Origin of the sequence: Eubacterium sp. AF16-48, assembly GCF_003479405.1 — a bacterium.
Classification (GTDB): Bacteria; Bacillota; Clostridia; order Lachnospirales; family Lachnospiraceae; genus Eubacterium_G; species Eubacterium_G segne.
On record NZ_QUHB01000002.1, the window covers coordinates 403,701 to 461,371 of the forward strand.

Sequence of the window (57,671 nt, forward strand, 5' to 3'; positions counted from 1 at the left end):
CAAGAAAACTCGATGCAGTAACGGGGAAACCACTGCAGGGTGCAGAGTTCACGTTCTATGAATGGAACGGCAGAAGATACATGCCGATTAAAACAAGAAAAACCGGAAGTGACGGATATGCAAGGATAGAAATTGAGGAACACCTTGTAAGGTGGACTAAGACAAACAGGGGAATGTTTGCGGTGGCAGAGACAAAGGCACCGGACGGTTACACCATTGACGACACCACAATGAAGTATCTTGTGATAAATGAACAGAACAGAAACAGCATGGCAGAGTTCACGTCATTTACTGACACCGGGATGGGTTATCTTGACATAACAAAGATAATAGAAGACGGACTCGGAAACAGGGACACAACCCTTGACTTTTCAAGTAAACTTCTTGGAATAACCTACGGATTATACACGGACAAAAACTGCACAAGACCGGTATCCGGACTTGACAACATTGTCCTTGACAGGGACGGACACTTTAAGAGCGGTCCACTGGTTCCGGGAACATACTACTTAAGGGAGAATACCCTTAATTCAGAAATATTTGCAAACAGACCGGGACTTTCAATGGAAGTGACAATATATCCGGGAAAGACAACATACTTAAACGGAGAAAAGGGATTATCCTATGACAACAGGACATGGGATAACACCATATGGTAAGGAGGAGAACAACAGATGAATGGAATAAAAAGAAAAATAAAGAGAATTTCAGCCATTGTGATGATGTTTGTCCTTACCCTTGGCATGGCAGAGGGCATGACAATGCCCGTAAAGGCAGCGGATGCCATACTGGTTTCAGGATCAACGGGATACTTTTACATAAAGGTTGTAAATGACACAACAGGGGACACGGATACCTTAAGGGTAAACGTGACGGCAAAAAAGGCATCAGGAAAGAAGTTATCCGCAGGTGATGAAACGGCAACAAGCAACACCGTAACGTATTCGGGAAGTGTGACAAGTCCGAAGCTGGGGCTTAAGCTCAATGCCACACAGTCCCATAAGAACATCGTGACATCACAGGATGGCACCGTTTCGCTTTTAATGTGTGACCTGCAGTTTAGTGTACCGGCACACACCTCATACGTTAAGGTTGAAAAGAACAACAGAAACAATCACACATTCAGACTTGCGGACAAGGTAAAAACACCGATAACCAAGAACTCATACACGGACGTGACGGTGGCACATAACAGCAGTTCATACACAAAGAGCATGATAATGGCATTAAACCTTTATGAGTGCGGATTGAGACAGGGCAATGCAAGTGTACACAGCACAATCACACTTCATATAGGAAGAAACTCATACGGCATAGCCTACAATCTTGACGGCGGAAAGTTTGCAAAGGGTTACAACACCACTTACACAAACCCGTCAAACGGAAGAACACAGAAACAGAACCCGACAACCGCACTTGACGGAGGGGAAAAGACATCAGACTACAGCAATTCCTACTTTTACGTGGAAAAACCAACAAAGGCAGGATACACCTTTAAGGGCTGGAACATAACGGGAATGGATAATGACACCCATTACTTTTACACAAGCGGTGGTGCAAAGACCACAACGGGAACAGCACTTAACACAACAACAAATGCGGATGCCATGAAGAGCAGCTACATCCCGACATCATACATGAACCTTAGGGCAACCTCCGGCACCGTCACATTCAACGCACTGTTTGACGTGAACAGATACACCGTCATATATGACGGAAACGGTGCAACAGCCGGAACGATGGCAAATCAGGAACACACGTATGACGCAGCCCTTAACCTTACACAGAATGCATACATAAGAACGGGGCACACCTTCCTTGGATGGAGCAGAAACAGGGATGCCGCAGAGCCGGAGTTCCTAAACGGTGAAAGCGTTAAGAACCTGACAACGGATGCAGACGGAAAGGTTACACTTTATGCAGTGTGGGTAAAGAATTCATCAGCCCTTAACAATGCAAACATCCTAAAGAACATAAAGAAGATAATGAAGGTAAACGTTGTAAAGACTGATGAAACGGATGATAAAAAGACACTTGATGCAACATTTGACGTTTATGAGTGGTCAAAGGACCTGAACAACGGATACGGAGCATACAAAAACACCCCGTCATTTTCCATTAAGTCAAACGAGGAAAACATCTTTAACTATACTGCAGACAACCTTGGAAAGTTCAAGATAAAGGAAACGGATGTTGAGGCACCGTACATCAACAATGGTGACGAGGCAGAAATAAGTCTAAAGGACGGACTTGACATGCCATTTTATGAAAACACCATGGTTGAAGAGGACAAGGGTGTCTTTGTCATGGGTGCAGGATATGCGAAAGGTGACATTGTAAGAGACAGTGCAGACACAAAGAATGCAACCTACTATCAGGCAAGGGTCGCAAACGTTGGAAAGAGACCGACAGACGGCGATTACTGGTTAAGACTTGATGAAAACAATTACAGTAAGTACAAGAGACTGATAAAGGGTGCCGGCGAATGGAATGCCGCAAATGCATACGCAAAGACCTTTGGTGTTAAGATTGGGAATGCATCCGAAGGAGCAAAGAATGGAATAATCTTTTCGTTAAGAAAGAAGGATGAGCGTGGCACACTGCTTACGGGAGCCGGATTCAACGTTTACTATGCAGACGATAACAGCCTGTGCAGGGCGATGAATAAACGTTTAAACATAAAGGGTGTTTACTCAACGGATATTGATGCTAAGGGAAAGCCGCTTGAATATCCAGAGATTTCAGTAAATGATGACCAGTCTCATGCAACCCTTAACGCTGACGGAACAAAGACACTGAAACTCGTTGTAAGGGAAGACAGGGTTCCCGACAACTACGGAAAGATTGAGGACTTCAGGGTTGACGCACATGTGGTTTACAGTGACATTGAAGCCAAATGGAAGGCAGATAATCTCACGGTTACATTTTCAGACGGAAAGACAGTCACCATTGAAAACGGTGGAACAGTAGATGCAGAGGAATTAATTGACGAGTCATACAGACTTAACATAAGTGTCACAAAGCAGTCAAAGAAACAGAACTACAGCGTTGCTGACCTTGAGGGTGCGGAATACACCGTGTATGAGGACAGCGCACTTTCCCTTCCGGTAACAACCATTATAATAGGAAGAAACGGAAAGGGAGCTGCAGAAAACCTTCCGCTTAAGGACTACTGGATTAAGGAAACAAAGGCACCAAAGAGTGGAAAGTTCCTGTTTTCAGACGAGGTAAAACAGATAAGGGCAGAAGACATTGCAACCGGAAGCGGCACAACAACCTTTAATGCCACCGTTACCTTCGAGGAAGACGAGGACAGCGCAAGGTTAAACGTACACAAGGTGGACGACAGGGGAAATGACCTAAACGGTGCAGAGTTTACCCTGTATGAGTGCCCGGCAGACGTGACAGACAAAAACATTGATGATTACGATTACAGCAATGTAAAGAGCCGTGGAACAGAAAAGGTTGTAAACGGCTACGCAGCATTTGAAGACATTCCTTTTGGAAAGTACGTCCTTGTTGAAACAAAGGTTCCCGACGGATACAAAAAGGCACCAAACCAGATGGTGGAGCTTACAACGGAAAACGGCGGAAACAGTGACGTGACTGCAAAAACCATAACGGTAGTGAACGAGGAAGAAAAGGCAAGAATAAAGCTGTACAAGGAAGACAGCACGGACAATGGAAGAATTGAGGGTGCAGTCTTTAAGATATTTGACGTAAATAACAACAGCTACATCATGCAGGATGTTTCAGGCACCGATGATGAAGGAAACGAAATAATCAGTCAGGAAGAAAGACTGTTTGTTACAGATGAAAACGGACTGATCAAGACGGAAGAGCTGACATATGGAACATACAGAATTGAAGAAGTTGAGGCACCTGACGGATACGTGAGGGATGACACACCAAGGACAGTGAATCTTGAAAAGGGAAAGGAAGACGGTGTTGATGAAGACGGCATACCGTACTTTAAAGTAACCTTTGAGAACAAAAAGACCGAGACATGGATTGACAAGACGGACATCACAACAGGTGAGGAGCTTACAGGCGGTGAGTACACCGTGACAGACATAAGCGGAAACACTGTTGACCACTGGACCAGTGACGGAAAGACACACAAGATTTACGGACTAAAGGCAGGTGAAAAGTACACACTCACGGAAGAGGTGGCACCTGACGGATACACCATTGCCACACCGATTGAATTTACTGTGAATGAAGACGGAAGTGTGACAAAGGTGGAAATGAAGGATGATTACAATAAGTTAGAGCTTAGAAAGTGTGACATCACCACAGGCGAGGAAATAGAAGGTGCTGAAATGGAACTTTATGACAGCGAGAACAACCTTGTTGACAGCTGGATTTCAGAAAAGACACCTCACAGAATAGACAGAATAAAGACGGGTACCTACAGACTTGTTGAGAAAAGGGCACCAAAGGGATACGTGGTTGCTGAAAGCATAACCTTTGAGGTTGGCGAGAGCAACGAGGTACAGCAGGTCGTGATGAATGATGATTACACAAAGACAAGATTCATAAAACTTGCAACGGATACAGGTGAACCGCTTTCAGGATGTGTACTGCAGGTGCTTGACAAAAACAGAAACGTTGTTGAACAGTGGACAACCGACGGAAGCGAACACGAGATAGATTATCTCGTAGAAGGTGAGACATACTATCTTCATGAGGTGTCGGCACCGGATGATTACCAGAAGGCAGAAGACATAGAGTTTGTTGCAGGAAGACAGTGGAATGACGGAAACGGCGTGACAGAAGATGACTACAACAGAATGGATGGCACACAGTTTACGGACCAGGGAGGAAACAAAGTGAACTGGGACGATGGAAAGCTGCCAACGAATGAACCTGCAGACGACCTTGAACCGGAAACCGGAAGTGATGATGACATCACAAATCCTGATGACGGGGACGGAGTTGTTGACGAGGTTGACAGGAACGGTGAAACGGGTGATGCTTATGATGCGTCAGCTGCGGAAACAGTCACAATCACAATGCTTGACAAGCCGAAACTTGTTTCAATCATAAAGAAAACGGGAAGCGGAGACCTTCTTCCGGGAGCAAGACTGCAGTTACTTGATGAAAGCGGAAATGTCCTGTATTCATGGACAACGGGAGCAGACACGTCAAGTGTGTTCAGACTTGGAAACGGAAAGTACAGGATACATGAAGAGTATGCACCTGAAAACTATGAGCTTGCAAAGGACATAGAGTTTGAGGTAACAGACGATACCACGGAAGTTGAATACGTGATGACTGATGAGTATACCGGAGGATCCATTAAGGTATTAAAAACAGATGGTGGCACCGGAAAACCGCTTGAGGGTGCAGAGTTTACCTTAAAGGGTGAAAACGGACTCACCATTACCGGAAAAACCGACAAGAACGGTGAACTTGTATTCGGAGTTAAAAACGGTGAAAAGACACTTCCACCACAGAAGTACACCTTAACCGAAACAAAGACGGTAAACGGACACAGCCTGTTAAAGGACCCTGTTGAGATAACACTTCCACTTAAACTCACAAAGGCTGAGGCGGATGCAATGGGAGCAGACACCTCAAAGGCAAAGTGGGATGAGGAAAACGAAGTGTACAGGTTCTTTGACCTTACATATGAGGTAAAGAATGACGCAACACTTAAACTTCCGGCAACGGGAGCACAGGGCATGATTTACGGCATTGCGGGAGCTGTGATAATGATTGTGCTCACACTTCTTTATCTGTTCATTAAAGGTAAGAAGAGAAGATACAGAATTTCATAAACTAAAAGCAGATGAGGGGGAGTTTTCCCCCTTGTTCTGCATTAACCATAACCATACGGAAAACAAAAACAACCCCAGAGACAGAAAAGTATAAACAGACATGAAAGGTATTTCCGGACAGTAGGATGTTATGTGGAAGTAACCGGTAACGTTACGGATAAAGAGAAACTTCTTATATAATTATAATATATATAAGGAAGAAAAAAGACAAAAGTATCCGTAATGCTGACTTTTTATTAATAAGTAAAAAATGTATTGCAAACATAGGTTTAATCAGATATAATAGGATTAACAGAACAAATGTTCGAGAGAAATAAAGAGAGGAGATGAGCTGGAATGAAAAGGATAATGGCATGGATAATTATTTTCTGCACCGTTATTGTCACTGTCTTACCGGGCGGAAGTAAGGCAGAGGCATACACCATAACCGAAAAGGGCGGAATGCGTACTGCCAGTGAACTGTCGGAAGCTGCCATAAAGGTACTTGATGAGGTTTCGGTAACTGACAAGGCCATGCTTGATGACGTGATAAAAAGGTCATATGAGAATGACTTCAGGAATAAAACATACATCATAAAAAACGAGGGCGAAGATATTGACACGACATACTGGCGTCAGTACGTGTATTCACAGGGAGACTTCAGGGTTTCTCTTAACTGGAGCGTGGATAAATGTGTTGCAGTGACCGGGGATTATCATTACTACACCGTAAGAATGGGTTCAAGGGTATCAATATCTCCGTTTGATTATGCCACCAGCACGATAGACCGGTGGGATGAATACATGGACGTGATAAGGGATGTTGAAAACAGAATCGGAATACTGAATGCTGACCTGTGTGATTATCAGAAGATACAGCTAGCGTACACATGGATAAAACAGAACGTAAAGTACGGTTATGCAAGTGATGTGTCCGGGCAGCATGTATCCGGAGGACAGGAGCCAATAGAAGCGATACTTTATGGCTATGCCGTATGTGGAGGTTATACACGTGTGTTCAACCGTTTCATGCATGACTGTGGAATTAAGAGCTACTATCTTTCAAACGTTTCCCATGCATTTAACTTTGTAAGACTTGACGGAAAACATTACAAGACGGACTGCCAGGTGGGAACAGTGGATTGCTATGAGGGTTATGAACAGTACAATAAGAATGGCAAGCTACTGTGGGAACTGAACAGGGCACTTGTCGGAACAACCAAGAAGATTTCAAGCGAACTTTTTGAGTACAGTGCCATAACGCACTACGATACTGAATTTGAGCATGGCTCAGTTGATAATTGTGTCATGGGTCCGTTGGCAGAAATAACAGAACCAACCTGTACAACCGACGGGACATTCTTAAAGGAAGGAAAGGTTGATGAGCACTGTGATTACTGTGGTAAAATCCATTCATTTACCCTTCCTGCAACACATACCTACAAAACGGTAGAAAACAAGCTACCAACCTGTACGGAAGAAGGCGAGATAAAGAAAGTATGCAGTGAGTGTGGCAATGAGAAAACGGAAAAAGTTGCCATAAAACCGCATGACTATAAGATTGACACTGCTGACAGTGATTATGACACCGAAGGTTGGTTCAAGATTGTATGTAATACCTGTGGAAAGGTCTACTACGAGGAATACAGGGATAAGCTGGAGAGACCAACGCAGTCTGAAACTGAAACCACAACCACTGAGGAATCGGTAACGACACCTGCATATCAGGAAAGTGACCTTGAAAAAAAAGACAGGGGCTACGGAATAATCACATGGTATGACGCAGAGAAGGAAGACTGGTTCTGTAAACAGGGCCAATTTGAAATGTCAATGAAAAGGGAAATAAGTGGAAACGGGGCATACACCGATGGTTTGTGGGTGGAATGCGGAACGCTTGACAAGGGAAGACTTTACGACAAGCAGGCGGGCAAGTGGGTTAATGCCGGAGACAGTGTTGACTGTTACTTTGACGTGGATAGCCGTACATGGAAGATATACATGAAGTATTACACAGAGGAACCGCAGGCTACAACCACGGCACCGGAAGAGGAAGTTACAACAACTTCACCTGCCACGGAAGAAACGGAAACCGTAAAACCGACACAGTCTGCAACAACAGTAAAGGTAAATCCTACGACAGAGAAACCACAGACACCTACCACACGTAAGCCACAGGTTACAACAAAGAAACCGCAGACCAAAAAACCGGCAAAGCCCAAACAAATGAAATTTAAGAGTGCAAAGAATGACAAGAAGAAACGGATAAGCCTTAAGTGGAAGAAAGTTAATGGAGCAACAAAGTATCAGATAAAATGGGTACTTGGAAGAGGGAAAAAAGCAAAGACGAAAACCAAGAGCTTTAAAGGAAAAACGACTTCATGTGCGTTCAAGAGACTTAAAAAAGGTAAAACCTATAAAGTGTACATTCGAGCCTATAATAAAAGCGGTTGGGGTAAGTGGAGTAGAGCTAAGAAGGTAAGAATAAAGAAATAACAGACAGAAAAGGGAATGGCATACTTAGTAGCTGTTCCCTTTGTTTTTTAGAATTAAGGAAAGGAAGAAAAAATGATAATAGTGGCAGATAACGGAGTTGAAACACAAACAAGAAAACTGAAAGAGGGCGTAACATTAGAGGAAGCCAAAGCCCGGGTGTGGAAACTGTGGGAAGATGACTGGCTGGGACTTGATTACAGACTGGAAGACAATGATGGAAACGTAATATTTGAATTAGAGCATGACGATTAGGATGCTGCAAGAGATTTACATGGAAATAGAACAAAAGAATTACTCACTATTGATTTCAGATGTATTTTAGTATTAATTTAGAGGTAACGTCTAATTTATATCTTTTTATACTTGTTTTTCACCCCATATTTTGATAAAATCAGAGTATTAAATTAAACGGTCGTTTATATCGGTACTATTTAATAAAGATAAATGTATAGGGGTGCTATACAAAGAAATATAAATTAATAAATTTAATTGATGTTAAAGGGAATGACGTGCTTAATGGCTATACCCTTTATTTTTTTGTCACAAAATACCTGTCCTTAACTGATTCTTAACCGGTTTATGAATTAGAATAATAGTGTCGGGCGATGGGGGAAAATGTCTTGAAATTCTAAAAAATGGGAGAAGATACATGAAGATATACACGATGGGATTTAAGGGGAAAAGTCAGGAAGAATTTATTAAAACAATAAATAAGAAAAAAATTGAGCTTGTAGTTGACATGAGAGAAAGAAACAGATTTCCGATGTTGGGATTTTGCAACGAAGGAGAACTGAAAAAATGTTTGAAGGAAAAATGTAATTGTGACTACTTATATAATTCTATGCTTGCACCAATGTGTGGTTATTATGAAGCCTACACGGAGAGGGCAATTTCGTGGGATGAATATGTGGCAAAATATAAAGAAACACTTTCGGAAAGGGGAATTGCAGGGAGATTTCTGATTGACTGTATGGAATATGAAAGGATAATGATAATTTGTCTGGGAAAAACACCGGGTAGGTGTTCAAGAAAACTGCTGGCAGAGTGGTTACAAGAGAGAATACGTGGAATTGAGATAGAGATAAAGCATTTATAAAAAATATTTGATTTAATAAGAAATGTGTGTTATAGCAATACGGTTATTTGGAGTTATTATTGATTGATATAAGTGTTCTTAGTTAACTAATGTCTACTTGATGTAGACGTATAGAGCTTGTAGGAAGAAAAGAACAAGCATATTAAAGAGGATAATTGATTTTTTTAGAACAAATATTAAAATTGTAATAAGTTAGCTGAGAAAACATATCAAGATCAAAAACTCGAAATAGCTGATACACCATATTTCTCAATTTTCCTATAGACATTTCAGATATCATGGTGTATACTATCAAAGTATGTTTAACCTACACTAAGCATTTGGATACTCCAACCGGTGCCTAAGTGTAAGGGGATATTAAGATTTTAGGAGGAATAAGAAATGATATCAAAAGAGACAAAAGCTCAGTTAGCAGCAGAATATGGTAAGACACCTACTGACACAGGTTCACCTGCAGTTCAGGTAGCAATCTTAACATACAGAATTAAGGAGTTAACAGAACATTTAAAGATTAACCAGAAGGATCATCATTCAAGAAGAGGTCTTCTTAAGATGGTAGGTAAGAGAAGAGGCTTACTTGACTACATTAAGGAAAATGACCTTGACGAATATCGTCAGTTAATTGAAAAATTAGGAATTCGTAAATAATTTCTTACCGGGTGGTAATATTACATTCGGATTTATACACAGGGATGAGAGTTTACTCTCATCCCTGTATTGCATTTTTCATATAAATAATTTATAATAACATAGATTGTGTGTAAATTTACACAAAAGGCAGAAGAACCATGCCGAGACCACTGTAAAGGGCAGTAGCATTGTTACCGGTTTTTACAGTAGTTTCGGATTCTTCTGCTATAAAATAAAAAGTAAGGAGAAGTTACTAACAAAGTAACGAAAGAAGATTATGTACAAGAGTTTTAGTATGGAGCTTGCAGGAAGAACTTTAACAGTTGATGTTGGAAGAGTTGCAAAGCAGGCTAACGGTGCAGCATTTATGCACTATGGAGACACTACGGTATTGTCAACAGCTACAGCATCAGACAAGCCTAGGGATGGAATTGATTTCTTCCCACTTTCAGTTGAATTTGAAGAAAAAATGTATTCTGTAGGAAAAATCCCTGGAGGATTTAATAAGAGAGAAGGAAAAGCATCAGAGAATTCAGTGCTTACATCAAGAGTTATAGACAGACCTATGAGACCTTTATTCCCAAAGGATTACAGAAATGATGTTACACTTAACAACCTTGTTATGTCAGTAGATCCTGAATGCAGACCTGAAATCGTAGCTATGCTTGGTGCAGCTATTGCAACATGTATATCAGATATTCCATTTGACGGACCATGTGCCATGACACAGGTAGGTTTAGTTGATGGGGAATTTGTTATTAACCCAAGCCAGAAGCAGTGGAAAGAGGGAGATTTACAGCTTACAGTAGCTTCAACAAGAGAAAAGGTTATCATGATTGAAGCAGGTGCTAATATTATCCCGGAAGCAAAGATGATAGAAGCTATTTATATGGCACATGATGTAAACCAGACTATCATTGAATTTATTGATAAAATTGTGGCAGAAGTAGGAAAAGAAAAGCACTCATATGAAAGCTGTGCTATTCCTGAAGAATTATTTGCTGCAATTAAGGAAATTGTTCCACCTGCAGATATGGAAGTAGCCGTATTTACAGATGACAAGCAGACAAGAGAAGAAAACATAAGACAGATTACAGAAAAGTTAGAAGAAGCTTTTGCTGATAATGAAGAATGGCTTGCTGTTTTAGGAGAAGCTATTTATCAGTATCAGAAGAAGACAGTTCGTAAGATGATATTGAAAGATCACAAGCGTCCTGACGGAAGAGCAATTGATCAGATCAGACCGTTAGCAGCAGAAGTTGATATTATTCCTAGAGTGCATGGCTCTGCAATGTTCACAAGAGGACAGACACAGATTTGCAACGTATGTACTTTAGCACCATTATCAGAAGCACAGAAAATAGACGGACTTGATGAAAATGAAACAACAAAGAGATATATGCATCACTACAACTTCCCTTCATACTCAGTTGGTGAGACAAAGCCATCAAGAGGACCGGGAAGACGTGAAATCGGACATGGTGCTTTAGCAGAAAAGGCACTGGTACCTGTACTTCCTAGCGAAGCAGAGTTCCCATATGCTATTAGAACAGTTTCAGAAACATTTGAGTCAAACGGTTCTACATCAATGGCTTCTACATGTTCATCATGTATGTCATTAATGGCAGCAGGTGTTCCAATTAAGGCTATGGTAGCAGGTATTTCATGTGGTCTTGTTACAGGTGATACAGATGATGATTATGTATTGCTTACAGATATCCAGGGACTTGAAGATTTCTTCGGAGACATGGACTTTAAGGTAACAGGTACAACAGAAGGTATCACAGCTATTCAGATGGATATTAAGATTCATGGTCTTACAAGAGAAATCGTGGAGGGTGCTATTGCAAGAACAAGAGAAGCAAGATTATTCATTATGGATAATTGCATGAAGCCGGCAATTTCTGAACCTAGAAAAGAAGTAAATGCATACGCTCCTAAGATTGAAATGATTCAGATTGATCCGGACAAGATTGGTGATGTTGTAGGAAAGAGCGGAAAGGTTATTAATGCAATTATCGAAGAAACAGGCGTTAAGATTGACATTTCTGATGAAGGAATGGTATCAGTTTGTGGCGTAGATAAGGACATGATAGCTAAGGCTATAAAATACATTAAGACAATAGTAACAGACTTTGAAGAAGGCATGATTTTAGAAGGTACTGTTGTAAGTATTAAGGAATTTGGTGCATTTATCGAATTTGCACCTGGAAAAGAAGGCATGGTTCACATTTCTAAGATTGCAAAAGAAAGAGTTGAACATGTTGAAGACTTCCTTACATTAGGTGATAAGGTTAAATGTAAGTGTCTTGGAAAAGATAAGATGGGAAGAATCAGCTTTTCAATTAAAGATGCACAGTAAACAAATTAAATAGAAACGTTGCACAAAATCTTAAATTTTGTACAAATATGGAATATCTCCAGGGCGAATATTATGATATATAATAAAGCTTTGGAGATATTTTACTATATCTTAATTGGCTATGTGGTATCATTAATCAGATACGAAGGAGAGTGGCTATGGTAAAAGATAAATCATATTTAAAAAATATATTAGTGACAGCGGGAATATTATTAATTTCTTTTGTAATAAGCTTGTTGTTGCAACATGTGTTTAAGGTACATGAACATATAACAGCAGTGTTTATATTTGCTGTATTTTTGATATCCCTTTTAACAAACGGATATGTATATGGAATAGTGGCAGCTTTTATTTCCATGATTGCCGTTAACTATGCTTTTACATTTCCGTTCTTTTCAATTAATTTTATGATACCTGTTAATATGATTTCTGCAATTATAATGATAGTTATAGCCATATTAACAAGTACATTAACCACCCAGATAAAAAGGCATGAGGCAATGAAAGCTGAAGGAGAGAAGGAAAGAATGAGAGCCAATCTTTTAAGGGCGGTTTCCCATGACTTAAGAACTCCCCTTACCACTATTTATGGTTCAGCAGCTACACTGTTAGAAAACAGGGATACACTAGAGGAAGAACAACAAATCAAAATATTACAGGGAATAAAAGAGGATTCGGAATGGCTTGTAAGAATGGTGGAAAATCTTTTATCCATTACAAGAATTGACAGTGGAAATGTGAAAATAATAAAAACACCAATAGTTTTAGAGGAACTGATAGATTCAGTAATTGTGAAATTTAGAAAAAGATACCCTGACTTTGATATAACATTGGACTTGCCGGAGGATATTGTTGTTATACCAATGGATGCAATGCTTATTGAACAGGTTATAGTAAATATATTGGAAAATGCCATACAGCACGCAGAGGGAATGACAGAATTAATACTTCGGGTGTTTGTATTGGGGAAGCAGGCTATATTTGAAATAAAGGACAATGGCTGTGGAATCAGTAAAGAAAAATTGCCATACATATTTTCCGGATATTATGAGAATAAGGAAGAACCTTCAGACGGACAAAAACGCAATACGGGAATAGGATTGTCCGTATGTAAAACCATCATAAAGGCACATGGAGGGGACATTAGTGCGGAAAATATTAAAGGTGGCGGTGCTGTTTTCAGATTTACATTAGATACGGAGGAAGAAATAGATGCCCAATAATAAATATAAGGTTTTATTAGTAGAAGATGAAAATAATATTAGAAATCTGGTAACAACCATACTTAAATCGGCAGGTTATCAGGTTGTTGTAGCTGAAACATGTGAGAGAGCCCTGGGAATGTACACATCTCATCTCCCTGACATTATTATTTTGGACTTAGGTCTTCCTGACAGGGATGGAATGTATTTCTTAAAGGAAGTAAGGGATGACTCACTGACTCCTATTATTATATTGTCAGCTCGTTCTAATGAAAGGGATAAGGTAGTTGCTCTTGATGCAGGGGCAAACGATTATGTAACAAAGCCCTTTAGCTCGGCGGAACTGTTAGCAAGGGTAAGAGCAGCTCTTAGAAATACAAGACACAGCTCTGAGGAGGGAAAACTGCCGGGAGGAAAGTTCACATTAGAGGGACTTGTTATAGATTATGATGGAAGACAGGTTTTTGTTGATGAAAAAGAAGTAAAATTAACCCAGACAGAGTACAATATTGTGGCGTTTTTATCGGAACATGCCGGAAAAATGATGACGTATACAGCCATAATTAAGGCAATATGGGGCTATCCTGATGAGGGAAGCGTTAAAAAGCTTCAGGTGAACATGGCAAATATAAGAAGAAAACTGGGAATAAAGCCGGGAGAAGCAAAGTACATAATAAATGAATTAGGTGTTGGATATAGAATGAATAGTTAGCATATGTGTTTAGTTTAAATTAAACTTGCTTAATAGATTGGTTAAAGTTATAATAATACAAGTTGACAAAATTATATAATGTAATAAAGGAACGTTAAGGATATTAGAAATGATTTATAACAATGTATTAGAATTTATCGGACATACACCTATGGTGCGTCTTAACCATATGGTTGATGAAGATTCAGCTCAGGTTCTTGTGAAGTTTGAGGGATTAAATGTAGGTGGCTCAATAAAAACAAGAACGGCTTATGAAATGATTAAGGCGGCAGAAGCAGAAGGCAAAATAAACAAGGATACAATAATAGTTGAACCTACCAGTGGAAATCAGGGAATCGGACTGGCATTAGTAGGAGCGGTAAAAGGATATAAAACTATTATTATAATGCCTGACTCTGTTAGTGAGGAAAGAAGAAAGCTAGTTAAACATTATGGAGCAGAGGTTATTCTTATCCATGATGACGGAGACATTGGAAAGTGTATAGATGAATGTCTTAAAACAGCACTTAAAATGGCAGAGGACAATCCAAAGGTGTATGTACCACAGCAGTTTGCCAATCCTAACAATGTTAAGGCTCATAAACATCATACCGGATTGGAAATCATGGAGCAGGTAGAGGGAAACATAGACGGATTCTGCTCAGGTATAGGAACCGGTGGCACCATTACAGGAATAGGTAAGGTTTTAAAGGCACAAAATCCTGACATTGAAATATGGGCAGTGGAACCGGAAAATGCAGCCATTTTAGCAGGTGGAAATATCGGAACCCATTTGCAAATGGGAATAGGAGACGGAGTTATACCTGATATTTTAGACCAGAATATATATGATAACATTTATATAGTTACTGACGAAGAGGCAATAAGTACAGCCAAGGACTTAGCCAAAAAAGAGGGGCTTATGTGCGGAATTTCCAGTGGAACAAATGTTGCAGCAGCCATAAAGCTGGCAAAAAAGTTAGGAAAAGGAAAAACAGTGGTAACTGTATTGCCAGATACGGCAGAAAGATATTTTTCAACGCCGTTGTTTGATGAATAAGGAGCTAATATGCAGGAAACAAAGGAAGATAAGAAAATAAAAATAGGACAGATATGTAATAAAATATCAACTGTTTTATTTGTATTATTCTTTATTGATGTATGTGTAATACCAATTATGCAAATGGAATTCTTTTTGATTTCAGTGGCAGTTATTGTAGTTTTATTTGCCATTAGTTGTATTGTGGGACACATATGTCTTAAGGATTATAAACCGGAATAATGAAAGCACAGGAGGTTAGAAAGTGAATAACAACAAAGGAACAATATGCGTACAGGGCGGATGGAAGCCTACAAAGGGAGAACCGAGAGTTTTGCCTATTTATCAAAGCACCACATTTAAATATGATACATCAGAGCAAATGGGAAGACTGTTTGATTTAGAGGATAGCGGATATTTTTATACAAGACTTCAGAACCCTACTAATGATGCAGTAGCTTCAAAAATATGTGAGTTAGAAGGTGGAGTGGCAGCTATGCTTACATCATCAGGTCAGGCAGCTAATTTTTACGCAGTTTTTAATATTTGTGAAGCAGGAGACCACTTTATCTGTTCATCAAATGTATATGGAGGAACCTTTAATTTATTTGGTGTAACCATGAAGAAAATGGGAATAGATGTTACATTTGTAGATCCGGATATTTCACCGGAAGATTTAGAAAAAGAATTTAAAACAAATACAAAGTGTGTATTTGGTGAATCGGTGTCAAATCCGTCTCTTGTAGTGTTTGATTTTGAAAAATTTGCAAAGGCAGCTCACAGTCATGGTGTTCCTCTTATTGTGGATAACACATTCCCGACACCTATTAATTGCAGACCTTTTGAATTTGGAGTTGATATAGTAACTCACTCCACAACTAAATATATGGATGGTCATGCCATGGCAGTAGGTGGAGCAATTGTTGACAGTGGAAACTTTGACTGGATGGCTCATGCTGATAAATTCCCGGGAATGACAGAGCCGGATGAATCATATCATGGGTTAGTTTATGCAGAAAAATTTGGAAAAAGCGGATATATTACAAAGGCAACAGCACAGGTTATGAGGGATTTAGGATCAATTCCTTCACCTACAAATTCATTTTTGCTAAATGTAGGCCTTGAAACATTACATTTAAGAGTTCCAAGACACTGTGAAAATGCATTAAAAGTGGCTAAATGGCTTAAGGCAAATGACAAGGTAGCCTGGGTTAATTATCCTGGATTAGAGGGTGACAAATATTATGATTTGGCGCAGAAGTATATGCCTAATGGAACATGTGGCGTTTTAACATTTGGTATAAAAGGTGGTCGTGATGCATCCATTAAATTTATGGATAATCTTAAGTTTGTGGCAATAGTGACTCATGTGGCTGATGCCCGTTCATGTGTGCTACATCCTGCAAGTCACACTCATAGACAGATGACAGATGAACAGTTAATTGAGGCAGGAGTTCAGCCGGATTTAATCAGATTCTCTGTAGGAATTGAAGATGCTGAGGACATTATTGCAGATTTAGAGCAGGCATTAAATGCATAACATAAAACTTACGAAATAAGGTAATAAAAATGAAATTCAGACCATGCATAGACATACACAACGGAAAAGTGAAACAGTTAGTAGGTAGCAGCCTTAAAGACAAGGGAAATCAGGCAGAAGAAAATTTTGTATCTGAAAAAAATGCAGTCTACTATGCTAATCTTTATAAAAAAGACGGGCTAAAAGGCGGACATATAATAATATTAAATGCCGGCGGTTCGGAATTTTTTAAGGAATCAAAGAAACAGGCAATAGAGGCGTTGTCTGCATATCCTAAAGGGATGCAGATAGGCGGCGGCGTTACAGCTGTAAATGCACAGGATTATATAAAGGCAGGGGCATCCCATGTAATTGTCACATCTTATGTATTTAAAGATGGAAGAGTTAATTACGGAAATCTTAAAAGTCTTGTGGAAGCTGTGGGAAAAGAGTGTATTGTTTTGGATTTAAGCTGTAGAAAGAAAGACGGACAGTATTACATAGTAACAGACAGATGGCAAAAATTCACTGATGAAGTAGTTAATATTGAAACATTGAAAAAACTGTCGGAATATTGTGATGAATTTCTTATACACGGTGTGGATGTTGAAGGAAAATCAGGTGGAATGGAAGAAGATTTGGTAGCTATGCTATCTGAATTTACTGATATTCCCATAACCTATGCAGGTGGGATATCCACTATGGAACAAATAGAAAGGTTCAGGGAGATTTCTAATGGTAAAATGGATTTTACCATTGGAAGTGCGCTGGATTTGTTTGGTGGAAAGTTACCATATGATAAAGTAAAAGAACAGTTTTAAAATTATATAATAGTATAAAAATCCCCTATATTGGAGAGTATTATATTGTACGGAAAGTTAATTTGAAAATCCGTACATTGTATATCATCAATATGGGGGATTTTTTATGGACGAAATAAAAGAATACGGTCAGACAGACTTAAATAACAACAGCAGACACAAAAAAATACATCTTTTAAATATAATCGGGGAAATTGAAGGACACGAAAATGTGGCATCAGGAACCAAGGCAACTAAATATGAACACGTGCTTCCTCAGTTAGCACAGGTAGAAGATGATGCAGAAACAGATGGGCTTCTGGTAATATTAAATACAGTAGGTGGGGATGTTGAATGTGGTCTTGCAATTGCAGAAATGATATCGGGACTTAGTAAGCCTACAGTGTCATTAGTTTTAGGAGGCAGCCACTCCATTGGTGTTCCTCTTGCAGTATCAACAGACTATTCCTTTATTGTTAAAACAGGTACCATGGTTATTCATCCTGTGAGAATGAATGGACTGTTTATAGGAGTTCCCCAGACCTATGATTATTTTAAAAAAATTCAGGAGAGAATTAATTCTTTTATATTAGACCATTGTGACATAAAAGAACAAAAGCTTATGGAATTAATGATGGAAACAGAAGTTATGACAAAGGATGTGGGAAGCATTCTTGTAGGTAAGGAAGCAGTGAATGAAGGAATAATAAATGAAATAGGAAGCCTAAAAGATGCCATAAAAAAGTTGTATGAACTTATTGACAAAAAATCCTGATAAATTACATTGGACACCGGGGCATTACAATACAAAAACTAAATAACTTGAATATAGTGGTGAAAAATAGTAAAATATTATAGATTATGGTTAACTAAAGAAATAAGGAGTTACAAATGAGTTTATTAGAGTCAATTTTTCTTGGAATAATACAGGGAGTGACGGAATTTCTTCCTGTGAGCAGTTCGGGACATCTTGCTATATTCCAGCAGATTTTCGGACTTGAAGATGTAGGTACATCTTTTGATGTATTTTTACATTTGGGAACATTAATTGCAGTATTTGTTATATACTGGCGGGATATTGGAAGATTAATATATGATGGAATCGGAATAGTGGTGGATTTCGTTGCTAATGTATTTTATTACATAAGATGGAAGACAACCAAAAAGAATCCGGAATACAGAAAAATAATCAGAACATCATATAGAAAATTTGCGTTATTAATTATTGTTTCAACCATACCTACGGGAATAATAGGTATTGTAGGTAAGAATTTAGTAGATAATGCATCCCATACTCTTATTGTTCCGGGAATTTGTCTTTTAATAACAGCCATATTACTTGTAATTTCAGATAATATACCAAACGGAAATAAAACACCAAAGAAAACTACATATTTAAACGCAGTTTTTATAGGAATTTGTCAGGGGATAGCAACTCTTCCGGGATTATCACGTTCAGGAACAACCATTACAGCAGGTCTTTTATGTGGACTTAGAAGAGATTTTGTTGTAAAATATTCCTTTATTATGTCAATTCCGGCTATAATGGGTGCCTGTGTGTTAAACATTCCTGATATGCACACAGACATTGCAAAAACAGGTGTTGAGTGCTACGTGGCAGGAGCTTTAGTGTCTGCCGTGGTAGGTTACATATGTATTAAAACAATGCTTGTAGTTGTAAGAAATAAGCAGTTTAAATATTTTTCAGCTTATTGCGGATTAGTTGGACTGATAGCCATAGTGGCATCATTTTTCGTAAAATAAATTAACAGGGGTGAAAATATATTGGCCGATACGAAGAAAAAAAGTAATGGCAAAAAAACAAATAGCAGTAAAGGTAAGACTGGTGGAAACAAAACCAGTGGCAGTAAAACCGGTGGCAGTAAGGCTGCGGAAACAAGAAGGAAAAACGCCCAGATGGCTAAGAAACGCAAAATAATCGTAAAGGAGGTTTATTTGTGGATATCCTTAGCTGTGGCACTGTTTTTATTCTTAAGCAATTTTGGCATTTGTGGCATAGTGGGAAACACATTAAGGGATGCAATGCTTGGATGCTTCGGATGGATGGGATATGTTTTTCCTGTATTTCTGGCAGTAACAATAGGACTTGTGGCATATAATAATATGAACACCAAGGTTATCTCTAAGATAGTGGCAGTGGTGCTATTATACATTAATATGTGTCTGCTGTTTGATTTGTTAAGTTACAGTGACAATAGAATAGATGTTTTAAAATATTATAAATATGGCTCTAAAGGCGAATTTGGCGGAGGTCTTGTAGGGGGAGCATTAGGAAATCTTATGGATTCCCTGTTAGGACTTACAGGAGCCTACATTGTAACTTTTGTTGTACTTATTATATGCATAGTAATTTTAACGGAAAAGTCTATTATGTCTTTTCTTAAGAAAAAGGGAAAAAGTGCCTATGAAAGTGCAGTGGAAGATACAAAAGCCAGAAAAGAAGCCACGGCAGTACGAAGAGAGCAGAAGCGGATTGAAAAGGAAAAAGAAAGAAGTATTGCCAGACAGAAAAAAATCGGTGTGGACTTTAATGAAACTACTGTTGGTGGAGATAGTTTACCAGGGGAGAAGTTAGAGGATAATAAACAGGAGGTTCACGAAATACATATTGACGGAGTGGATGATACCCCAAGTGACATAGATGAAATGCCCCTTGACCGTGAAATTGTATATACCTATGAAGAAAATCAGGGCAATAAGCAGGTTAAAATAGATGGCCTTGACAAACCTGAACCACCAAAAGCTGATAAACATGCTACAGACGGTGAATTTACACCAAAGGAAAGAGTGATAGTAAGTGAAGAGGCTAAAAAGACTATGAAGAGAAAGCCTTTTGGAGTAGGGGAGGCAGTAGCCACTGAAACACCGGCGGCAGAAGAAGTCAGCTCACAACAGCCTAAGGCATCTTCAGAAGGAAAAATAATAGCACCGTCTAAAAAGAAAATGAAATATAAGAAACCACCATACAGTCTTCTTAAGGATAATCCCGGGAGCAAAAGCGGTATAACAAAAGCATCCCTTATGCAGACAGCCAATAAACTAAAACAGGTTTTGGCAAACTTTGGAGTTAAGGTAGAAGTGACAAATGTAAGTAAGGGACCGTCAGTTACAAGATATGAATTGCAACCTGAAATGGGAACTAAGGTTAGCCGTATAACAGGTCTTGCAGATGACATAAAGTTAAATATGGCAGCGGCGGACATACGAATTGAAGCACCTATACCGGGAAAAGCTGCCGTAGGAATTGAAATTCCAAATGAGGGAAGGGATCCTGTATATTTAAAGGAACTTTTAAATTCAAAGGAATTAAGGGAGCATAAGTCGAAGCTGGCATTTCCGGCAGGTAAGGATATTGCAGGAAGAGTAGTTGTGGCTGATATTGCCAAAATGCCTCATATGCTTATTGCAGGCACTACAGGTTCAGGAAAGTCAGTATTTACAAACTCAATATTAATGAGTATTCTTTACAGGACAACACCGGAAGACGTAAGGCTTATTGTTATTGATCCTAAGGTTGTGGAATTTCAGGTATACAATAAAATACCTCATTTATTATATGATGTAGTTACAGACCCTAAAAAAGCGGCAGGCATTCTTAACTGGGCGGTGGCAGAAATGACCACCAGATATAAGAAGTTTGCCAATGTAGGGGCAAGAGATATTGGAAGTTACAATGCAAAGGTGGAAAGCGGTGATTTTTCAGGAGATAATCCACCGGAAAAAATGCCACAGATACTTATTGTAATTGACGAGTTAGCTGACCTTATGATGGTGGCAGCTAAGGAAGTGGAAGAGGCAATATGCCGTTTAGCACAGCTTGCCAGAGCAGCAGGCATTCATATGGTTATTGCAACTCAGCGTCCTTCAGTAGATGTTATTACGGGACTTATTAAGGCAAATATTCCTTCACGAGTTGCCCTTACTGTGGCATCAGGAACGGATTCAAGAACAATTATAGATATGAACGGAGCTGAAAAGCTCTTAGGCAATGGTGACATGTTGTTTTATCCTGCCGGATATGTTAAACCTGTGAGAGTACAGGGAGCATATGTATCGGATAAGGAAATTTTTGATACTGTTGAATATATTAAAAACAACAGTGGAGAAGCTGAATATGACGAAACCATTGGTGTAAAATTAACTACGGATATGGAGGCTTCCGGTGGAGCAGAAGGGGATAAAGACCCGTTATTTGCTGAAGCAGGAAGGCTTTGCATAGAAAAGCAAAAGGGCTCAACTAGTATGATTCAAAGGCAGTTCAGAGTGGGCTTTAACAGAGCGGCACGTATTATGGAACAGCTTTATGATGCAGGGGTTGTAGGTCAGGAGGAACAGAATAAACCTAGAAAGGTTATTATGAGTTTAGATGAATTTGAAGCTAGTTTACAAAACGATAATCAATAAGAAGGAGATATTAAAATTATGAAATCAGACATTGAAATTGCACAGGAGGCAGTCATGCTTCCGATTAAAGAGGTAGCACAGAATATAGGTTTAACAGAGGATGATATTGAGTTATATGGAAAGTATAAGGCAAAAATATCCAATGAATACTATGAAAAAATCAAAGGTAATGAAGATGGTAAACTTATTCTTGTTACAGCCATAAATCCGACTCCTGCAGGAGAAGGAAAAACAACAGTAACTGTTGGTTTAGGAGAGGCATTTGGAAGATTAAATAAAAAAGCAATGATAGCTTTAAGAGAGCCGTCATTAGGACCATGCTTTGGTATTAAAGGTGGTGCTGCAGGTGGCGGATATGCTCAGGTTGTTCCAATGGAAGATTTAAACCTTCATTTTACAGGAGACTTCCATGCAATAACTTCAGCTAACAATTTACTTGCTGCAATGCTTGACAACTCCATCCAGCAGGGAAATGAATTAAATATTGACCCAAATCAGGTTGTATGGAAGAGATGTGTTGACATAAATGACAGAGTTTTAAGAAATATAGTAGTAGGTCTTGGAAGAAAAGTAGATGGTGTTGTAAGAGAAGATCATTTCGTTATTACCGTGGCATCAGAAATCATGGCAATTCTTTGTCTTGCCAACGATTACGCAGATTTAAAGGAAAGACTTGGAAAGATAATTGTTGCATACACATATGACGGAGAGCCTGTAACTGCAAAGGATATTAAGGCAGTAGGTTCAATGGCAGTTCTTTTAAAGGATGCCATGAAGCCAAACCTTATTCAGACATTAGAGCATACACCGGCATTAGTACATGGTGGACCTTTTGCCAATATTGCTCATGGATGTAACTCGGTAAAGGCTACAAAAACAGCTCTTAAAATGGCAGATTATGTAATAACGGAAGCAGGCTTCGGCGCTGATTTAGGAGCAGAGAAATTTCTTGACATTAAATGTAGGAAGGCAGGCCTTAAGCCGGATTGTGTAGTATTAGTTGCTACGGTAAGGGCTTTAAAATATAATGGTGGCGTATCAAAGGATGAATTATCCAACGAAAATGTTGAAGCTTTAGCAAAGGGTATTGTAAACCTTGAAAAACATATTGAAAATTTACAGCAGTTTGGAGTTCCTGTAGTAGTTACATTAAATCGGTTTGTAACAGATACGGAAGCTGAATATGAATTTATAAAGAATTTCTGTGAAGAACGTGGATGTGAGTTCGCATTAGCAGAAGTTTGGGCAAAAGGTGGCGAAGGCGGAGTTGCTTTAGCACAGAAAGTAATTGATACTATTGAAAATAAGCCGTCAAATTACAAGCCTTTATATCCTGATAATATGTCCATTAAAGAAAAAATTGAAACTGTTGCCACAAAGATATATGGAGCAGAGGGAGTAACATATTCTCCTGAGGCTGAAAAGGCCATTGCCAATATTGAAAAGTTAGGATATGGAGATTATCCTGTATGTATGGCAAAAACACAGTATTCACTGTCAGATGACAAAACTAAGTTAGGACGTCCTACAGGATTTACAATAAATATCCGTGAAGTATATATTTCTGCCGGAGCAGGATTTGTAGTTGCAATTACCGGAAGCATTATGACCATGCCTGGATTATCAAAGAAGCCGGCAGCATATGGAATTGATTTGACTGATGATGGCAAAATAGAAGGATTATTCTAAAACATAAAATTTACCGGAAAAGAGGGAAAAGGAAATGGCAAAAATAATAGATGGAAAGGCTATTTCATTAGCAATAAAGGATGAATTAAAGGAAAAGGTAGCTGAATATAAGAATAAAGGAATTGACATTACATTAGCAGTTGTAAAGGTGGGAAACGACCCGGCATCTGCAGTTTATGTAAGAAATAAGGAAAAAGCCTGTGAATATGTAGGTATTAATTCAAGAACCTTAGCTTTGCCGGAGGAAACTACTCAGGAAGAGTTACTTAATATTGTCAGGGAATTAAATGAAGATGATACCGTAAACGGCATTTTAGTTCAGCTTCCCCTTCCAAAGCATATAGATGAAAGTGAGGTACTTCTTGCAATTAACAGCACAAAGGATGTTGATGGATTTCATCCTGTAAATGTAGGAAAAATGGTAATTGGAGAAGATACATTTTTACCATGTACTCCTGCAGGAATTATTGAAATGTTAAAACGCAGTGACATAGATATTGAAGGAAAAGAGTGTGTAGTAATTGGAAGAAGCAATATTGTAGGAAAACCTATGTCACTTTTAATGCTTAAGGAAAATGCCACAGTTACAATTGCTCATTCAAGAACTAAGGATTTAAAGGAAGTTACAAAGCGGGCAGATATTTTAGTTGCTGCTATTGGAAAACCAAAATTTGTAACAGCTGATTATGTTAAAGAAGGTGCCGTGGTAATTGACGTAGGAATGGATAGAGATGAAAACGGTAAGCTTTGTGGTGATGTGGATTTTGAGTCAGTGGAGCCAAAGGTATCAGCCATAACACCTGTTCCGGGAGGTGTAGGCCCAATGACAGTTACTATGTTGTTGGTAAACTGTTTAAGAAGTGTAGAGCTAAATAAAAAATAAATTAATCTATAAAAGCTAATGTCCAAAATGCAGCGGAGATTAAAAGGAGGTCAAAATGAAGTTTGCAAATATTATAATTGATATTTCTCACGAAAAGTTAGACCATCCTTTTGGATATATAATACCTGAAGAATTGGAGAACCGCATTTTTGCAGGCACAGGGGTAATGATACCCTTTGGCAGGGGAAACAGACAGATAAAGGGATATGTTATTGAGGTAACTGATAAACCATCCTTTGATGTAAGCAAAATGAAAAAAATATCCTCTGTTATTGAAGGTGCAGTGGAAGTGGAAAGCATGCTTATTAAACTGGCATGGTGGATAAAAGAAAACTACGGTTCAACCATGAATCAGGCATTAAAAACCGTAATACCTGTAAAAAACAAAGTCAGGGCAAAGGAAAATAAAACCATTGTTCTTAATATGACTAAAGATGAAGCATTAGAGAAGATTGAACAATACACCAAAAAACATGCTACAGCAAGAATAAGACTTCTTAAGGAATTAATTGACAATGATAATATTTCTAGGAGGCTTGTAACAGATAAATTAAATATATCTGACAGTACGATAAAATCCATGGAAATCCAGGGAGATATTGTTGTTAATGCGGATATTGATTATAGAAATCCCGTTACTGTTACCAGTCAGCCGGAGTATGACATTGTTCTTAATAATGAACAAAGATGTGTTGCGGAAGAAATAAAAAAAACCATGAATTTTAAACCGTCTAAGTTCCCTAATGTTCATCTGATTCATGGAATTACAGGAAGCGGAAAGACGGAAGTATATATGGATTTAATTGACTATACCATTAAAAATGGAAAGTCTGCCATTGTACTTATTCCGGAAATTGCCCTTACCTATCAGACAGTTATGAGATTTACAAGGCGTTTTAAGGAAAAGGTGTCCATTGTAAATTCCAGAATGTCTGCAGGAGAGAAGTACGACCAGTTTGAAAGGGCTAAGAAGGGTGAAATCAGCATAATGATTGGCCCCAGGTCAGCACTTTTTACACCTTTTAAAAATTTGGGACTTATTGTAATAGATGAAGAGCATGAAAGTGCATATAAAAGCGAGTCGGTGCCTAAGTATCATGCCATAGAAGTAGCACAAAAAAGAGGTGTGGATACGGGAGCTGCCATTGTTTTGGGTTCAGCCACACCGTCTCTTGAGTCATATTACCGGGCAAAAAAAGGCATATATAAGTTTCATAAACTTACATCAAGGGAAAAAGGAAATCTTCCCACAGTTTCAATTGTGGATTTAAGGGAAGAGTTAAAAAATGATAATAAGTCTATATTTAGTGTAAAATTAAGTGAATTAATTAAAGACAGATTACAGAAAAAACAGCAGACAATGCTGTTTATTAACAGAAGAGGATATGCGGGATTTGTATCCTGCAGGGATTGTGGTGAGGCAATTAAATGTCCCCACTGTGATGTTACCTTAAAACTTCACACCAATAGAAAATTAGTATGTCATTATTGTGGACACACGGAAATGATGCCGGGATTGTGTCCGGGATGTGGCTCTAAAAATATTGGTGGCTTTGGAATAGGAACCCAGCAGATAGAACTGGCAGTCAAGAAAATGTTCCCCACAGCAAAAGTTCTTAGAATGGATGCAGATACCACATCTAAAAAAGGAAGCCATGACAGAATACTTTCAGCTTTTGCCAATCACGAAGCAGATATACTAGTGGGAACCCAGATGATTGTTAAGGGGCATGATTTCCCTAACGTAACCTTAGTGGGAGTTTTAGCAGCAGATATGTCTTTATATGCATCTGATTACAGGGCAGCAGAGAGAACCTTCCAGCTTTTATGTCAGGCGGCAGGAAGAGCCGGAAGAGGAGTAAGCTTAGGAGATGTGGTTATTCAGACATATTCCCCGGATAATTATAGTATAAAAGCTGCAAGTCATCAGGACTATGAGGAGTTTTATCAGGAGGAAATAGCCTACCGCAAGCTTATGTCATATCCTCCGGTGGCAAATATGATTTCCGTATTTTTACAGGGAAAAGACCAAAAGGAATTAAACATTGCCACGGAATATATTACTGAAATCATAAAGAAGAAAAGAGATGAACATTATAATAAGCTTATGATTATAGGCCCGGCAAAACCACCGGTTTCAAAGGTTAATGATGTTCATAGAAGAATAATATATTTAAAGGGAATAACAAGAAAAGAATTAATAGATTTAAAAGATAGTTTAGAAGATGTAATAAACTGTTCACAAAATTTCAAAAATATTAATGTACAATTTGATTTTAAAGTATAAACTGACAATTTATTTAAGGAGAAGAAAATGGCAATACGAAATATAAGAGAATTAGGAGAACCATGTCTTAGAAAGGTATGCAAGCCGGTTAAGGAAATGAATTCCCGTACTAAGATATTAATTGAAGATATGTTTGATACCATGTATGAGGCAAATGGTGTAGGCTTAGCGGCACCACAGGTGGGAATTTTAAAGAGAATATTTGTTGTGGACTGTGGAGATGAGGAGGGAAACAGCGTTCCATATGTTTTTATTAATCCTGAAATAATAGACAGAGATGGCATTCAGGCAGGATATGAAGGATGCTTGAGCGTTCCTGGAAAATCAGGAATGGTTACAAGAGCTAATAATGTAAAGGTAAAAGCCTTAGACGAAAACATGGAAGAATTTGAATTAGAGGCAGAAGGATTGTTAGCCAGATGCATACTTCATGAAAATGATCACTTAGATGGAGTTATGTATGTAGATAAGGTGGAAGGAAAATTATACGACAACGAAGAGTTGTACGAAAATAATGAAGAATAGTCAGGGGGTGAATACATGAAAGTAGTATTTATGGGAACACCGGATTTTTCCGTACCTGCATTAAAGGCTATAGCCGGTAAGCATGATGTAACGGCAGTTGTTACCCAGCAGGACAGACCAAAGGGAAGAGGTCACAAAATGCAGTTTACTCCTGTAAAGGAAACGGCAGTGGAGCTTAATATTCCGGTATATCAGCCACGAAAGGTAAAAGATAAGGAGTTTGTGGAAATTTTAAGAAATCTAAAGCCTGATGTAATTGTGGTGATTGCGTTTGGACAGATTTTGTCGAAAGAAATTCTCGATTTGCCAAAATACGGATGCGTTAATGTGCATGCATCGCTTTTACCTAAGTACCGTGGAGCTGCACCTATACAGTGGGCAGTTATTGATGGTGAAGAGTATTCAGGAGTTACCACAATGTATATGGCAGAAGGTCTTGATACAGGTGACATTATAGATAAAAGTGTAGTTAAATTAAGAGATGACGAAACAGGAGGGAGCCTGTTTGATGCCTTGTCTCAAGAGGGGGCAAAGCTTATAATAGAAACTCTTGACAAGTTAGAACAAGGCACAGCAGAAAGAACTAAGCAGGATGATTCCTTATCCACCTATGCGGGAAAAATAACAAAAGAACTGGGAAATATTGATTTTTCAAAGCCTGCAGTGGAAATTGAACGTTTAATAAGAGGATTAAATCCATGGCCAAGTGCGTATACAACCCTTAATGGAAAAACTCTTAAAATCTGGAAGGCAAAGGTAGAGGAAGGTTCTACAGATAAAGCTCCGGGAGAAATAATGGAAGTTTCAAAAAGGGGCATTAAGGTGGCAACAGGAGAAAATTTTCTGATTTTACAGGAAATACAGCTGGAAGGAAAGAAGAGAATGGAAGTTTCTGCATTTTTAAACGGATATGAAATAAATGCACACCATTTGGGAGATTAATATACTAGGAGGTGTTTTTATGCTATATGGATTTTATTTTGACCCAACATATATTTTGATTATTATAGGTATGGTGATTTGCATGGCAGCTTCAGCACATGTAAACTCAACCTTTAAAAAGTATTCAAGATACAGAAGTAATTCAGGACTTACGGGGGCACAGGCAGCAGCTAAAATATTGGAATCTCAGGGAATATATGATGTACAGATAAGACATGTTTCAGGGGATTTAACAGATAACTATAATCCTTCAAATAAGGTACTTAGTCTGTCAGATGCTACTTATAACAGCACCAGTGTGGCAGCCATAGGTGTTGCAGCTCATGAATGTGGTCATGCAATGCAGCATCAGAAGGGATATACACCTATTGCAGTGAGAAATGCATTGGTTCCTTTTGCAAACTGGGGAGCAAGATTGTCCTGGGTACTTATAATTGCAGGATTAATATTCTTTGGACAGGGAACAGGACAGACAATAATAAATATCGGTATTTTTGCCTTTTCATTGGCAGTAATATTTCAGATAGTAACTCTTCCTGTAGAGTTTAATGCATCAGGAAGAGCCATAAAAGTATTAGAAAGTACAGGCATATTTGGAAGTCAGGAGCTTAAATATACAAGGAAAGTATTAGGTGCGGCAGCCCTTACTTATGTGGCAGCGGTAGCATCATCAATTTTACAGCTCTTAAGACTTATAATACTGTTTGGAGGAAGAAAAGATGACTAAAAATGTCTCATGTAATGTTAATTCAAGAAATGTGGTATTAACAATGCTTGAAAAAACTGAAAATGGTGAAAAAAGTCATATAGTGCTTAAAAATACACTAGACGGGTATCAGGACATTGATAAACAGACAAGAGCATTTATTACCAGATTATTTCAGGGAACATTAGAGAGACAAATTGAACTTGATTATATTATAAACATTTATTCAAAAACACCTGTTAAAAAAATGAAGCCGGTTATAAGAAATATACTTAGACTTTCTGTTTATCAGTTAAAGTATATGAAATCAGTTCCGGTTTCGGCAGTGTGTAATGAAGCGGTAAAGTTAGTGGCAAAAAGAAAATTTTCGGGACTTAAGGGCTTTGTAAACGGAGTTCTTAGAAATATTGCAAGAAATATAGAGGATATTAAATATCCTGTTAATGAGGAAAAAAAACTTTCAGTGAATTATTCCATGCCGGAATGGATAATTAAATTATGGATACAGGAATATGGCATTAATAAAACAAAGGAAATGCTTACCTCCATATATTCTGACAGAAGAACCACAGTAAGGGTAAACACCGGCAGGGCTACAGTGGAAGAAGTAATAAGCATCTTAGAAAACGGTGGTGTTAAGGTGGAAAAAAGCCCACTATATGACAAGGCATTATTAATTTGGGGTTACGATAATTTAAACAGCTTAGAGGCTTTTTCAAAGGGAATGATTACAGTTCAGGATTTAAGCTCCATGATGGCGGGACTTAGTGCCAATCCTAAAAAAGGTGATTACATTATAGATGTATGTGCAGCTCCCGGTGGAAAAACCATGCATATGGCTGATATTATGGGGCAGACAGGAATGGTTGACTCAAGGGATTTAACACCATATAAAATTAGCCTGATAAATGAAAATATATCACGGATGGGTTATAAAAATATTAAAACAACCGTGATGGATGCAACAGTCTTAGATGAAAAATCCATAGAAGCTGCTGATGTGGTAATGGCGGATTTGCCCTGCTCAGGTCTTGGAGTTATGGGAAAGAAAAATGACATAAAATACAATGTGTCATTAGCACAAATAAAGGAACTTGTTAAATTACAGAGACAGATTTTGCAGGTGTCATGTAAATATTTAAAAAAAGGCGGGACACTGGTTTTTTCGACCTGTACCGTTAATAAATATGAAAATGATGAAAATGTAAGGTGGATAACGGAAAATCTCCCCCTTACCCCGGTTTCTCTTGCAGGCATTTTACCAAAGCAACTGGGCGGAGATAAGGGTTATGTACAAATTTATCCGGGAGAATATGGTATGGATGGTTTTTTCGTATCAGCATTTAAGAAAATATGAGTGAATTAAAAGATATTAAGTCATATAATTTAAAAGAATTAAAAGAAGAATTAACGAAAATGGGTGAAAAGCCCTTTCGGGCAGGTCAGATATACAGATGGCTTCACGTGGAAACCGTAAGAAGCTTTGATGAAATGACTAATATTTCCAAAAGCTTAAGGGAGAAGTTAAGCAGGGAATATGAAATAAGAAATGTAAATCAGATACAGGTTTTAGTTTCAAAAATTGACGGCACAAGAAAATACATATCAGAAATAAAAGGCGGTTCTGTTATTGAAAGTGTTCTGATGCGTTATCATCATGGCAATTCAGTATGTATATCTACCCAGTAAGGATGCCGTATGGGATGTAAGTTTTGTGCTTCAACCCTTAAGGGATTAGACAGAAACCTGACTCCGTCAGAGATGCTTGATGAAATTTATTCCATTGAAAGAGACATAAATGAAAAGGTATCTAACATTGTTTTAATGGGCAGTGGTGAGCCTTTGGATAATTTTGATAATGTAACAAAATTTATTGAAATGATTACAGACGAAAACGGAAAGAATTTAAGTCAGAGAAACATAACTCTTTCAACCTGTGGAATAGTGCCTAACATAAAACGTTTAGCAGATATGCATCCGCAGATTACATTGGCACTTTCCCTTCATGCATCAGATGATGAAACAAGAAAGAAGTTAATGCCTATAGCATACAAATATTCAATAAATGAAATTTTAGATGCCTGCGTTTATTACTTTAACAAAACTAAAAGAAGAATTACTTTTGAGTATAGTTTAGTTGCAGGAGTAAATGACAATACGGAGGAAGCCCTTAAACTGGTAGGTCTTGTTAAGGGAATAAACTGCCACGTTAATCTTATTCCTGTAAATCCCATTAAAGAAAGGAAAATGACCCAGCCGGATAAAGCTGCGGTACAACATTTTAAATCAATACTTGAAAAAAATAAGATAAATGTTACTATAAGAAGAGAAATGGGCAGAGACATTAACGGAGCGTGCGGACAGCTTAGAAATGAGGTTATGTCCGGAAAAATATTAAAGGATTAGAAGGGAGGAAAATCATTGGCAGATATTAAAATTAATGCATTTGGAAAAACTGATGTAGGTTTAATGAGAACTATTAATCAGGATAGTATTTTTGTATCTACACAACCAATAGGAAAGCTCCCTAACCTTTTTATTGTTGCAGATGGTATGGGGGGGCATAAGGCAGGAGACGTGGCTTCAAGGGAAGCCATTGAAAGATTTGTAAAATATGCCTGCACTACCCATATGTCAGATCCTGCCAACATATTAGATGCGGGAATTATTTCAGTAAATAAAGATATATTTGATATGGCAAATTCCAACAGAGATTACAGTGGTATGGGAACCACCTTTGTTGCAGCCTCATTAGTTGAGAATCATGTTTATATTGCAAATGTTGGAGACAGCAGGCTCTATTTGATAGGAAGAGACATAAGGCAGATTACAAGAGACCATTCACTGGTGGAAGATATGGTTAGAATGGGTGTTTTAGAAAGAGAAGAAGCAAGAACTCATTACAAGAAAAATGTTATTACCAAAGCTATAGGAGTGGCAGATGACAAAACATCCACTCCGGACATTTTTGAAATAGAAGTGGAAAATGGTGACAAGTTGCTTTTATGTTCAGACGGACTTACAAATATGGTGGAGGACTATGACATAAAGAAAATTGTAAAAGATAATGACAGCATTGAGGATGCAGTCCGTGAACTGATTAAACAGGCAAATGAGAACGGCGGAAAAGATAATATATCAGCGATTCTGATAGAACCTGAAATTGGCGAGGAGTAGAGCATGTTAGAAAAAGGTAATTTTATTAATAACCGTTATGAAATTATAGGCAGAGTAGGTGCAGGCGGTATGTCTGATGTTTACAAAGCCAAGGATCATAAATTAAATAGAAATGTAGCTATAAAAGTATTAAAAAAGGAATACAGCAAAGATAAGAATTTTGTATCAAAATTCAGGGTAGAGGCCCAGTCTGCGGCAAGTCTTATTCACCCAAATATTGTAAATGTATATGATGTAGGTGAAGACAACGGACTATATTACATAGTTATGGAATTAATAGAGGGAATTACCCTTAAAAGTTATATACAGAAGAAAGGCAGACTTTCTGCAAGGGAAACCATAAGCATTGCCATTCAGATTGCCAATGGAATAGAGTGTGCCCACAATAATCAGATTGTTCACAGGGATATTAAACCTCAGAATATAATGATTTCAAGAGAGGGAAAGGTTAAGGTTACGGATTTTGGTATTGCAAGGGCTGCAAGTTCCAATACCATTAACGGAAATGCAATGGGTTCAGTTCATTACATTTCACCGGAACAGGCAGGAGGAAAGTACGTTGACGAAAAAAGCGATATTTATTCTCTTGGAATAACAATGTTTGAAATGATTACAGGCAAGGTTCCTTTTGATGGAGAATCTACTGTTACCATTGCCTTAAAACACATTCAGAATTCAGTGCCAAGTATCAGGGAATATATTCCTCAGGCACCGGTAAGCATTGAAAAAATTATTTTAAAATGTACACAAAATAAATCAGACAAGAGATATCCGAAAATTTCTCTTCTTATAGCAGATTTAAAGAGGGCTCTTACGGAACCGGATGTGGATTTTGTACAGATTGATGCTACAAGACCTATAGGAACCACAGTTATGATTACTGATGAGGAGATTAATCAGATAAGAAAAGGAGCCGGAAAAACAAGCCCGGAGAAACCGGAAGAGGACGTGGATGATATTGATGCCATGTCGCCTAAAATGGACAAAGCCGTAACTATAGGTGGTGTAATAGCAGGTATTGCGGCATTAATGGTAGTGGCTGTTATTTTGACGGTGGTATTAAGTGATAACAGCATAAAGCTTCCAAAGGATATGTCAGGAGATGAAATCCAGACTATTGACCCAAGAAAGACGGTTGTGCCAAAGGTTCTTGGTATGTCTTCTGATGAAGCTGAAAAAGCTCTTAATGAAAAGAGTCTTGGATTTGAGTATGACTCAAATTATGTATATAGTGATGTTTATGCGGCAGACCAGATTGTTAATCAGTCTGAGGCACCGGGCAGTGTAGTTAATAAAAATATAACTGTTAAGCTTATTGTCAGCAAAGGTCCTGAAAGAATACAGGTTCCTGCAGGTATAAGTAGATCTGATTTAGACAGTGCCATTTCTAAATTAGACAGTGTAGGATTAAAATATGAAATAACATACGAATTTAGTGGAAATACCATTGGTACTGTTATTTCCTGTTCACCAACAGAAAATGCATCTGTTAATAAGAAAGATATTGTTAAGTTGGTAGTTAGCCGTGGAAGTCAGGAAAGTGAAGAAAAAACGGCAACAGTTCCAAGTCTTGTTAATATGAAACTGGCAAAAGCACAGCAGAAAATATCATCTAGTGGATTTGAAATTGGAAATGTAAGTGAAGAATATAGCGACACTGTAAAGAAAGGTTATGTAATAAGGCAGACTGTTAAGTCAGGTCATCAGATGCCTCTTGGTGGAACCATAGGTCTTGTGGTAAGTAAAGGCTCGGAAGATGCACCGAAATATACAGGAAGCTATACTTTCGCCCTGGAGGATTTACATGATGCAGACGGAAATCCTATAACTGAAGGTGTTGTTAATGTGGCACTTGACGGTGTATTACAAAAGGTTGATCCTAAGTATGCAGATGTTTCAACGTGGCCTGGAGATTACACAATAGAGCTTACAGGAGATAAGAAGGGCAAGGCTACCATTGAACTTATGGTAAACGGTCAGGTTATTCATACCGGAACAGTTAAGTTAAAATAATATAAAGAATATAAAAGAGCTGAAGCAGTAGCTACAGCTCTTTTGATGGTTAAAGGAAGTATAAGTTGGAAAATCAAAACAATAGACATCAGGTGTCAGGAAAAATTGTAAAAGGAATAGCCGGATTTTATTATGTTTGCATTGAAAACGGTGATGTTTATGAGTGCAAGGCAAAAGGTGCATTTAGAAATAAAAATATAAAGCCTTTAGTAGGTGATAATGTTGTTATGGACATTATTAATCAGGAAGAGAAAAAGGGCAATATAATTGAAATATGTGACAGAAAAAACGAGCTTATAAGACCGGCCGTGGCAAATATTGACCAGGCAATGATTATTTTTGCATTAAAAAAGCCGGATCCTAACCTTAATCTGTTAGATAAATTTCTTGTTATGATGGAATATCAGAATATAGACACCATAATTTGCTTTAATAAGATGGATATATCAGACGAAGATTTCATGAATGAGCTAGACAGTATATATTCAAAAGCAGGGTATAAGGTGATGTTTGCCAGTGCCACGGAAGAAAAAGGTGTGGAAAGCATAATGGAGCTTTTAAAAAATAAAAGTACTGTTTTTGCCGGCCCTTCAGGAGTTGGAAAGTCATCTATGCTTAATGCCTTAACGAAGGATTACAAAATGGAAACAGGTAGTGTAAGCAGAAAAATAGGACGTGGAAAGCATACCACAAGACATTCTGAAATATTCTATGTAGGTGACGATACTTATATTTTTGATACACCGGGATTTAGCTCATTATATGTTCCGGGAATGACTAAGGAAAGTCTTGAGGACTGTTATGGTGAATTTGAAAAGTATAAGGATAAATGCAGGTTTGTGGGATGTGCCCATATTAGCGAACCGGATTGTGCCGTAAAGGAGGCTTTAGCCGGTGGACATATAGATGAAAGCAGATATGAAAACTATAAATTAATGTACAATGAATTAAAGGAAAAGGAGAGGCGTTATGATTAAATTAGCACCGTCAATTTTATCAGCGGATTTTGCAAAGTTAGGAGAAGATGTAGTAAGAATAGACAAGGCAGGCTGTGACTGGATTCACATAGATGTAATGGATGGTATGTTTGTGCCAAACATTTCCTTTGGAATGCCTGTAATCAAAGCCATAAGAGGTCTAACTAATAAATTTTTTGACGTACATCTTATGATTGAGGAACCAATACGTTACTTACAGCAGTTTAAAGAGGCAGGAGCAGACATGGTTACTGTTCATGTGGAGGCATGTGAGGATGTGGAAAAAACCATTGATGAAATTCATAAGTTAGGAATCAAGGCAGGACTGGCATGTAATCCGGAAACTCCCGTTGATGACATTGTTCCTTACATTAATAAGGTGGATATGATACTTATTATGACTGTTCATCCGGGCTTTGGAGGTCAGTCTTATATAGATGAATGTACGGAAAAGGTTGAAATAGTAAATGCCATAGTAAATGAATACAGGTTAGATACCTTGATTCAGGTAGATGGTGGAGTAAATACGGAAAATGTATGTATACCTCTTGATGCAGGAGCAAATGTAATTGTAGCAGGCTCTGCTGTATATAAGGGAGATGTGGAAAAGAATATAGAAGTATTTAAAAATAAGTTTATTAGCTTTGAATAAAAAACAAAAAAACATAATAAAAAAGATGCTGTTACCCTTAATTAAAATTTAAAGGTAACAGCATCTTTTATAACGCAAAAATATTTTAAACGTTAAATCTAAAGAGAATTACATCTCCGTCTTTAACTACATAATCTTTTCCCTGAAGTCCTACAAGACCTTTTTCCTTAGCGTCTTTATAGCTACCGCATGCCATTAAGTCATCGTAGCTTACAACTTCTGCACAGATAAAGCCACGCTCAAAATCGCTGTGGATTTTTCCTGCTGCCTGAGGTGCCTTAGTACCCTTGGTAATAGTCCAGGCTCTTGTTTCAGTTTCTCCTGCTGTAAGATAACTAATTAAACCAAGAAGTGAATAGCTGGCTTTAATTAATTTATCAAGGCCGGATTCCTTAATTCCCAAATCCTCTAAAAACATCTGTTTTTCATCATCATCTAATTCTGCAATTTCCTGTTCAATTTCAGCACTAATAACAAAAACCTCAGAATTGTTTTCAGCTGCATATTTTCTAACTGCTGCAACGTGAGGATTAGAAGCACCGTCATCTGCTAAATCCTCTTCAGAAACATTAGCTGCAAAAATAACCGGCTTTGCTGTAAGAAGATTGTATTCAGCCATCCATGCTTGCTCATCTTCATCATCGATTTCATATTTAATGGCTAAATTTCCATCTTCAAGAAATGCCTTCATACGTTGCTGGAAATCAAGTTCCTTAGCAAGCATTTTATCATTTCTTGCACCACGGGTTGTTTTGGCAATACGTCTTTCTAAAATTTCCACATCTGAAAAGATAAGCTCAAGATTAATAGTTTCAATGTCTCTTAAAGGGTCAACGCTTCCGTCAACATGAATAACATTGGTATCCTCAAAACATCTTACTACATGTACAATGGCATCAACTTCCCTGATGTTAGCAAGAAACTGGTTACCAAGTCCTTCACCCTTTGACGCACCTTTAACCAATCCGGCTATGTCTACAAACTCAATAACGGCAGGAGTAGTTTTAGCTGAATTATATAATTCAGTAAGTTTGTCAAGTCTCTCATCAGGAACTGCAACTACGCCTACGTTAGGGTCTATTGTACAAAACGGGTAATTGGCTGATTCAGCCCCCGCTTTAGTTAATGAATTAAATAAAGTACTTTTGCCTACATTAGGAAGGCCAACTATACCTAATTTCATATTATAATCCTCCAATCTTTGGTAATACCAAAAGATAGTTTAACATATTTTAGGCACAGGGGCAATGATAGGGTTGAATAAAATCAAAAATATTGCTAAATTATAATGAGAGAAAATAATGGAAAATCCGGAGGCAATATAAAATGATATTATCTACAACAATACAATTTCCTAATTTACATATAAATATAGAGCATCTGCCCAAATCCTTTTCGGTTTTTGGCTTTGATATAGCATTTTACGGCTGTATTATAGCTTTGGGAATGTTAGCAGGAATTGCCATAGTATGTTATGAGGCAAAAAGAACAGGGCAGGATTATAACCAGTATATTGATTTCGCCCTTTATGCCATTGTGTTTAGTGTTATTGGTGCCAGAGTCTATTATGTAATATTCAGGTGGAGCTATTACAGTGCCCATCCCACTGAAATAATTAACATCCGTGAAGGGGGACTTGCAATATACGGTGGTGTAATTGTGGCAATTCTTACCTGCTTTATTTACACCAAAATAAAGAAAATGTCTTTCCCTAAGGTATGCGATACAGCAATTTTAGGATTAATACTTGGTCAGATAATTGGAAGATGGGGAAACTTTTTTAACAGAGAAGCATTTGGAGGAGTTGCCAGAGACAAAAATCCATGGGCAATGCGAATTTATTTTGACGAAAACTATGATATTTCCCAGGTACCGGATGTGGTAAAAAACGGAATGGAAGCCTTAAGAGGAAAAGCATTAAGTGAAATAGGATATATTCAGGTGCAACCCACATTTTTATATGAATCCCTATGGAATTTGTTTGTACTTGTATTAATGCTTATTTTCAGAAGAAAGAAAAAGTTTGATGGGGAGGTTATCCTTTGGTACTTAATTGGATATGGCATAGGAAGAGCCGTTATTGAAGGAATGAGAACAGACCAGCTTATTATGCCGGTTACCGGATGGCCGGTATCCCAGACATTATCTATAGTAGTGGCAACAGTGTCTGTTATTGTGGTAATAGTAAAAAGAAGAAAAATTGCAAAAGCAGAATAAAACAGAATATAAAACGTAAAATAAAAGAAAACGTTATCAGGTGTTAAAAAAATATCGGATAACGTTTTTTTTATTTATTTTAGGGTTGAAAAGATACCTAAAATGGTTTATTATTCATATATGTGGTGATTGAGAGCGTATTTGTGGTGAAAAGTGGTGAAATTTCATTAAAAATACCAAAAAGATAGGTGATGTTTATGTTTTCAGGAGAGCAGACACAAAAAATGGATACAAAGGGCAGAACAGTCATCCCGTCAAAAATGAGGGATGCTCTTGCCGAAAGACTTGTTGTCACAAGAGGTGTGGACAAGTGCTTGTTTGCATACCCTGAATCCACTTGGGAAGCCCTAGAAAAGAAGCTTAGCAGTCTCGCTTTTACAGATAAGAATGTAAGAAGTTTCAATCGATTTTTCCTCGGTGGTGCAGAACCCCTCGATGCGGACAAGCAAGGAAGAGTATTAATCCCATCTAACTTGAGGGGATATGCATCTTTAGAAAAGGAAGTTGTATGGGTTGGAATTGGTGACAGAATTGAAATCTGGAATGTAGATAAATGGAATGAACAGCTCAATGAATATATTGAGAGCGAAGATGCAGAACAGAAACTTGAAGAACTGGCAGAATATATGGCAGGACTTGGAGTTTAATATAGAAACGGGAAACAAAAATATAAAAATGAAAAGAGGTCAATATGGATTTCAAACATGTATCAGTGTTGTTAAATGAAACCATTGATGGCTTAAATATAAATCCGGATGGTATATACGTTGACGGAACCTTAGGTGGAGGCGGACATGCATACGAGGTGTGCAAACGTTTGTCAGACAAGGGCAGACTTATTGGAATAGACCAGGACGGAGAAGCATTAGAAGCCGCAAGGGAACACTTAAAGGAATTTGAAGATAAAATTACATTGGTTAGAAGTAATTATTGTGAAATAGATACAATTTTAAAAGATTTAGATATAGACAAGGTTGACGGAATTGTTTTAGACCTGGGAGTTTCATCATATCAGCTAGACAATTTAGAAAGAGGTTTTTCCTATAAGTCAGATGCACCTCTTGATATGAGAATGGACCAAAGACAGGTGAAAACAGCAGCGGATGTGGTAAACACATACAGCGAAAATGAACTATTTAGAATAATAAGAGATTACGGTGAAGATAAATTTGCAAAGAACATAGCAAAGCACATTGTTATGGAAAGACAGAAAAAGCCTTTTGAAACAACAGCGCAGTTAAGTGAGGTTATAAAACACTCAATACCAATGAAGTTTCAAAACAAGGGAGGACATCCGGCAAAGAAAACTTTTCAGGCAATAAGAATTGAAGTTAATAAGGAACTTACGGTGCTTAGGGACTCAATTGATAAGATGATTGAATTGTTAAATGAAAACGGACGGATTTGCATTATTACTTTCCATTCCCTTGAGGACAGAATTGTAAAGACGAAATTCAGGGAAAATGAAAATCCATGTACATGTCCACCGGATTTCCCGGTTTGTGTATGTGGAAAGGTATCTAAGGGTAAAGTGATAACAAGAAAACCTATAGTACCGGGTGATAAGGAAATCACAGAGAATAAGAGAGCAAAAAGTTCAAAATTAAGAATATTTGAAAGGCATTAAGTATGAATAAAGACAGATTATATAATACAAATTTAAGAAATACAGGATATATAGACGGAAACGCTGTAAGGGCTTTGGAGCCACAAAGAAAAGAACGTATAAAAACTGAAAAAAGGGTAAAGACAGAAAAGAGAGAACAGGTTGCAACAAGGGAAAATGCCCTGCCAATGAGTGCACCATATGTGTTCTTTTTAATTGCAGTTACATGTATTTGTATAGTAATGTGTGTAACATACCTTAACATTCAGTCAAACATAAGAGCTACAAGGGACAATATTTCACAGCTTAGAACAAATATTTCCACTGTACAAACTGAAAATAATGCGTTAAGCTATGCTATAAACAGCTATGTTGACGTAAACCACATTTGCAAGGTGGCAAAAAGTAAGCTGGGAATGAAACAAGCTTCTGACAACCAGATTATTACATATAAGTCTAGTGACAGCGGCTACACATTGCAGTACGGAGATATACCAAACAAATAATTATGAGTGAAGTAAGAAGAGTTAGAAGAAAAAGAAAAAAGTTAAGATTTGGTAAAGTAGCAAATAGAAATCTGAAAATCACCAGTTGGGTGATTATTGGATTTCTATTTATATTGTGCATAAGAATTATTTACATAAATGTAGCTTATGGAGATGAGTATTCTATAGCGGTTCTTAAACAGCAAAGCTTTACTAACAATATTGTGCCATATAAAAGAGGCGACATAAAGGACAGAAACGGAAATATTCTTGCCACAAGCACTGTAGTTTATAATATGGTAGTAGATGCAAAGATGTTATCAAAAGAGGAAAATCAGGAGTATTTACAGCCGACAATTGACGCAGTGGTAAAATATTTTGGACTAAATACAGATGACCTTAAAACAAGTATTAAGGAGCATGGTACTACAAGTTACTGGATTGCCCAAAAAGATATATCATATGACAAGGTAAAAGAATTTAAAAGTTATTGTAATGGGGATTATGCTAAAACGGATTTAGAAAAAAAACAGGCAGCAGCAGTGAAATTTATTTACTTTGAGAGGGAGTATAAAAGAGTTTATCCATACGACACATTGGCATGTAGTGTCTTAGGCTTTGCTAATAAAAATAACGAGGCAAACATAGGTATTGAAAGCAGCTATAACAGTTATTTAAAGGGAACCGAAGGCAGGGAATATGGATATATGGATGCTGACAATAATATAGAGACAGTTATAAAGGAAGCTAAAAACGGCGATAATGTTGTATCTTCAATAGATATGAATATACAACGTATTGTTCAAAAATCCATAAAAAAATATATGAATAAGTACAATCCTCAGAGAATAGCAGTAGTAATTGCGGACCCAAATACCGGGGAAATACTTGCCATGTCTGATGATAAAACCTTTGATTTAAATGATCCTACAAATCTGGATGCTTATTTTACAAAGGCACGGCAGAAAAAAATGTCAGATGAAAAGCAGTCGGCATTTCTTAATGGAATATGGAACAATTTTTGTATAACAGATTCCTTTGAACCGGGATCCACGGCTAAACCTTTTACAGTGGCAGCTGCCTATGAAGAGGGAGTAGTTGATGAAAAATCAACATTTTACTGCGATGGATTTGAAAAGGTAGATAAGTTTACCATTAAATGTCACAAGGTAGACGGACACGGCACCATTAACGTAAAACAGGCTGTAGCTCAGTCATGTAATGATTACATGATGCATATAGGAAAGCTTTTAGGAGCAAAGAAATTCATTCAGTATCAAAGCAGATTTGGATTTGGAATGAAAACAGGAATAGATTTGCCTAATGAAACAAGAGGTCTTGTTTATGATGAGTCAAGAGGAATGGGAGCTGCCACTTTGGCAACTAACTCCTTTGGACAGAATTTCACGGTAAATATGATACAAATGGTGGCAGGCTTTTCATCTCTTATAAACGGAGGCTATTATTATGAACCTCATGTGGTAAAACAAATAGTGACGGAAGATGACAGACTGGTAAAAAATTATTCAAAAACTCTGGTAAAACAGACAGTAACAAAAAGCACTTCTGATTATATTAAGCAGTGCTTAAGAGCCGTCGTAACAGAAGGAACCGGCTCTACTGCAGCAATTGACGGGTACACCATTGGAGGAAAAACGGGAACGGCGGAAAAAGTTAATACGTCAGGAACAGGAATCGGACGTCTTAAAAATCAGTATATTTTATCATTTTTAGGATGTGCTCCATGTGAAAATCCACAGGTGGTATGTTACACCCTTATGGATACTCCAAAAGAAAATCCTCAGGCAACGGCTTTTAACACAGAACTTTGGACTGATATTATGAAGCAGGTTTTACCTTATCTTGGAATTAAAAAGACAGAAAAGATTGAGCAAAAAGCAAAGAAGCAGTCCTTAGAAACAGAATTTTATTCTGACGGAATCATTGAAGGAGATGACGGGTCTTTAGTGTTAAAGGATAAAACATATACAGAATAATAAATTTATTGAATGTGATATGAAAAAATGAATAAATTATAATAAAAAGCTGTATAGGGAATAAAATTGAATAATGTATTAACAATTAATCGTAAAATGCTTCTGATTTACGTTATGGGAATTATTTTAGTGTGTATAGTGGCAACTGGAAAACTGGCATATATAATGATATTTAAGTCTGAATATTACACTGAAAAAGCATTAGATGTTCAGGAAAGACAACGTAAAATCAAGGCTCCCAGAGGAAAAATTCTTGACAGAAATGGAAAAGTTATTGCTTCTAACAAAACTGTATGTACCATATCTGTTATATATAATCAGGTAAAAGAGCCTGAAAAAGTGATAAAAATGCTTGCATCGGAACTTCAAATGGAAGAAAAGGATGTAAGAAAGAAGGTGGAGAAGATAAGCTCTCGGGAAAAAATCAAGTCAAATGTGGATAAGAAAACCGGTGATAAAATAAGAGAGTATAATCTATCGGGGGTAAAGGTTGACGAAGATTACAAAAGGTATTATCCTTATGAGAGTCTTGCTTCAAAAGTTCTGGGATTTACAGGGGCAGATAATCAAGGTATAATCGGTCTTGAAGTAAAATACGAAAAGTATTTGAAAGGAATGGATGGTCTGATACTTACTCCAACAGATACAAGAGGTATTGAAATGGAGAATGCATTAGAACAGAGGGAAGAGCCGGTACCGGGAAACAATCTTACCACTACCATAGATGTTAATATTCAGCAATATGCCGAGCAGATTGCATATAATACTCTTGAAGCGAAGGGAGCAAATTACGTTTCCATAATAGTTATGAATCCTAATAATGGGGAAGTATTAGCTATGGTAAATGCACCGGAATTTAATTTAAATGAGCCTTATAAGCTTAATTATGAAATATCCGGTGAGGATAAAAAGAAAAAAAAGCAGGATTTGTTAAATAAAATGTGGAGGAACCAGTGCATAAATGATACTTATGAACCAGGTTCCACTTTTAAAGTAGTGACAGCTACAGCAGCGTTGGAAAACAATGTTGTTACATTAGACAGCAGATTCAGCTGCCCGGGTTTTAGAATTGTAGATGACAGAAAAATAAGATGCCATAAAACCACAGGGCATGGGGCAGAAACATTCCTTCAGGGAACAATGAACTCCTGTAACCCGGTTTTTATAGATGTAGGACTTAAGGTAGGAGTTAAAAAATTTTATAAGGAGCTGGATAAGTTAGGCCTTTTACAAAAAACAGGTATTGATATACCCGGTGAGGCAGGAACCATAATCCACCAGATAAAAAATGTGGGAAATGTGGAACTTGCCACTATGTCTTTTGGACAGTCTTTCCAGATAACACCGGTACAGTATCTTGTAGCTGCAAGTGCGGTAGTAAACGGCGGGAAACTTGTAACACCACATTTTGCCCTTAAGGCAGAAAATGTAGAGGGAGATTTAGTTGAAAAATTTGGTTATAAAGAAAAGAAAGGTGTTGTATCAAAGGAAACATCTGATACAATGAAATATGTATTAGAAAAAGTAATTTCTGAGGGAACCGGAAGTAAAGGACAGGTGGAAGGATATAAGGTAGGTGGAAAAACCGCTACATCCCAAAAGCTGCCCAGAGGTTCAGGAAGATACATAGCATCTTTTATGGGATTTGCACCGGCAGATAATCCCAAGGTCATAGCCATGGCCATTATAGATGAGCCGGAAGGTATTTATTATGGAGGTCAGGTAGCAGCACCTGTCATAAGTGAATTATACCGGAATATTCTTCCGTATTTACTGGAGGAAAAAGAACAAGGAGAATAAGATGAGTACAAGTACAACAATTATTGTGGCAATTATTATGTCTTTTGCAGTTAGCGTTATTTTATGTCCAATAGTAATTCCACTGTTAAAAAAGATGAAGTTTGGTCAGTATATAAGAGAAGTAGGTCCGAAATCCCATCAAAGTAAAGCCGGAACTCCAACTATGGGTGGAATGATAATATTAGCCAGTGTTATTGTAACGTCACTGGTATTTATGTTTGTTGAAAAAAATACCAAAATAGTGCCAGTGCTTTTTATGGTAATAGGATTTGGTATTATTGGTTTTACTGATGATTACATTAAAGTAGTGAAAAAAAGAAATCTGGGATTAACTGAAATCCAGAAATTAGTGGCACAATTTGTTGTTACGGCAGTATTTTGTTTTTATATAGTAAAGGTTTCAGGGCTGGGAACGGCAACCATTATTCCTTTTACTAACGGAATGGAAGTAACAATGCCTATATGGCTTTTTGTTCCCTTTTTGTTTATTGTAGTATTAGGTACAGTAAATGGTGCTAATTTAACAGACGGTCTTGATGGTCTTGCAACAAGTGTTACTATAATAATAGCAGTATTTTTTACAACGGTAGCCATTGGAACGGGACTTGAACCTATAAGTGCAGCTTTTGTGGGAGCATTGCTGGGATTTTTCTTATACAATGTATATCCGGCAAGAGTATTTATGGGAGATACAGGTTCCCTGGCGTTAGGAGGCTTTGTTTCAGCCATGGCATTTATGCTTAAAATGCCTATTTTTATAGTAATTGTGGCATTTATATACTTAATAGAGGCGCTATCTGATATTATTCAGGTAACATGGTTTAAATATACCAAAAAGAAATATGGAAAAGGCAGAAGAGTGTTTAAAATGGCACCTCTTCACCATCATTTTCAGGAAAGCGGTTACGCAGAAACACAGGTTGTGGCTGCCTTTGCAGTAGTTACTGCCATATTGTGTCTTGTGGCTTATATTGCAATGTAATAATTGCATATATTTATAGATGAATGGAGTTATAGAATAATGGAATGGAATAAAAAGAAGGTAATGGTTGCCGGTTCGGGAAAAAGTGGAATCGGGGCAGCTGATTTATTAAAAAAACTTGGGTCAACTGTTATTATTTATGATGGAAATGAAAAATTAAATAAAGAGGATGTTTTAGCAAAGCTTAGTGACCGGGAGGATGTGAAAGTGATTCTTGGGGAACTTGAAGATAGCGTTATTGATAATATTGATTTAATGATATTAAGTCCCGGAATAGCAATAGATGCACCTTTTGTTAATAAGGTAAGGGAAAAAGGTGTTCCTATCTGGGGAGAAATTGAACTGGCATATGTTGTGGCAAAGGGAAAACTTGCAGCCATTACAGGTACTAATGGTAAAACAACAACAACAGCCCTTACAGGGGAGATATTAGCTGCATATTATTCCCATGTTGATGTGGTAGGAAATATTGGAAATCCCTATACAACTACAGCCTTTGACACAGACGTGGATTCAGTTACCGTGGCGGAAATCAGCAGTTTTCAGTTAGAGACCATACATACATTTAAACCGGATGTAAGTGCAGTATTAAACATTACACCGGATCATCTTAACAGACATCATACAATGGAGTGCTATACTAACGTAAAAATGAGCATTACAAAAAATCAGGATAGTAACCAGCCTGTTATTCTTAACTATGAAGATGAGATTTTAAGAGAATATGCACCAAAGCTTAATAATAGAATTGTGTGGTTTAGCAGTAAAAGAAAGCTTGATAAAGGCATATTTTTAGATGGTAAGAATATTATCTATAAAGATGACAATGGGGAAAAAATAATTACAACTACGGAAGATACCAATTTAGTAGGCATTCACAATATAGAAAACATTATGGCTGCAATCGGCATTTCCATTAATATGGGAGTTCCTGCAGACATTATTAAAGAAGCTGTTAGAAAGTTTAAGGCTGTTCCCCACAGAATAGAATATGTGGATACAGTGGATGATGTTATTTATTATAATGATTCAAAGGGAACTAATACAGATGCTTCAATAAAGGCAATTCAGGCAATGAGCCGTCCTACGGTTCTTATAGCCGGAGGATATGATAAAAAAGTATCCTTTGATGATTTTGCAAAGGAATTAAAGGGAAAGGTTAAATGCCTTGTTTTACTGGGTCAGACTGCACAGCAGATAGCAGACACCGTAAAAAAATATGGTTTTGATAATATTATTTTTACACAGTCTCTTGAAGAAGCAGTAGAGGAATGCAGAAAGGCAGCAAATCCGGGAGATGCAGTTTTACTTTCACCGGCATGTGCAAGCTGGGGTATGTTTGATAACTATGAGCAGCGTGGTGACATGTTTAAAGAGTTAGTTTATGATATGAAAAAGTAAAAGGGAAAGATTTATGGAGCAAAAGGAATACGAACCTGCAACAGGTGAAGAGGTAACCGTAAAAAGAAAAAGAAATAAAAGGGATGGCTATTTTGATTATAGCCTTCTTTTCGTATGGATTTTTATAATGTTATTAGGTTATGTTTTACTTTACAGTGCAAGTTCCTATACAGCTCTGAATAAATATAACGATTCAGCCTATTTTCTGAAAAAACAGATACAGGCAACAGCTTTTGGTGTTGCAGTAATGATACCGGTTATATTATTAGATTACAGACTGCTTAAAAAGTATAAAACATTTATATATTGTTTTTCTTTATTTACGGTTCTGTTAATTCTTACACCTTTAGGAAAAGAGGCAAATGGTGCTAAAAGATGGATAAATCTTAAGCTTGTCCAGTTCCAGCCGGCGGAAATAGTAAAAATCGGCGTTATAATAATGACAGCGGCAATTTTATCTAAATGTGGTCAGCAGGCAATAAAAAAAGGAAAATTATGCTGGCAGATATATTCAATTACATTATTAGGGGCAGGACTGGTGTATGTGCTGACTTCTAACTTAAGCTCCGCAATTATAATAGCAGGTATCGGGGCTGTAATGATTATAGTGGCAGGAGCCGGAAAGTGGTTTACGGGAACTATTTCCGTAGGACTTGTAGGCGGAATTATAGGTCTGTATATTTTAAGAAATATGCCGCAATTGGCGTCATTAAGTTTTAGATTTGAAAGAATAGCAGTGTGGAAAAATCCTGAGAATTTCCTTCAGGGAAGAGGTAAGGGATTTCAGCCTCTTCAGGGATTATATGCCATAGGCTCCGGAGGAATTTTTGGAAAAGGTCTTGGTAACAGCGCACAGAAATTAGGTTTTGTGCCGGAGGCTAACAATGATATGATATTTTCCATAATATGTGAGGAACTGGGAATTTTCGGAGCAATTTGTATTATACTTCTGTTTGTATTTATGATTAGAAGAATGAGAGTTATAGCCAGCAATGCACCGGATATGTTTGGCTCCATGATTGTAGTTGGTGTTTTGGCACATATTTCCATTCAGGTTGTTTTAAATATTGCCGTTGTAACTACATTAATACCAAATACAGGTGTATCGTTGCCTTTTATAAGCTATGGTGGCACCTCTCTTATGTTTTTAATAATAGAAATGGGTATGGTGCTTTCAGTATCAAGAAGGATTAAAAGAATAAGATAACAGGATGTACAGGTAAATTATATGAAACAAACCAGAAAAATGAAAAGAAGAAGAAGGAGAAGGCTTAGAAAAGGGTTTAAGGTACTTTTTATTGCAACTCCCATTATAGTTGCCCTTGTGCTTATTGTTGTTTACGGATTTAGTTTAAAGAGTATAGAAACATCTCTTGATTTAAATCAATATACAACAGAGGAAGTAAAAGCATATTTAGATAATAAGAAAATTGACAATACTCTTCTTTTCTGGATAAAAAATAAAATAGGAAAAAGTGATGACATAGAACTTTTAAGTAAATATTCCGTTAAAATGTTATCTCCGTCTAAAGTGAAAATCATCGGATATGAAAACAAATTAAAGGGATATGTAGTTGAAAATAATGTGAATTGTTATTTTGACAGAAATGGAAAGGTGCTAAAAATAAGCAGTGATAAATTAAAATCCATTCCAAAGGTTGAGGGACTAAGATATAACAAAATAACTCTATATCAGAAAATTGACATGAAAAAGGAAAAGGTTTTAAACTCACTTCTTACTGTTATTAATTCCATAGAGCAGTATAATTACACCATAAAAAAGGTTATTGTAAATGATTCATCTGAAACATCACTTGTTATGGACAAGCTACAGGTGGATTTGGGCAAAACAACGAACTTAGACAAGAAGTTAAAAGATTTAAATGATATGTATGATGAAGTAAAGGGTTATGATGGTGTTTTAAATATGAAAATTGCCAATGAAGAGGGAATGTACACCATCAAAAAGAACGATAATAGTGCAGAAAAGAAATCAAAAAAATAAAACTGTAATAAAAAAAGAATGATTTTTTTTTAACAAATTAGAAATTTACTGTTGATATTTTCTGCAAAGAATTATATTATATAGTATATATGCAATTATGACTAATCATATGATGTTTCAGAAGTGCAAAAATTGCATGGCAATTAAGCAGTCCGGATACATCAGTGAATGGCAAAATTAATTTTTGACACTCACATCATTATATATTTACTGAAAAATGTTAGTACATATTGTTGTGATATTAAAATAAGTGAAATTTAGATGAAACGAAGGAGGATAAACTCTTGTTAGAAATTACTACAAACGAAAGTGAAGCAGTTGCAAAAATTATAGTTGTAGGTGTTGGTGGAGCAGGAAACAACGCCGTAAACAGAATGATAGATGAAAACATCGGTGGTGTTGAGTTCATATCTGTTAACTCAGATGCACAGGTGCTTAAGAGAAGCAAGGCACCTACTACACTACAGATTGGTGAAAAAATTACAAAAGGTCTTGGAGCAGGAGCTAAACCTGAAGTTGGTGAAGCAGCTGCAGAAGAAAACGTAGAAGAACTTGCACAGTTACTTAAAGGTGCCGACATGGTATTTGTAACATGTGGTATGGGAGGCGGAACAGGAACAGGAGCAGCTCCTGTTGTTGCACGTGTCGCTAAGGAGCAGGGAGCTCTTACAGTAGGTGTAGTTACAAAGCCTTTCAGATTTGAGGCTAAGACACGTATGAACAATGCTCTTGCAGGAATCGAAAGATTAAAGGAAAACGTTGATACACTTATCGTTATTCCAAATGATAAATTATTAGAAATTGTTGATAAGAGAACTACAATGCCTGAAGCATTAAAGAAGGCAGATGAAGTATTACAGCAGTCAGTACAGGGTATTACAGATTTAATTAATGTTCCCGCATTAATTAACTTAGACTTTGCCGATGTACAGACAGTTATGAGAGATGCAGGAATTGCACATATCGGTATTGGTGAGGCAAGTGGTGATGAGAAGGCATCAGAAGCTGTACAGCAGGCTGTTACATCTCCATTACTTGAAACATCAATTAACGGAGCTAAGAATGTTATTATTAACATTACCGGTGACGTTAGTCTTTTTGAAGCAAATGAAGCTGCAAGTTATGTACAGGAATTAGCAGGAGAAGATGCTAATATTATATTTGGTGTAAGATATGAAGATACATATCCGGATGAATGCTCTATTACAGTTATGGCTACAGGTATTGGAGAGCCGGCTGCAGCAAAGGCATCACCATTTGGTATGGGAGCAGCTAAGAAGTCATTTAGCTACAATGCTACACCTTCATCAGCAGCACCAAAGAATGACTTTACAAGAAAATCACCTGTTTCACATGCACAGGGAACAGTTGAAGAAAAGCCAATTAAGATTCCTGAATTTTTACAGAACAAATAATTAATAATATGGAAATAAAAAATGGAGTTATCTTTAAGATAACTCCATTTTAAAAATGAGTATGAAAAGTTTACAAAGTAACATTACTTCCCTGTTTCAAATCAATCCGGTCAAATTTACGATTAATATAGTTAAGAACCATCTTCTTGTTACCACTCCATTCAGGGGCAATAAGAAGTGATTTAGGTCCGTCTCCGGTTATTCTGTGAATAACCACATTAGGTGGGATATACGTGATACACTTGGCTAAAATATCTGTATATTCTTCAAGAGATAATACAGAAAACTTATTTAAGTAATAATCATTAGCCAATGCAGTATCTTTTAATACATGTAAAAGCTGTAATTTTATACCGGAAATATTTTTAGAACAGGCATATTTTACGGTATTTATCATATCTTTTTCTGTTTCATTAGGAAGCCCTAAGATTATATGAACAATAACATCTACACTGATTCGGTTAAGCTTGTCTACTGCACTATCAAAAACATCCAGGGTGTATCCTCGGTTAATATAGCGGGCAGTTTCTTCATTACTGGTTTGAAACCCTAATTCTATCCACACTGGTTTGATTTTATTTAATTCGTCTAATAATTCCAAAACCTCATTAGGAAGGCAGTCAGGTCTTGTGCCAATGGACAATGCTACAATATCAGGGTGATTTATGGCTTCAGTAAAGATTTTTCTTAAGTAGGAAACTTCACCGTAAGTGTTGGTAAAAGACTGAAAATAGGCAATAAATTTGCCGTTCTTAATTTTGTCAGATACCCTTTTTTTAGCATCTTCAATTTGATTAGTGATAGTTTCATGGCAGGAGGAGGCAAATTCACCTGAACCTCCGTTACTACAGAAGATACAACCGCCATAACTGATTTTTCCGTCTCTGTTAGGGCAGGAAAGCCCTGAGGAAAGGGAAAGTTTATATACTTTACATCCGTATTTATTTTTTAAATATGAATTAAGGGAATAATAGTGCATAATTTGTAATCTCCAGACATAAAAAAAGCGGAGACGAAGGGATTCGAACCCTTGTACCAGAGTAAACTGATAAACTGATTTCGAGTCAGCCCCGTTACGGCCACTTCGGTACGTCTCCGTGTCATAAAGTTTATAACACATTTTTGACATCCTTTCAAGGAAAATAAGAAGTTAAAAGAAGAAAAAAGTAAAAATAGGAGATATTCTAAGGCTTTAATGTATCACGGTTATTGACTATGATTGAAAATTGTTTTAATATAATAAAGATTGTGTATATAAATACATCTCAGGATGTGGGTATAGATATAAGGAGGAAATCAACATGGGAATGACTATGACTCAGAAGATTCTTGCAAAGCATGCAGGACTTGATGAAGTTAAAGCAGGACAGTTAATTGAAGCCGATTTGGATTTGGTTTTAGGTAATGATGTAACTGCACCTGTAGCTATTGGTGAAATGAAAAAAATGGATGTGGATTGCGTATTTTGCAAGGATAAAATTGCATTAGTACCTGACCATTTCACTCCAAATAAGGATATAAAATCAGCAGAGCTTTACAAATGTGTAAAGGATTTTGCAGAAGAAAATGATATAACAAATTACTTTGAAACAGGTCGTGTGGGAATAGAACATGCCTTACTTCCTGAAAAAGGATTAGTAGTAGCAGGAGATGTGGTAATCGGTGCTGATTCACATACCTGTACATATGGAGCTCTTGGAGCTTTTTCAACTGGTGTTGGAAGTACGGATATGGCAGCCGGAATGGCAACAGGAAAGGCATGGTTTAAGGTACCTTCAGCCATTAAATTTAACTTAGTTGGAAAGCCTGGAAAATGGGTTAGTGGAAAGGATGTTATTCTTCACATTATCGGTATGATAGGTGTAGACGGAGCATTATACCGTTCAATGGAATTTATGGGAGAAGGGGTTAAATACCTTTCGATGGATGACAGATTCGCCATGACTAACATGGCTATTGAAGCAGGTGGAAAAAACGGAATATTTATTGTAGATGATTTAACCCGTGAATATATGAAGAAACATTCTACAAAGGAATTTACTGAATATACTCCTGATGAAGATGCAGTATATGATGAAGAATATACTATTGATTTAAGTGAATTAAAGCCAACAGTAGCATTTCCTCATCTTCCTGAAAATACAAGAACAATTGACAACGTGGGAGAAGTTAAGGTGGATCAGGTTGTTATCGGTTCATGTACCAACGGTAGAATTGAAGATATGAGAATTGCAGCAAAGATTCTTGATGGCAGAGAAGTTAAAAAGGGTGTAAGATGTATTATATTCCCGGCAACTCAGGCTGTTTATTTACAGTGTATAGAAGAAGGTCTTGCTTCAATATTTATAAAGGCAGGCTGTGCCCTTAGCACTCCTACATGTGGACCTTGTCTTGGTGGACATATGGGTATCCTTGCAAAGGGTGAAAGAGCCATTGCTACAACAAACAGAAACTTTGTAGGCCGTATGGGTGATCCTGAATCAGAGGTTTATCTTGCAAGTCCTGCCGTAGCAGCAGCAAGTGCCGTAACAGGTAAAATTTCAGGACCTGAAGAGTTAGGATTATAGGAGGTAGCACATGAAAGCAGAAGGAAGAGTATTTAAATTTGGAAGTAATGTTGATACAGATGTTATTATTCCGGCAAGATATCTTAACGTTCCGGACCCGGAAGAACTGGCAAAACATTGCATGGAAGATATAGACAGGGAATTTGTAAATAAAGTAAATAAAGGTGATATTATTGTAGCAGACAAAAACTTTGGCTGCGGTTCCTCAAGAGAGCATGCACCAATAGCTATTAAGGCTGCCGGTGTAAGCTGTGTTATTGCAGAAACCTTTGCAAGGATTTTTTACAGAAATGCAATTAATATCGGACTTCCTATTATTGAGTGTCCTGAGGCAGCAAAAGGAATTGCCGATGGAGATGAAGTAGAGGTAGATTTTGACAGCGGAAAAATATATAATAAAACAAAAGGTGAAGAATATCAGGGACAGGCATTCCCTGAATTTATGCAAAAGATAATCAGCAGTGGCGGATTAATCAATTACATAAATAACAGATAAGAGAGAGAGGATTGTTTTAATGAAAGAGATACTTTACAAGAGCACAAGAAGTAAAGAAGGAACACTTAAGGCATCAGAGGCTATATTAAAGGGTTTAGCAGATGACGGCGGATTATTTGTTCCATTGGAAATACCGAAGTTAGATGTTTCAGTGGAAGAATTATCCAAAATGACATATCAGCAGGTAGCATATGAAGTTATGAAGTTATACTTCACTGACTTTACTGAAGGGGAACTTAAGTATTGCATCAACAATGCATATGACTCAAAGTTTGATACAGAAGAAATTGCACCTTTAGCAGAAGTTCAGGGAACATATTATCTGGAATTATTCCATGGAAAAACAATTGCATTTAAGGATATGGCATTGTCTATTCTCCCATATCTGCTTACAACATCAGCAAAGAAGAATAATGTAAAAAATGAAATAGTTATTCTTACAGCTACATCAGGTGACACGGGAAAAGCTGCCATGGCAGGATTTGCAGATGTGCCGGGAACAAGAATTATAGTATTTTATCCTGATGGCGGAGTCAGCCCTATTCAGGAAAAACAGATGGTTACACAAAAGGGTGACAATACTTACGTTGTTGCCATAAAAGGTAACTTTGATCAGGCACAAAGCGGTGTTAAGGCAATCTTTGGAGACAAGGAACTTGCAGCAGAAATGGATAAGAGAGGATATCAGTTCTCATCAGCTAATTCAATTAATATTGGAAGACTTGTGCCACAGGTTGCATATTATGTATATGCATATGCTAAGTTATATGCTGAAGGAAAGTTAGCTAAAGACCAGAAAATGAATGTTGTGGTTCCTACAGGTAACTTTGGAAATATTTTAGCTGCATATTATGCAAAGAATATGGGACTTCCAATAGCAAAACTTATTTGTGCTTCAAATGAAAATAAAGTATTGTTTGATTTCTTTAAAACAGGAGAATACGATAAAAACAGAGAATTTATTCTTACAACATCACCTTCAATGGACATTCTTATTTCCAGCAACCTTGAAAGATTAATTTATAAGATTGCAGGAAATGATGCTGATAAGAATAATGAATTAATGAACAGTCTTAAGGTAAACGGAAAATATGACATTACTGATGACATGAAAAAGCAGTTAGATGATTTCTATGGAAATTATGCGTCAGAAGAGGAAACAGCAGAAACAATCAGAGACACATATGATAAAACAGGTTATATAATGGATACTCATACATCAGTAGCTGCAAGTGTATACAAAAAATACAAGGCAGAAACAAATGATGACACAGTAACCGTTATTGCTTCAACAGCAAGTCCTTTTAAGTTTACAAGAAGTGTTATGGTTGCCATTGATCCTAAGTATGATAGCATGGGCGATTTTGAATTAGTGGATGAATTAAGTAAAATAGGAAATGTAAAAGTTCCTAATGCCATTGAAGAAATAAGAAATGCAGAAGTTCGTCATAACAATTTAGTTGAAGTAGACGGAATGAAGGATATAGTTAAGAAATTTTTAGACTAATTAGAATTTAACTAATAATAAAAGTGTTTAGTCAGACATATACGTTATGCCTGATTAAGCACTTTTTTACGTTTTGTATGGTATATACTTTTCTTTATTTATTTGTTATACTAAACGTTAAGTGCGCAAATTTGCAATGGAAGAGGAAATGTATTATGAATAATTTTTTTGGTATGTTGGCCAGAATGAAATATATAAACCGCTGGGGACTTATGAGAAATACAATAAACGAAAATATTGCAGAGCATAGCCTGGAAGTGGCAATTATTGCTCATTCACTGGCAGTTATAGGAAATACTTATTACAATAAGAATTACAATGCTGAACATATTGCAATGTTGGGAATTATGCATGATACAACAGAAATCATAACAGGAGATTTGCCAACTCCCATAAAATATTATGCACCGGAAATACGGGATGCCTACAAGGAAGTGGAACATATTGCAGCAAACCAGCTTTTGTCAGAATTACCGGAAAAAATGAGAGGGGCATATAAGAACATATTAATTGAAGAAGAAAATGATGATTGGAAAATTGTTAAGGCGGCAGATAAGCTGTCAGCATATATTAAGTGTTTAGAAGAAAAAAATATGGGAAACAGCGATTTCCAAAAGGCAGAGGAAACCATTAAAAAGTATTTAGAGGATATGAATATGGAGGAAGTGAATAAATTTATGAAGGAATTTCTTCCCTCATATAACAGGACATTAGATGAGATTAACTAGATAGAGGAATTAAATGGGAAAATCAGTATTTATTGCGGAAAAGCCAAGTGTTGCGGCGGAATTCGCAAAGGCATTAAAGCTTAACACTTCAAGGCGGGACGGATATATGGAAAGTGAAAATGCCATTGTAACATGGTGCGTCGGTCATTTAGTGACTATGAGCTATCCGGAAGTGTATGATGAAAAATATAAAAAATGGAATTTAAAGGATTTGCCATTCATTCCTGAGGGTGAATGGAAATACGAAGTTATACCGTCAGTAAAAAAGCAGTTTAAAATTGTAAAGGATATTTTAAATAGAGATGATGTGGAAACTATTTATGTGTGTACCGACTCGGGACGTGAGGGGGAGTACATATACAGATTAGTTGCTCAGGAAGCAGGGGTAAAAAATAAAAAGGAAAAGCGTGTGTGGATAGATTCCCAGACAGAGGAGGAAATTCTCAGAGGAATAAGGGAAGCAAAGGATTTAAGTGAATATAATAATCTTTCAGATGCAGCATATTTAAGAGCAAAGGAAGATTATCTTATGGGAATTAATTTTTCAAGGCTTTTAACCCTTAAATATGGAAATTCCATTCAAAATTATTTAAAAGACGGATGGAAGTCCATAAATGTAGGACGGGTTATGACCTGTGTCCTTGGAATGATTTGCAACAGGGAAAGAGAAATAAGAAGCTTTGTAAAAACCCCTTTTTACCGTGTTTTAGCAGCTACTGATATAGGTGGAAGAAAAATTGACACTGAATGGAAGGCGGTAGAGGGCTCAAAATTTTTTGAAACACCTTATTTGTATAAGGAAAACGGGTTTAAGGAAAAGCCGGTAGCAGAGGCTTTAATTAATGCTTTAGAAAGAAACAGCACTAATAATGAAAGCAATGCTTATCCTTTGGAAATGACTGTAAAATCCATTACCATGAAGGAGGAAAAAAAGCAGGCACCGTTACTTTACAATCTGGCTGAGTTGCAGAATGACTGCTCAAAAATGTTTAAAATAAGCCCTGATGAAACTCTTAACGTGGTTCAGGAATTATATGAAAATAAGCTGGTAACTTATCCAAGAACCGATGCCAGAGTGTTATCTACGGCAGTGGCAAAGGAGATACATAAAAATATAGGAGGATTGCAGAATTATTCTCCATGTGGACACTTTGCCGTTAATATATTAAAGGCATCATCTTATAAGGGCATTGAAAAGACAAAATATGTGGATGACAGAAAAATTACAGACCATTATGCCATAATACCAACGGGACAGGGACTTAATGGTTTGCAGAAGCAAAAGCCTATAAATCAAAAGGTTTATATGGTTATTGTAAGGAGATTCCTTAGCATATTTTATCCCCCTGCCATTTACAAAAAGGCATCTCTTATAGGTATAATGCCGGCAACCTACAGGGATGAAACTACAACAACGGAACAGTTTAGCTCTAATTTTAAAATCCTTGTAAATAAGGGATATCTGGAAATAGCAGGTGTGCCGAAGGAAAAGAAAAAAAGTGCAAAACAGGAAGATGTGGAAGGTACAAATGAAGAAAACAGTGAAAATTCCGAATTAAGTTTGGATGAAGATTTCTTTAATCTTTTGCATAATATAAAAAAAGGTGATAAAATCCCAGTATCGGGAACAGAGATAAAGGAGGGTGAAACTTCACCTCCTAAAAGATATACGTCAGGTTCACTTATTCTGGCAATGGAAAATGCCGGACAGCTTATTGAGGACGAAGACCTGAGAGCGCAAATTAAAGGGTCGGGAATTGGAACCAGTGCCACAAGGGCTGAAATTATTAAGAAACTGGTAAATATCAAATATTTATCTCTAAACAAAAAAACACAGGTTATTACACCTACCCAGTTAGGTGAAATGATATTTGGTGTGGTACATGGCTCCATTAAGTCATTACTAAACCCGGAATTAACCGCCAGTTGGGAATTAGGACTTACTCAGGTGGCAGAAGGCAAAATAACCTCAGATGAGTATATGCATAAGTTAAATGAATTTATAAGAGGCAGATTTAACAATGTAATAAATTTAAACAACTCAGGACAAATGACAGGTTATTACAACTACGTAGCGCAGTTTTATAGGAGGAAGAAATAATGTGTGGTATTGTTGGATATGTAGGGGAAAGAGATTGTACTGAAGTGCTTTTAGATGCATTATCAAAGCTTGAGTACCGTGGATATGATTCAGCAGGAATTGCGGTTTTTGAAAAGGACCGTATAATGGTTGAAAAATCAAAAGGTGAATTAAAGAATCTTAGAGAAAAAATAAATAAAGAACATAAACCGGATGGTCATTGCGGAATTGGTCATACAAGATGGGCAACTCACGGTGAACCGTCAGATATTAACTCTCATCCTCATGGAAGTAAGAGAGTATCAATAGTTCACAATGGAATTATTGAAAATTATAAAGATATAAAGAATTTCCTGATTGGAAAGGGTTATACATTTATAAGTGAAACAGACACTGAAACAGTTGCAAAATTATTAGATTACTATTATGAAGGTGATCCGGTGGAAGCTATTATTAAGACATTAAATGATATTAGAGGGGCTTATGCTCTTGGAATACTTTTTAAGGATTTCCCG

46 protein-coding genes, 1 tRNA gene and 1 pseudogene (2 of these 48 cut by a window edge) are annotated in these 57,671 nt (G+C 37.2%); 45 read left to right on the top strand and 3 right to left on the bottom strand.

The features are described from left to right. From DWW68_RS04195 to rpe, 28 genes and pseudogenes are all read left to right on the top strand, one after another. Positions 1 to 659 carry the end of a SpaA isopeptide-forming pilin-related protein gene (locus tag DWW68_RS04195; RefSeq protein ID WP_118588974.1) on the top strand. The gene continues 2,614 nt to the left of window position 1, outside the view, so the window shows 659 of its 3,273 coding nt (coding positions 2,615-3,273); the start codon falls outside the window, past its left edge; its stop codon occupies positions 657 to 659. A 15-nt stretch (positions 660 to 674) separates the two neighbouring features. After that, positions 675 to 5,783 (top strand): SpaA isopeptide-forming pilin-related protein, encoded by a 5,109-nt coding sequence (locus DWW68_RS04200; RefSeq protein WP_118588975.1) that lies wholly within the window; start codon positions 675 to 677, stop codon positions 5,781 to 5,783. A 336-nt stretch (positions 5,784 to 6,119) separates the two neighbouring features. Beyond that, the gene (locus DWW68_RS04205) at positions 6,120 to 8,255 is read left to right on the top strand and encodes a fibronectin type III domain-containing protein (RefSeq protein ID WP_118588976.1); all 2,136 of its coding nucleotides are present in this window, start codon (positions 6,120 to 6,122) and stop codon (positions 8,253 to 8,255) included. 72 nt (positions 8,256 to 8,327) lie between these two features. Beyond that, complete coding sequence (locus tag DWW68_RS04210) at positions 8,328 to 8,507, top strand: hypothetical protein (protein WP_118588977.1); 180 nt, start codon at positions 8,328 to 8,330, stop codon at positions 8,505 to 8,507. A 397-nt stretch (positions 8,508 to 8,904) separates the two neighbouring features. Beyond that, a complete protein-coding gene (locus DWW68_RS04215) occupies positions 8,905 to 9,351 on the top strand; it encodes a DUF488 family protein (RefSeq protein ID WP_118588978.1) in 447 nt (148 codons plus the stop codon). 381 nt (positions 9,352 to 9,732) lie between these two features. Continuing rightward, on the top strand, positions 9,733 to 9,999 hold the full coding sequence (rpsO, locus tag DWW68_RS04220; RefSeq protein ID WP_021953347.1) for a 30S ribosomal protein S15: 267 nt from the start codon (positions 9,733 to 9,735) through the stop codon (positions 9,997 to 9,999). Between the two features lie 259 nt (positions 10,000 to 10,258). Continuing rightward, complete coding sequence (locus tag DWW68_RS04225; RefSeq protein WP_118588979.1) at positions 10,259 to 12,343, top strand: polyribonucleotide nucleotidyltransferase; 2,085 nt, start codon at positions 10,259 to 10,261, stop codon at positions 12,341 to 12,343. A 158-nt stretch (positions 12,344 to 12,501) separates the two neighbouring features. After that, on the top strand, positions 12,502 to 13,566 hold the full coding sequence (locus tag DWW68_RS04230) for an ATP-binding protein (RefSeq protein ID WP_118588980.1): 1,065 nt from the start codon (positions 12,502 to 12,504) through the stop codon (positions 13,564 to 13,566). Continuing rightward, positions 13,556 to 14,257: a response regulator transcription factor gene (locus DWW68_RS04235; RefSeq protein WP_118588981.1), complete on the top strand. Its 702-nt coding sequence runs from the start codon at positions 13,556 to 13,558 to the stop codon at positions 14,255 to 14,257. Before DWW68_RS04230 ends, DWW68_RS04235 begins: the two co-directional genes overlap by 11 nt. A 109-nt stretch (positions 14,258 to 14,366) precedes the next feature. Further along, positions 14,367 to 15,296, top strand: coding sequence for a cysteine synthase A (gene cysK, locus DWW68_RS04240; RefSeq protein ID WP_021953342.1), 930 nt, complete (start codon positions 14,367 to 14,369; stop codon positions 15,294 to 15,296). Positions 15,297 to 15,305: 9 nt separating this feature from the next. Continuing rightward, entirely contained in the window at positions 15,306 to 15,518 is a 213-nt protein-coding gene (locus tag DWW68_RS04245; protein ID WP_118588982.1) for a hypothetical protein, read from the top strand. 22 nt (positions 15,519 to 15,540) lie between these two features. Next, entirely contained in the window at positions 15,541 to 16,815 is a 1,275-nt protein-coding gene (locus DWW68_RS04250; protein WP_021953340.1) for an O-acetylhomoserine aminocarboxypropyltransferase/cysteine synthase family protein, read from the top strand. Between the two features lie 29 nt (positions 16,816 to 16,844). After that, positions 16,845 to 17,615, top strand: coding sequence for a phosphoribosylformimino-5-aminoimidazole carboxamide ribotide isomerase (gene hisA / locus DWW68_RS04255; protein WP_118588983.1), 771 nt, complete (start codon positions 16,845 to 16,847; stop codon positions 17,613 to 17,615). Positions 17,616 to 17,721: 106 nt separating this feature from the next. After that, positions 17,722 to 18,369 (top strand): ATP-dependent Clp protease proteolytic subunit, encoded by a 648-nt coding sequence (locus tag DWW68_RS04260; RefSeq protein WP_021953338.1) that lies wholly within the window; start codon positions 17,722 to 17,724, stop codon positions 18,367 to 18,369. Between the two features lie 116 nt (positions 18,370 to 18,485). Continuing rightward, positions 18,486 to 19,358: an undecaprenyl-diphosphate phosphatase gene (locus DWW68_RS04265; protein ID WP_118588984.1), complete on the top strand. Its 873-nt coding sequence runs from the start codon at positions 18,486 to 18,488 to the stop codon at positions 19,356 to 19,358. A gap of 21 nt (positions 19,359 to 19,379) precedes the next feature. Further along, positions 19,380 to 22,019, top strand: a complete 2,640-nt coding sequence (locus DWW68_RS04270; RefSeq protein WP_347497881.1) for a DNA translocase FtsK 4TM domain-containing protein — start codon at positions 19,380 to 19,382, stop codon at positions 22,017 to 22,019. 18 nt (positions 22,020 to 22,037) lie between these two features. Continuing rightward, positions 22,038 to 23,708: a formate--tetrahydrofolate ligase gene (locus DWW68_RS04275; RefSeq protein ID WP_021953334.1), complete on the top strand. Its 1,671-nt coding sequence runs from the start codon at positions 22,038 to 22,040 to the stop codon at positions 23,706 to 23,708. A gap of 34 nt (positions 23,709 to 23,742) precedes the next feature. Then, complete coding sequence (gene folD / locus DWW68_RS04280; protein WP_021953333.1) at positions 23,743 to 24,591, top strand: bifunctional methylenetetrahydrofolate dehydrogenase/methenyltetrahydrofolate cyclohydrolase FolD; 849 nt, start codon at positions 23,743 to 23,745, stop codon at positions 24,589 to 24,591. A 55-nt stretch (positions 24,592 to 24,646) separates the two neighbouring features. Then, positions 24,647 to 26,878 (top strand): primosomal protein N', encoded by a 2,232-nt coding sequence (gene priA / locus DWW68_RS04285; RefSeq protein WP_158576799.1) that lies wholly within the window; start codon positions 24,647 to 24,649, stop codon positions 26,876 to 26,878. Between the two features lie 27 nt (positions 26,879 to 26,905). Beyond that, positions 26,906 to 27,403, top strand: coding sequence for a peptide deformylase (def, locus tag DWW68_RS04290; protein ID WP_118588985.1), 498 nt, complete (start codon positions 26,906 to 26,908; stop codon positions 27,401 to 27,403). 15 nt (positions 27,404 to 27,418) lie between these two features. Then, positions 27,419 to 28,345 carry a methionyl-tRNA formyltransferase gene (fmt, locus tag DWW68_RS04295; RefSeq protein ID WP_118588986.1) on the top strand — a complete coding sequence of 309 codons (927 nt, stop codon included), beginning with the start codon at positions 27,419 to 27,421 and terminating at the stop codon, positions 28,343 to 28,345. Positions 28,346 to 28,364: 19 nt separating this feature from the next. After that, the gene (locus DWW68_RS04300) at positions 28,365 to 29,072 is read left to right on the top strand and encodes a zinc metallopeptidase (RefSeq protein WP_118588987.1); all 708 of its coding nucleotides are present in this window, start codon (positions 28,365 to 28,367) and stop codon (positions 29,070 to 29,072) included. Then, the gene (gene rsmB, locus DWW68_RS04305) at positions 29,065 to 30,408 is read left to right on the top strand and encodes a 16S rRNA (cytosine(967)-C(5))-methyltransferase RsmB (RefSeq protein ID WP_118588988.1); all 1,344 of its coding nucleotides are present in this window, start codon (positions 29,065 to 29,067) and stop codon (positions 30,406 to 30,408) included. Before DWW68_RS04300 ends, rsmB begins: the two co-directional genes overlap by 8 nt. Next, positions 30,405 to 31,457, top strand: a pseudogene (gene rlmN / locus DWW68_RS04310) (23S rRNA (adenine(2503)-C(2))-methyltransferase RlmN). The gene rsmB and the pseudogene rlmN overlap by 4 nt, the downstream one beginning before the upstream one ends. A 15-nt stretch (positions 31,458 to 31,472) precedes the next feature. Beyond that, a complete protein-coding gene (locus tag DWW68_RS04315; RefSeq protein WP_243169544.1) occupies positions 31,473 to 32,228 on the top strand; it encodes a Stp1/IreP family PP2C-type Ser/Thr phosphatase in 756 nt (251 codons plus the stop codon). Between the two features lie 3 nt (positions 32,229 to 32,231). Continuing rightward, positions 32,232 to 34,241, top strand: coding sequence for a Stk1 family PASTA domain-containing Ser/Thr kinase (gene pknB / locus DWW68_RS04320; RefSeq protein ID WP_118588989.1), 2,010 nt, complete (start codon positions 32,232 to 32,234; stop codon positions 34,239 to 34,241). A gap of 92 nt (positions 34,242 to 34,333) precedes the next feature. Continuing rightward, positions 34,334 to 35,218 carry a ribosome small subunit-dependent GTPase A gene (gene rsgA, locus DWW68_RS04325; protein ID WP_118589022.1) on the top strand — a complete coding sequence of 295 codons (885 nt, stop codon included), beginning with the start codon at positions 34,334 to 34,336 and terminating at the stop codon, positions 35,216 to 35,218. Continuing rightward, a complete protein-coding gene (gene rpe, locus DWW68_RS04330) occupies positions 35,211 to 35,870 on the top strand; it encodes a ribulose-phosphate 3-epimerase (RefSeq protein WP_118588990.1) in 660 nt (219 codons plus the stop codon). Before rsgA ends, rpe begins: the two co-directional genes overlap by 8 nt. 85 nt (positions 35,871 to 35,955) lie before the next feature. On the opposite strand, the gene ychF is transcribed toward rpe, so the two are convergent. After that, positions 35,956 to 37,053, bottom strand: a complete 1,098-nt coding sequence (gene ychF / locus DWW68_RS04335; protein ID WP_118588991.1) for a redox-regulated ATPase YchF — start codon at positions 37,051 to 37,053, stop codon at positions 35,956 to 35,958. A gap of 143 nt (positions 37,054 to 37,196) precedes the next feature. On the opposite strand from ychF, the gene lgt reads away from it, so the two are divergent. The 11 genes from lgt (at position 37,197) to ftsZ (ending at position 49,778) form a co-directional block, all read left to right on the top strand. Continuing rightward, the gene (lgt, locus tag DWW68_RS04340) at positions 37,197 to 38,087 is read left to right on the top strand and encodes a prolipoprotein diacylglyceryl transferase (RefSeq protein ID WP_118588992.1); all 891 of its coding nucleotides are present in this window, start codon (positions 37,197 to 37,199) and stop codon (positions 38,085 to 38,087) included. Between the two features lie 197 nt (positions 38,088 to 38,284). Further along, entirely contained in the window at positions 38,285 to 38,734 is a 450-nt protein-coding gene (gene mraZ, locus DWW68_RS04345) for a division/cell wall cluster transcriptional repressor MraZ (RefSeq protein ID WP_021953319.1), read from the top strand. A 44-nt stretch (positions 38,735 to 38,778) separates the two neighbouring features. After that, complete coding sequence (gene rsmH / locus DWW68_RS04350) at positions 38,779 to 39,714, top strand: 16S rRNA (cytosine(1402)-N(4))-methyltransferase RsmH (protein ID WP_021953318.1); 936 nt, start codon at positions 38,779 to 38,781, stop codon at positions 39,712 to 39,714. Positions 39,715 to 39,716: 2 nt separating this feature from the next. After that, the gene (locus DWW68_RS04355) at positions 39,717 to 40,199 is read left to right on the top strand and encodes a septum formation initiator family protein (RefSeq protein WP_021953317.1); all 483 of its coding nucleotides are present in this window, start codon (positions 39,717 to 39,719) and stop codon (positions 40,197 to 40,199) included. A 2-nt stretch (positions 40,200 to 40,201) separates the two neighbouring features. After that, a complete protein-coding gene (locus tag DWW68_RS04360) occupies positions 40,202 to 42,175 on the top strand; it encodes a penicillin-binding protein 2 (RefSeq protein WP_118588993.1) in 1,974 nt (657 codons plus the stop codon). Between the two features lie 96 nt (positions 42,176 to 42,271). Next, positions 42,272 to 43,975, top strand: coding sequence for a penicillin-binding transpeptidase domain-containing protein (locus DWW68_RS04365; protein ID WP_347497883.1), 1,704 nt, complete (start codon positions 42,272 to 42,274; stop codon positions 43,973 to 43,975). A 1-nt stretch (position 43,976) separates the two neighbouring features. After that, entirely contained in the window at positions 43,977 to 44,957 is a 981-nt protein-coding gene (gene mraY / locus DWW68_RS04370; RefSeq protein ID WP_021953314.1) for a phospho-N-acetylmuramoyl-pentapeptide-transferase, read from the top strand. Positions 44,958 to 44,996: 39 nt separating this feature from the next. Beyond that, the gene (gene murD / locus DWW68_RS04375) at positions 44,997 to 46,358 is read left to right on the top strand and encodes a UDP-N-acetylmuramoyl-L-alanine--D-glutamate ligase (protein WP_118588995.1); all 1,362 of its coding nucleotides are present in this window, start codon (positions 44,997 to 44,999) and stop codon (positions 46,356 to 46,358) included. A gap of 13 nt (positions 46,359 to 46,371) precedes the next feature. Beyond that, entirely contained in the window at positions 46,372 to 47,565 is a 1,194-nt protein-coding gene (locus DWW68_RS04380; protein ID WP_021953312.1) for a putative peptidoglycan glycosyltransferase FtsW, read from the top strand. A gap of 21 nt (positions 47,566 to 47,586) precedes the next feature. After that, complete coding sequence (locus DWW68_RS04385; RefSeq protein WP_118588996.1) at positions 47,587 to 48,363, top strand: cell division protein FtsQ/DivIB; 777 nt, start codon at positions 47,587 to 47,589, stop codon at positions 48,361 to 48,363. A 284-nt stretch (positions 48,364 to 48,647) separates the two neighbouring features. Further along, the gene (gene ftsZ, locus DWW68_RS04390) at positions 48,648 to 49,778 is read left to right on the top strand and encodes a cell division protein FtsZ (RefSeq protein WP_118588997.1); all 1,131 of its coding nucleotides are present in this window, start codon (positions 48,648 to 48,650) and stop codon (positions 49,776 to 49,778) included. 70 nt (positions 49,779 to 49,848) lie between these two features. Here ftsZ and DWW68_RS04395 read toward each other — a convergent pair whose 3' ends face one another. Further along, positions 49,849 to 50,757, bottom strand: coding sequence for a TIGR01212 family radical SAM protein (locus tag DWW68_RS04395; protein ID WP_118588998.1), 909 nt, complete (start codon positions 50,755 to 50,757; stop codon positions 49,849 to 49,851). Positions 50,758 to 50,785: 28 nt separating this feature from the next. Further along, positions 50,786 to 50,875: transfer RNA gene (locus DWW68_RS04400), tRNA-Ser, on the bottom strand. Positions 50,876 to 51,079: 204 nt separating this feature from the next. Here DWW68_RS04400 and leuC point away from each other — a divergent pair. The 6 genes from leuC to glmS form a co-directional block, all read left to right on the top strand. Further along, on the top strand, positions 51,080 to 52,345 hold the full coding sequence (gene leuC / locus DWW68_RS04405) for a 3-isopropylmalate dehydratase large subunit (RefSeq protein ID WP_118588999.1): 1,266 nt from the start codon (positions 51,080 to 51,082) through the stop codon (positions 52,343 to 52,345). Between the two features lie 10 nt (positions 52,346 to 52,355). Next, on the top strand, positions 52,356 to 52,841 hold the full coding sequence (gene leuD / locus DWW68_RS04410) for a 3-isopropylmalate dehydratase small subunit (protein WP_118589000.1): 486 nt from the start codon (positions 52,356 to 52,358) through the stop codon (positions 52,839 to 52,841). Between the two features lie 19 nt (positions 52,842 to 52,860). After that, positions 52,861 to 54,348, top strand: coding sequence for a threonine synthase (thrC, locus tag DWW68_RS04415; protein ID WP_118589001.1), 1,488 nt, complete (start codon positions 52,861 to 52,863; stop codon positions 54,346 to 54,348). A 155-nt stretch (positions 54,349 to 54,503) separates the two neighbouring features. Continuing rightward, a complete protein-coding gene (gene yfbR, locus DWW68_RS04420; RefSeq protein ID WP_118589002.1) occupies positions 54,504 to 55,076 on the top strand; it encodes a 5'-deoxynucleotidase in 573 nt (190 codons plus the stop codon). Between the two features lie 13 nt (positions 55,077 to 55,089). Next, positions 55,090 to 57,177 carry a DNA topoisomerase gene (locus DWW68_RS04425; protein ID WP_118589003.1) on the top strand — a complete coding sequence of 696 codons (2,088 nt, stop codon included), beginning with the start codon at positions 55,090 to 55,092 and terminating at the stop codon, positions 57,175 to 57,177. After that, a protein-coding gene (glmS, locus tag DWW68_RS04430) for a glutamine--fructose-6-phosphate transaminase (isomerizing) (protein WP_118589004.1) crosses the window boundary here: on the top strand, positions 57,177 to 57,671 show its 5' end (the start). Its footprint extends 1,326 nt past the window's final position; only the first 495 of its 1,821 coding nucleotides appear in the window; it begins with the start codon at positions 57,177 to 57,179; the stop codon falls past the right edge of the window. The genes DWW68_RS04425 and glmS overlap by 1 nt, the downstream gene beginning before the upstream one ends.

Coding starts and splice junctions, on each gene's coding strand:
- DWW68_RS04200 (WP_118588975.1), top strand. CDS start 675: ATGAATGGAATAAAAAGAAAAATAAAGAGAATTTCAGCCATTGTGATG.
- DWW68_RS04205 (WP_118588976.1), top strand. CDS start 6,120: ATGAAAAGGATAATGGCATGGATAATTATTTTCTGCACCGTTATTGTC.
- DWW68_RS04210 (WP_118588977.1), top strand. CDS start 8,328: ATGATAATAGTGGCAGATAACGGAGTTGAAACACAAACAAGAAAACTG.
- DWW68_RS04215 (WP_118588978.1), top strand. CDS start 8,905: ATGAAGATATACACGATGGGATTTAAGGGGAAAAGTCAGGAAGAATTT.
- rpsO (WP_021953347.1), top strand. CDS start 9,733: ATGATATCAAAAGAGACAAAAGCTCAGTTAGCAGCAGAATATGGTAAG.
- DWW68_RS04225 (WP_118588979.1), top strand. CDS start 10,259: ATGTACAAGAGTTTTAGTATGGAGCTTGCAGGAAGAACTTTAACAGTT.
- DWW68_RS04230 (WP_118588980.1), top strand. CDS start 12,502: ATGGTAAAAGATAAATCATATTTAAAAAATATATTAGTGACAGCGGGA.
- DWW68_RS04235 (WP_118588981.1), top strand. CDS start 13,556: ATGCCCAATAATAAATATAAGGTTTTATTAGTAGAAGATGAAAATAAT.
- cysK (WP_021953342.1), top strand. CDS start 14,367: ATGATTTATAACAATGTATTAGAATTTATCGGACATACACCTATGGTG.
- DWW68_RS04245 (WP_118588982.1), top strand. CDS start 15,306: ATGCAGGAAACAAAGGAAGATAAGAAAATAAAAATAGGACAGATATGT.
- hisA (WP_118588983.1), top strand. CDS start 16,845: ATGAAATTCAGACCATGCATAGACATACACAACGGAAAAGTGAAACAG.
- DWW68_RS04260 (WP_021953338.1), top strand. CDS start 17,722: ATGGACGAAATAAAAGAATACGGTCAGACAGACTTAAATAACAACAGC.
- DWW68_RS04265 (WP_118588984.1), top strand. CDS start 18,486: ATGAGTTTATTAGAGTCAATTTTTCTTGGAATAATACAGGGAGTGACG.
- DWW68_RS04275 (WP_021953334.1), top strand. CDS start 22,038: ATGAAATCAGACATTGAAATTGCACAGGAGGCAGTCATGCTTCCGATT.
- folD (WP_021953333.1), top strand. CDS start 23,743: ATGGCAAAAATAATAGATGGAAAGGCTATTTCATTAGCAATAAAGGAT.
- priA (WP_158576799.1), top strand. CDS start 24,647: ATGAAGTTTGCAAATATTATAATTGATATTTCTCACGAAAAGTTAGAC.
- def (WP_118588985.1), top strand. CDS start 26,906: ATGGCAATACGAAATATAAGAGAATTAGGAGAACCATGTCTTAGAAAG.
- fmt (WP_118588986.1), top strand. CDS start 27,419: ATGAAAGTAGTATTTATGGGAACACCGGATTTTTCCGTACCTGCATTA.
- DWW68_RS04300 (WP_118588987.1), top strand. CDS start 28,365: ATGCTATATGGATTTTATTTTGACCCAACATATATTTTGATTATTATA.
- rsmB (WP_118588988.1), top strand. CDS start 29,065: ATGACTAAAAATGTCTCATGTAATGTTAATTCAAGAAATGTGGTATTA.
- pknB (WP_118588989.1), top strand. CDS start 32,232: ATGTTAGAAAAAGGTAATTTTATTAATAACCGTTATGAAATTATAGGC.
- rpe (WP_118588990.1), top strand. CDS start 35,211: ATGATTAAATTAGCACCGTCAATTTTATCAGCGGATTTTGCAAAGTTA.
- ychF (WP_118588991.1), bottom strand. CDS start 37,053: ATGAAATTAGGTATAGTTGGCCTTCCTAATGTAGGCAAAAGTACTTTA.
- lgt (WP_118588992.1), top strand. CDS start 37,197: ATGATATTATCTACAACAATACAATTTCCTAATTTACATATAAATATA.
- mraZ (WP_021953319.1), top strand. CDS start 38,285: ATGTTTTCAGGAGAGCAGACACAAAAAATGGATACAAAGGGCAGAACA.
- rsmH (WP_021953318.1), top strand. CDS start 38,779: ATGGATTTCAAACATGTATCAGTGTTGTTAAATGAAACCATTGATGGC.
- DWW68_RS04355 (WP_021953317.1), top strand. CDS start 39,717: ATGAATAAAGACAGATTATATAATACAAATTTAAGAAATACAGGATAT.
- DWW68_RS04360 (WP_118588993.1), top strand. CDS start 40,202: ATGAGTGAAGTAAGAAGAGTTAGAAGAAAAAGAAAAAAGTTAAGATTT.
- DWW68_RS04365 (WP_347497883.1), top strand. CDS start 42,272: ATGCTTCTGATTTACGTTATGGGAATTATTTTAGTGTGTATAGTGGCA.
- mraY (WP_021953314.1), top strand. CDS start 43,977: ATGAGTACAAGTACAACAATTATTGTGGCAATTATTATGTCTTTTGCA.
- murD (WP_118588995.1), top strand. CDS start 44,997: ATGGAATGGAATAAAAAGAAGGTAATGGTTGCCGGTTCGGGAAAAAGT.
- DWW68_RS04380 (WP_021953312.1), top strand. CDS start 46,372: ATGGAGCAAAAGGAATACGAACCTGCAACAGGTGAAGAGGTAACCGTA.
- DWW68_RS04385 (WP_118588996.1), top strand. CDS start 47,587: ATGAAACAAACCAGAAAAATGAAAAGAAGAAGAAGGAGAAGGCTTAGA.
- DWW68_RS04395 (WP_118588998.1), bottom strand. CDS start 50,757: ATGCACTATTATTCCCTTAATTCATATTTAAAAAATAAATACGGATGT.
- leuC (WP_118588999.1), top strand. CDS start 51,080: ATGGGAATGACTATGACTCAGAAGATTCTTGCAAAGCATGCAGGACTT.
- leuD (WP_118589000.1), top strand. CDS start 52,356: ATGAAAGCAGAAGGAAGAGTATTTAAATTTGGAAGTAATGTTGATACA.
- thrC (WP_118589001.1), top strand. CDS start 52,861: ATGAAAGAGATACTTTACAAGAGCACAAGAAGTAAAGAAGGAACACTT.
- yfbR (WP_118589002.1), top strand. CDS start 54,504: ATGAATAATTTTTTTGGTATGTTGGCCAGAATGAAATATATAAACCGC.
- DWW68_RS04425 (WP_118589003.1), top strand. CDS start 55,090: ATGGGAAAATCAGTATTTATTGCGGAAAAGCCAAGTGTTGCGGCGGAA.